A 57,671-nucleotide genomic window follows, 5' to 3' on the forward strand; every position below is an offset into this window, starting at 1 on the left:
TATGAGGGTTTAGAATTACCAAAAACAAAACTACAATACAGGGATTACACAATGTGGCAAAACAAAGAGATGAAAGATAATGGTTATGAAGTGCAAAAAAATTATTGGAAAAATATTTTAAGTGATGAGTTGCCTTTATTAGAAATGCCTCTTGATTATGAAAGAGGTACTGTTCAGAGTTTTGAAGGGGAACAAGTGAAGGTTAATGTTGGTACCAAATTAGCTGAAAGTTTATATGATATAGCTCTTGAAAATGAAATGACCTTGTATATGGTGCTCATTGGTGCTTATAGTGTTTTATTATCTAAGTATACAATGCAAGAAGATATATTAATTGGATCACCTATATCTGGAAGATCTCATCCAGATTTTGATAGCACAGTAGGAATGTTTGTTAATACTTTTGTACTTAGAGCTAAACCCGCCAGTGATATGAGTTTTATAGATTTTCTAAAAGAAATTAAGGAAAAAACTTTTGAAGCTTATGAAAATCAAGATTATCAATTTGAATGGATACTTAAAGATATAAGTTATAGAAAAAAAGCAGGAAGAAATCCTCTGTTTGATGTTATGTTCAATATGCAAAATATGTACATTCCAGAGATTAAATTAAAAAATCTTCGTTGTGTCCCATGTGAATTGGAGAATAAGACTACTAAATTTGATTTATCTTTAGCTGTTAATGAAAAAGAAAGAGATATAATACTATCTTTCATATACTGCACGAAGTTGTTTAAAAGCGAAACAATAGAAAAGTTAAGTGAGCATTTTATTAACCTGCTTAATTGTGTTACTAAAGATATAAATATAAAAATAAATGAAATTACTATATTATCTGATGAAGAACTTAAAAAATATAAGGTTATAGATAAAAAAAATAAGGATGAAATAAAATTAGATTTTAATTTTTAGGGGGTAACGTATATGTTAAAACTATATGAAAATATACTTTTTTCACAAAAAGAATATCAAGAAGAATTAGAATTTTGGATGAATAAACTTGATGGAGAGCTCCAACCAGTGAGCTTTCCTTATGTAGATATAAATAGAGAATTCAGTATAGATAGGAATAATATTAGTGAGGTCAGTAAAAAACTACCTGAAGGAATATCAAAAAGTATAATTAAACTTAGTAATAATACTGAGGTTACAATGTTTGTGTTACTAACAACAGTCTTAGAGATATTAATATACAAGTATATTGGCAGTAAAAGCATTGTTGTAGCAACTCCAGTTTTAGAAGACGATAATTCTAGTGGATATAATGATCTAGTTATATTTAAAGATGATATAGATAGTAGTAATACTTTTAAAGAAACATTAATAAAAACTAGGGCAACAGTATTAGATGCATATAAAAATAAAGATTATCCTATGAAGATGATATTGAATAAAATATTTCATCATGAAGACATCACTAAGCTTACAAATGTTGGTGTGTTTATGAGCAATATACATGAGGAATCAGTTGTTAACCAGTATAATTTTGATGTAGTTTTTTCATTTAATAAAGTTGGTGATGATATATCAATTAGATTGTTACATAAATCTGAATTTATAGAAACTAAAGAAGCAGAAGATATTTTAGAAAAATATATAAATTTATTGACAAGATTTATGAGTGATGTGAATTTACCTATTAAAAATACGGATATGTTTTTAGAACAAGAAAGGGAAGATATTCTCTATGGTTTTAATAATACTAAAGTTTTAATAGATGAGAAAAAATCTATAGTAGATATTTTTCATGATATTGTAGAAAAATATAAAAATAAAAATGCAATTGTAACAGAAAAAGAAATCTTAACTTATGATCAGTTAAATAAAAAAGCAAATCAGCTAGCAAGGGTACTATTAAAGAATAATATAAAGAACAGTGATACAGTTGCTATTGTATTATATCCATGTGCAGATATATTGATATCTATTTTAGCAATCTTAAAAATAGGAGCCACTTATTTGCCGTTAGAAGCTAATATCCCAGAAGAACGATTAAGGTATATATGTTTAGATAGTAATGTTAAAGGAATAGTAACCAAGAAGGATATAATAAAAAAGCATAAATTAAAAGTTTTAACACTTTTTTTAGATGATGATATTTTAACAACTGAAGAAGAGTTTAATATAGATATGGAAAAAGGTTTTGACGATGTAGCATATATCATATATACATCCGGGACTACCGGAAAACCAAAAGGAGTGGAAGTGAAAAATAGAGGACTTGTTAATTATACTAATTGGTTTAAGAATAAGGCTAACTTAATTGCAGAAGATAAGGGAATTTTAATATCCTCTTTTTCCTTTGATTTAGGATATACTTCATTGTATTCATCGATATTAAGTGGCTCAGAACTCCATATTTTGAGCAAAGATCAATATTCGAATCCTGATTTTTTATTGGATTATATAGAGGATAAAGGCATTACTTTCATGAAAACTACCCCATCATTATTTAGTACAATCTCTAGAACTGATAGGTTTGAAGACTTGAGATGCTTTAATTCTGTAAGACTTGTAGTACTTGGTGGTGAAATGATAAATCTTAAAGATGTTGAAAAAGTGCATAAGAATTATCCTAATATAAAAGTTTTTAATCATTATGGGCCTACAGAAACTACTATTGGAGCAATATCAATTGAAATAGATTTTGATGATTTTGACAAATACAAAAAAATACCTGTTATTGGGAAGCCTATAAACAACACAAATATATATGTGCTAGATGGAGATAGAAATCCTATGCCTGTTGGAATTCCAGGTGAAATATATATATCAGGAGAAGGAATAGCTAAAGGTTATGTAAATAATAAAAAACTTACAGAAGAGAAGTTTGTAAGGAATCCATTTGTAGAGGGTTCATTTATGTATAAGACAAATGATAGAGGAAGATTCATTGCAGATGGAACAATAGAGTTCCTGGGTAGGATGGATAATCAAGTAAAGATTAGAGGATATAGGGTAGAAATTGAGGAAATTCAAAGGGTAATAAGTGGATATGAAAAGGTTAAAGAAAGCTTAGTACAGGTAAAAGAAAATAAAGAGAAGGATAAGTTTATATGTGCATATCTTGTAGCAGAACAGTTGACTATTATAGAAATTAGAGAATATTTATCTAAACATTTACCTGATTACATGATTCCAGCTTATTTTGTCATGATTAATAAAATGCCACTAACTCCAAATGGAAAGATTGATTATAGAGTTCTTCCGGATATTGGGGACGATATTGATACTGGCGAAATATACTTAGAGCCAAGAAATTCTACAGAAGAGAAGATGTGCTTAGTTTGGTCAGAAATACTGGGAGTAAAAAAAGTTGGAATTCGTGATAACTTTTTTGCACTAGGAGGAGATTCAATTAAAGCTATACAAGTATCATCAAGACTCCATAAGTATAGTATAGATCTTGAACTTAAGGATTTAATGGAATATCAAACTATTGAAGAATTAAGTTGTAAGGTAAAGGTCAGAAGTGTAAAAAGTAATCAAGAACTAGTAGTTGGAGAGGTACAACTAACTCCAATTCAAAAACGTTTTTTTATTAATAAATTTAATAAGGAGCATCATTGGAATCAAGCAGTAATGCTATTTAAAGAAGATGGCTTTGATGAAACAATATTAAAAAAGGTTTTTAAGGCTATAATAGAAAAACATGATGGATTGAGAATGGTTTATTCAAGTCATAATGGTGAAATTGCTCAATTTAACCAAGGACTTGAGAATCAAGGGTTTAATATAGAGGTAGTTGAGCTTCATGGAATAGATGATTTTGAAAAGATTATAAAAGAAAAAGAAAAAGAAATTCAAGAATCAATTGATTTAAAAAATGGTCCACTAGTTAAATTGGGGTTATTTAAAACAGACTGTGGAGATCATCTTTTAATAGCTATTCATCATCTTGTCATTGATGGAGTTTCTTGGAGAATTATTTTTGAAGATCTTACTAAAGGTTATTTTGATGCCATTGAAGAGAAAAAGATAGATTTAGGGGATAAGACAGATTCGTATAAATCATGGGCTGAAAAAATAAACACTTATGCACAAAGTAAAGAGTTAATAGAAGAGAAGTTGTATTGGAATGAGATTGAAAATAAAGAAATTGCTTTGTTGCCAAAAGATAACTATGCTAATGAGGAAGTTTTAGTTAAAGATAATGGAACAGTAGTTATAGAATTAACTGATGAAGAAACAGAAGCTATTATTAAACAGGTCAATAAGCCATTTAATACCTCGATCAATGATATTTTAATTACTGGATTAGGTAGAGCATTGAAAGCATGGACAAATCAAGAGAAGTTTATTATTAATTTAGAAGGTCATGGACGTGAAAAGATAATTGATGATATCAATGTTAATAGAACTATTGGTTGGTTTACTACAGTTTTCCCAATATATTTAGATATGAGTATAAGTGACGATTTAGCAACTCAAATTAAAAATATCAAGGAAAAACTAAAGAGAATCCCTAAAAAAGGAATTGGTTATGGCGTGCTTAAATACTTAACAGAGGGCAGACATAAAAAAGATTTAATTTTTAGATTGAAACCTGAAATATGTTTTAATTATTTAGGCCAATTTGATCAAGAGATTGATAATTCGCTTTTCAAAATATCGAAGATTCCTTGTAAAAGCACAATTAGTGAAGAAAACCAAAGGCAGTATACTTTCCATATAAATAGCATGATAAAGAACGGTAAGTTAGAGATTGCTTTCGACTATAGTAAAAAACAATACAATGAAAGTAATGTAAGAAAGTTTGCAAATTTATATTATGATTCTATTAAAGATATTATTGACTATTGTACAGTAAATAGCGAAAGGGTATTAACACCAAGTGATTTGACGTATGCGACAATATCAATAAATGAATTGGATAGTATTCAGAATCAATATAATAAGAAAAACTTAAAAATAAAGGATATTTATCAGTTATCACCAATGCAAAAAGTTATGATAAGACATACAACTATGGGAAATGGCATTAGTCCATATTTCAATAATAGGATATTTACTGTTAATGGTGGTATGGATATCGGGATAATAAAAGAAGCATTCAATATAATAACAGAAAAATATGATATTTTAAGAACGATATTTCATTTGAAAGAGAAGAAAGAACCTTTGCAAATTGTTTTTGAAGATAGAAAGAATCAAGTTTATTATGAAGACATTTCAATGCTTGATAAGTATGAAAAAGAAGTATATTTCAGAGGTTTTGTAAAAAATGATGCACTTAAAGGCTTTGATCTAACAAAAGACTACTTGATGAGGCTTAGTATTTTGAAGACAGGAGATAGAACTTATAAGATTATTTGGAGCAATCACCACAGTATTTTAGATGGCTGGAGTAGAATGATTATTCTTAAAGATTTTCTTGATATTGTTGAATGCATAAAGAAAAAGAGAAAACTTCAAAGGGATATGCCTGTTCAATATAGTGAATATATTAAATGGATAAACTCTCAACATATAAGCAAGGCATATGATTACTGGATAAACCTTTTAGAGAATTACAAAATAAAAAGCTTGTTAAAAAAGGATATAAAAGAGAATGGTAAAGGTGAGTATATACAAGATAGTATATACAGAATTATAGATGAAGATTCTACTTCTAAATTAAAGGAAATGGCAAAGAAGAGTAAGGTTACATTAAATATAGTTTTTCAAGGTATATGGGCTGTACTACTTCAAAAGTTAAGCAACCAAGAAGATGTTGTTTTTGGATCTGTTATTTCAGGGAGAGTTCCCAATATTCCAAATGTAGAAAAGATAATTGGACCATTATTTAATGTTATTCCAGTAAGAGTTAAAAGTAATAAAATTACTTTTGATAAGTGTTTAGAGAATTTACAAAAGCTTTCCATAGAATCACAAACTTATGGTTTTGTAGCTATGGAAGAATATAAAGAATTTAAAGCTAACGAAGAACTAGTTGATAGTGTGATATTTTTTGAGAATTATCCAGTAGAAGATAGTATAAAAGAGTTATGTAATGAAGATAGGGTTATAAGTGATATAGAATTTTTGGATCAAGGACATTGTAACTTTAATATTTTCATATTACCTTTTGATAATACAAGAGTAAACATCTCATATAACTCTAGGATATATAGAAAAGGTACGGTAGAAAAAATACTAGATTATTTTATAGACATATTAGAACAAATATTACAAAATCCAAGAATATTAATTGAAGAATTGAAATTAGAATAATAGATTTTGCCTTTAATTTGCATGAATTATGGAGGTTTGTAAAAATGATATTCTGTTATAGTATGGTAATTTATCCTCGGTTCGTGTAATATATTGTTAAATATATTATAAAAAAACTAATGAGGTATTCTATGGAAAGAAAAGGGAAGTTAAATAAAAGAGAGTATAATTTTATAATATCAGTAGGTGTCGCACTAGGATTAAGACAATTAGCAATGCTACTAATTATGCCGATTATTTCTATTTATGCTAAAGGACTTAGTGGAAGTACACCAGCTTTAGTTGGGATTGCAGTAGGTATTTTTGGGTTAACTCAATCTATGTTTCAGATTCCTTATGGAATGGCAAGTGAAAGAGGTCGAAGAAAACACTTTGTTCTTATAGGATTAAGTTTACTTATAATTGGGTTAGTTATCGCATGTTTAGCAAAGAATATTTATACTTTAATACTTGGCAGAGCGTTGCAAGGGAGTGGAGGTATTCAAGCGGTTGCTTATGCTTGGATTGGTGACAGTATTGAAAAAGAGAAGCGAAACTTTGCTATGAGTATCGCTGGGATTATTGTTGGTACTTCTGCAGTACTTGGATTTTTAGTTGGTCCGCTATTGAATCAAGTTTTATCAGTACCTATGATATTTTTGTTATGCTCGGTATTGGTTGGTGTAACATGTTTATATATTCTAATCTTTATAAAAGATAGAAATAATATAGATTTGAATACTGTTGAGTATGATACAAAAGATAGAATTAACAATTTGAAAAATATAGGAAAAGATAAATCAATGATGGCTATTAATTTTATGGCATTTTTCATGAACTACATTATGATAAGTATATTTTTTATAATTCCTTTAAAAATAGAAGTATTTTTAGGGGTAAGTGGATTATGGAAGGTTTTTGTGCCAGCTACAGTTATAGGAATAATGACTATGGAGATAATGGTAAGATACTCCGAAAAAGGTCATCTAAAGAGCATGATGATGACAGCATTTATAGCATGCTTTACTTCTGTATTAATGCTACATTTTAACGAAGAGATAATTCTATTTATAAGTATGATTATATTTATGATGGGTTATATGTTTCTTTCAACTTTATTACCATCTACAATAACAAAGATGTCAGGAAAAGATAGTATGGGAATTGCTACTGGTGTGTTTAATACATTGCAATTTTTGGGTACTTTTGTAGGGGGAGCAATGACAGGACTACTATGGGGTATTAATGAAACTTATGCTATATTGTTTGCTATTATAGCTAGTTTTATAGCTATAATTATAGTGTATAGAATGGAGCCTAACTAAGTTGTTAGGAGAAAGAATATAGGGTTACGCACTAATTGATTAGTGCGTAACTTATTTTTGAAAATTAATATATGACCAAGGATGTTGGTTTATACAAAAATTAAACTTTAAATAGTGTATATCATCAATTCTAAAGTTATTGATAAACAGTGTTAATTAGACAAAAATGATGTAACTTTGTTGAGAAAAGTGTTTATTTTGGCTAAATAGATAATAAATTTATTAATAACATGATGCGTTTTGTTAAAAGTATGGTATAATAATTTTTAAAGGTTCAGAGTATCTATAAAGATTACAAACTGAATTTATTATAATTAAAATGTTAATTATGAATAATAATTAAATAATATAGGGGGCAAGTCGAAATGGCAAGAATTTATAATTTTTCAGCAGGTCCAGCAGTGCTACCTGAAGAAGTGTTAAAAGAAGCAGCTGCAGAGATGTTAGACTACAAAGGTACTGGTATGTCAGTAATGGAAATGAGTCATAGATCTAAGGCATTCGAAGGAATAATCCAAGATGCAGAAAAAGATTTAAGAGAACTTTTAAATATTCCAGATAACTACAAAGTGCTATTTTTACAAGGCGGAGCTTCTCAACAATTCGCTATGATTCCTATGAATCTTATGAAGAATAAAGTAGCAGATTACATAGTAACAGGTCAATGGGCAAAAAAAGCTTTTCAAGAAGCTAAAAAATATGGAGATGCTAAAGCAATCGCTTCATCAGAGGATAAAACATTCTCATATATACCAGATTGCTCTGATTTAGAAATTAGAGAAAATGCTGACTATGTGTATATTTGTGAAAACAATACTATCTATGGAACAAAGTTCAAGACATTACCTAATACTAAAGGCAAAACACTTGTAGCAGATTTATCTTCTTGTATTTTATCAGAACCAGTTGATGTTACTAAATACGGATTAATTTTTGCTGGAGTTCAAAAGAACATTGGACCTGCAGGTGTAGTAATTGCAATTATTCGTGAAGATTTAATTACAGAAGATACATTACCAGGTACTCCAACAATGTTACAATATAAGATACATGCAGATAATGATTCATTATATAACACACCACCAGCATATGGAATTTATATCTGTGGTAAAGTATTTAAACACTTATTAAACTTAGGTGGTCTTGAAAAAATGAAAGAAATCAATGAGAGAAAAGCTGCTATTTTATATGATTTCTTAGATTCAAGCGAAATGTTTAAAGGAACAGTTATTAAAGAAGATCGTTCATTAATGAATGTACCTTTTGTAACTGGAAATGATGAACTAGATGCAAAATTTGTTAAAGAAGCAAAAGCAGCTGGTTTTGAAAACTTAAAAGGACATCGTTCTGTTGGGGGTATGAGAGCAAGCATCTATAATGCTATGCCTATGGAAGGTGTTGAAAAACTTGTTGACTTTATGAAAAATTTTGAAGCAGAGAACAAGTAATTATTTTGATTTTACGTTAAAACATATATAAATACCTTTTGACTGTTTAATGAAATAAATTTTTAATAATATATTCAAAGCATCTTTTATTGCAGTTATTAAACATTGCATAGAAGATGCTTTGAATTTCTGTACAATTTTATATAGGTATTATTGAGCTTTTCATCTTTGAATAAGTAAAAAGTAGCCGTATAGGCTTTTATTATGATATACTAAATTTATACAAAGTTAATAAAGACTATAGGTTAAAGAAGGAAGAGAGTACATGAGTGACAAAAAAATATTTACACTGCCGAATCTTTTATCTGTATTAAGAATAATGCTAATCCCTTTCTTTTTAGTGTATTTTTTAAACGGACAAATTAAATATTCGCTATTTTTTCTAGTTTTATCTGGGATTTCTGATGTGTTAGATGGTTATATTGCAAGAAAATTCAACCAAACCTCGGAGCTTGGAAAAATTCTCGATCCTATTGGGGATAAGCTTACACAGATTAGTATAGTATTGGGTTTTGCCATACTATATGAGAAGGCTAGACCTATTTTAGCAATATTTGCGCTTAAGGAATTAGCAATGATTATTGGTGGAATAATCATTTTTAAGAATTATAAGGCAGTTCCAGGTTCGCAATGGTGGGGCAAATTTGCTACTACATTATTTTATATAAGTGTATTTATAATTCTAATGTTGGGAAAAATGTTATCAGAGAACCAAATTATCATAATCTTAACTATTGCAGTTATGACCATGGTTTTTGCCTTGGTAAAATACATACCTTTTTTCAAAAAAGAGATGAAAAAATAAATAATAATATTATTAAAAAGCACTTACTGTAGCATATAGTAGGTGTTTTAAGTTTTATAGGTCAAAATAATACTATTCTTGTCTTTATTTTAAATTGATTATTATGTTATAATACTTAAGAATTTTAAATTTTGGAGGAATAAAATGAGTAATAAGGATATAGATATGACTAATATAAATAAAAAGAACAATCTTTTTTGCATTACCACATTTGGTTGTCAGATGAACGAAGAGGATTCTGAAAAATTATCTGGTGTTCTTATGGAAATGGGTTATGAAAAGACAGAAAAGAGAGAAGAGGCTTCCATTATAATATTTAATACTTGTGCCGTTAGAGAAAATGCTGAGCTAAAGGTATTTGGTAACATAGGGGCTTTAAAGAAAATGAAAGAAAAAAACCCTAGTCTAATTATTGGAATTTGCGGATGTATGATGCAACAAAAGGGAATGGCAGAAGAGGTAATAAAAAAATATCCTTTTGTAGATATAATATTTGGAACTCATAACTCTCATATGTTCCCTGAATATTTAAATTCAGTTAAGCAACATGGCAAATCCGTTGTTGAAATCCTTGATAAAGAAGTTGGAATAGTAGAAGGACTTCCTATCGATAGATTAAGCAGCATAAAGGCGTTTGTTACAATCATGTATGGATGTAATAATTTCTGTACTTATTGTATAGTTCCGTATGTTAGAGGAAGAGAAAGAAGTAGGAAACCAGAAGATATTATAAATGAGATAAAGGAACTAGTGAAAGTAGGATATAAAGAAGTAACGTTACTTGGACAAAATGTTAACTCTTATGGAAAAGGCTTAGAGGAAGAAATAGATTTTGCTAAGTTGTTAAGACTTGTTAATGAAATAGAAGGTCTTGAGAGAATCAAATTTATGAGTTCACATCCAAAGGATTTGACTGATGATGTTATTAAGGCAATAGCAGAATGTGACAAGGTATGTGAGCAAATTCACTTGCCAGTGCAAGCAGGTTCTACATCACTTTTAAAAAGGATGAACAGACATTATACAAGAGAACAGTATTTGGACCTTGTAAAGAGAATAAAAGAAAATATACCTAATGTGGCATTGACTACTGATTTAATAATAGGGTTCCCTGGAGAAACTGAAGAAGATGTTGAAGAGGTTATTTCTTTGGTTAAAGAAGTTAGATATGATTCTGCATTTACATTCTTATATTCTCCTAGAAAAGGAACTCCTGCAGCAGAACTTCCAGATCAAATTCCAGAAGATATAAAGCATAGAAGATTCAATGCTCTTGTAGATGAATTAAATAAAATCGGTGCAGAAATAAGTAAAGAATATGATGGAAAAGTTGTAGAAGTATTGGTTGAAGGACCAAGTAAAAATGATGACAATAAGTTAATGGGAAGAACTAGAACAGGAAAGTTAGTTAATTTTACTGGTAATCCTGAGAATATAGGAAAGCTTATCAATGTTAAAATAACAAAAACACAAGCATTTTCATTACTTGGTGAAGAAATATAAACTTTAATTAAAAGAATTAAGCTCTTATTGAGAGAAAATGCTCTGGAGAAAGAGCAAATACTCTTAATAAGGGCATTTCTCTTAAGGTAGAAATTATTCTTTTGATAAGAAGCCTAATAATATAAGTCAATTTAAGTTGCTACATTACATTTATATACCAAAGGTGAAATAAAGGTGGCTTCTTTATTGGAACGTATATATTTTATAGGAGAAGTTTCTACTTCATAAAAGACTTCTTTAACAACTGAAAGGATGAGATTTCAATGGCATTAACCCCAATGATGCAACAGTATTTACAGATAAAAGAAGAAAATCCACAGTGTATTCTATTTTTTAGATTAGGCGATTTCTACGAAATGTTTTTCGAGGATGCCAAAATTGCATCAAGAGAACTTGAATTAGTTCTAACCGGAAGAGATTGCGGATTAGAAGAACGTGCTCCAATGTGTGGTATTCCATATCATGCTGCTAATGTCTACATAAGTAAGCTAGTGTCAAGAGGATATAAAGTTGGTATTTGTGAGCAACTTGAAGACCCAAGTGTGGCTAAAGGAATTGTAAAAAGGGGTATTGTTAAGGTATATACTCCAGGAACTTATATCGAGGGTAATTTCCTTGAAGATAGAAAAAATAATTATATTATGAGTATATATTTTTCAGTAGATAAATTTTATATAGCTTTTTCTGATATTTCTACAGGTGAATTTAGTAGTTCATATTTTAATTATGATGTACCTATGTTATTAAGCGAGATATCAAAGTATAATCCTTCAGAAATAATAATTCATGAGGAAATAAAAGAAGAAGTAATTGCGGCAATAAAAGAAAGATTTTCTGTAACATTTACTAATGAGAATTTAGATTTTTACATGTCAGGTTATAAAGAAAATGTAGAGAGTTATTTTAAGGATTATAATATAGATGAAAAACCAATTGGCTTGGCTTATAGTATTAATTCGATAATAAGATATATTAAGGAAACTCAAAAGGCAGATTTAAGCCATATTAATACTTTGAATATATATGAAATAGAGGATTTTCTTTCGATAGATATCAATACTAGAAAAAATTTGGAACTCACAGAAACTCAAAGAGATAAAACGAAAAAAGGTTCTTTACTGTGGGTATTAGACAAGACTAGTACTGCTATGGGAGCTAGAGAACTTAGAAAATGGATTGATCAGCCTTTAATAAATAAAAATGCTATAGAACTAAGGTTAGAGGCAGTTGCTGAATTAGTATCTAACTTATCGCTTCAAGAAGAACTTAAAGTCTTATTAAAAGATATTTACGATATTGAAAGGCTTGTAGGAAAAGTATCTTCTAAAAGTGTTAATGCAAAAGAGTTATTATCAATAAAATCGTCTATAAGTAAGATTCCAGCTATAAAAACTCTGCTAAAACAATGTACTTCCTCGTATCTTCAAGAAATATATAATAATTTAGATGAATTATCAGATATCGAAGAATTGTTAGAAAAATCAATTGATGAAAGTCCTGCTATTACATTAAAAGAAGGTAACCTTATTAAAGAAGGTTATAATTCGGAAATTGATCAATTAAAAGTTGCTAAAAAAGATGGTAAGCTATGGCTTTCAGAGCTTGAAGCAAGGGAAAAAGAGACTACAGGAATAAAATCTTTAAAGGTAAGCTTTAATAAGGTTTTTGGTTACTACATTGAAGTAACCAAGACAAATTTAAATATGGTTCCAGAGCATAGGTATATAAGAAAACAAACCCTTGCTAATTGTGAAAGATATATAACTGATGAGCTTAAAAAGATGGAGGATATCATATTAGGTGCTGAAGAAAAGCTTATCTCACTGGAGTACGATGTATTTGTTGAAGTTAGAGAACTAGTTTTAAAAGAAGTCTTAAGAATGCAGCAATCAGCGCGATTAATTGCTACCATAGATTGTTTAAATTCTCTAGCTATTGTTGCATTAGAGAATAACTATACAAGGCCAGCAATTGATGTCAGTGGTATTATTAATATAAAAGAGGGAAGACATCCAGTTGTTGAAAAACTTCTTCCTACAGGAAATTTTATAAGTAATTCAATTTCATTAGATAGAGAAGAAAATCAACTTCTGATAATAACAGGGCCTAATATGGGCGGTAAATCAACATATATGAGACAATGTGCTCTTATAACTATTATGGCGCAGATAGGCAGTTTTGTTCCTGCTGAAAGTGCTACTATAGGAATATGTGATAAGGTGTTTACAAGAATAGGGGCATCTGATGATTTAGCTGGTGGTAAAAGTACTTTCATGGTAGAAATGTGGGAAGTAGCAAATATTTTAAATAACGCTACCAATAATAGCTTAGTGCTTTTAGACGAAGTTGGAAGAGGCACAAGTACTTATGATGGTTTAAGCATTGCTTGGGCAGTGATAGAATTCTTAACAACAAACAAGAATGTAAAATGTAAAACTTTATTCGCCACACATTATCATGAACTTACAAAGCTTGAAGCAGAGTTTAGCGGTGTTAAAAATTATTCTGTAGGTGTAAAAAAGATAGGTGAAGAGATTATATTTCTCCACAAAATAGTAAAAGGTGCGGCTGATGAATCTTATGGTATAGAAGTAGCAAGACTAGCGGGACTTCCACAAGCAGTACTTGATAGATCAAAAGAAATTCTTATGAAATTAGAGGAAGAAAACTTAGAAGAAAAAGATATCACTAAGAGAACTTCAGAAGTTAAATTGGTAGAAGCTGCGGTTGTTATAGAGAAAGTTGAAAAGAACATTGAAGTAATAGAAACACCTAATGTTGAAATTGAAAAACTACCTGGAAAAGAGGTAGCAAAAAAACAAGAGAAACCAGTTCAGATGGATTTTTATGAAATAACAAGAAGGTCTTTTGTAGATGAAATAAGTAGATTGGATTTAATGAATATGACACCATTGGATGCTATGACAAAGCTAAATGAACTTATAAAGAAATCGAAGGATCTTTTATAGAGGTGATAATCGTTGAAAAGAATTAACCTTTTAGATAATAATACCTCCAATAAAATTGCAGCAGGAGAAGTTGTTGAGAGGCCATTATCTGTAGTAAAAGAGATGATGGAAAACAGCATAGATTCTGGAGCAACTAAAATTACAATAGAAATTTTAGATGGAGGAGAAACACTGATAAGAATTACTGATGATGGCAGTGGTATACATCCAGAGGATGTGGAGAAGGCTTTTTTACCACATGCAACAAGTAAGATAGAAACTATTGATGATTTATATAAGTTGAAGTCTTTAGGCTTTAGAGGAGAAGCTTTAGCAAGTATCGCATCAGTAGCTAAAGTAAATTTAAAGACTAAAATTGGAAGTGAAGATTTTGGTACAGAAATCGAAATCCATGGAGGAGAAATAAAATATTTAAATAGTTGTGGCTGTAATAAAGGTACTGTAATAGAGGTGAGGGATATTTTTTACAATGTACCAGCTAGAAAAAAGTTTCTTAAGTCAAAACAAAGAGAAGCTGCTCTTATTTCGGATATAGTTAGTAGAATTGCGTTAGCATACCCTAATATATCCTTTAAGTTTTTTAGCAATAACAAAAATGTTCTTACAACCTTTGGAACAGGACAATTAACTGATACTATTAGAAACATATATGGTAAGAATGTCGTAGAGAACCTAAGTTTTTTTGAAGGTCATGGTGATATTGTATCTATATATGGATATATCGGAAATTCAGAATTATCAAGAGGAAGCAGGAACAACCAAAGTATATTTGTAAATAATAGATTTATAAAGAATAAACTTATTGCTACAGCTGTGGAGAATGCTGTTAAGTCATTTTTTATGGTTAATAAGTATCCGTTTTTTATAATATTTCTAGATATCTATCCTGAGTTTTTAGATGTCAATGTGCATCCTACTAAGGCTGAAATTAAGTTTCAAGATGAAAGTCGTATATTTAAAATAGTTTTTGACACTATTCATAAGGTTGTTAGAGATCTTGTTAAGGATGATTTTCTAGAAACAGATAAGGAAGAAATTAATGAGAAGCCTATAATGCAAGTTAAGCTTCCGGTTGACTTAAAGGCGCCTGAGATTCCAACGGAAGTTCTTGTTAATAGTAATAATAAGAATCCTAAGGAAAACAATTATCTGGATTATCAGATATTACAGAATGATAAAAGCCAAGAAACCCAAAAACAAGATAACATAAGGATTGATAGTGCACAAGAAAAGGATACTTTGTGGAATACTACCATAAGCCAAGATGTTAATAGTGAAATTGCAGTAAAAGAGAATGAAATAAATACTTCTTACAATAAGTCTAGTGTAGAAGAATCAGTAGCTAAAGTTTCTATAGAAAAAGAAGAAGTAAATGATTTTACAAATTCGGAAATTAAACCTGTAGAAAAATTCCCGATGATGAGGATAATAGGTCAGTATTCAAATACTTATATACTGATGGAAGGTTATGACGGTTTATATTTAGTAGATCAACATGCTGCTCACGAAAAAATTATTTTTGAGAAATATATTAAAGAGATGAAATTATCTAAGGTAGTTTCTCAGATTTTGATGTTGCCAGAGGTAATAGAGATGACTCCATATGATTTTTCGATTTATAAGGAAAACCATGAAATGTTTACTAAAGCTGGTTTTTTAATTGAAGACTTTGGAGAGAATACTGTTTCTGTAAGAGAGGTTCCTGTTTTTCTTGGCAGACCAGTGGTAAAAGAATTGTTCACTAATATACTAGATAATTTAAAGAACTATGGAAGTGGATCAACTTTAGAGGTAAAATATTATAAGATAGCTACTCTTGCATGTAAGAGTGCTATTAAAGCAAATGATAATCTTGATATTCGTGAAATGATAGCATTAATTGAGGAATTAAGATTTATTGATGAACCATTCAATTGTCCTCATGGAAGACCGACTATTATTAAGATGACTAACAATGAAATTGAAAAACGATTCAAAAGGATTCAGTAGGTGGTTAAAAAGGTGAAAGATTTAATTATTCTCACAGGACCTACAGCTGTAGGAAAAACTAATATATCTATAAGGTTGGCAAAACAATTAGATGGTGAAATTGTATCAGCTGATTCTATGCAAATATATAAGGGGATGGATGTAGGTTCAGCAAAGATTTCAAAAGAAGAAATGCAAGGAATTCCTCATCATATGATAGATATTGTCGCTCCTGACGAAAGTTTCAGCGTTTCTGATTTCAAAGAAAGAGCTGAAGAAGCTATTGAAGACATTATTTCTAGGGGGAAGATGCCAATAGTAGTTGGTGGAACAGGGCTGTATATAAATTCACTTATATATAATTATGATTTTGCTTGCACGGATAAAGATCTCCAGTATAGAGAGCATCTTCAAAGTCTTGCAGAGCTTCATGGTAAGGAATATGTTCATTCTATGCTTAAAGAGGTGGATAGTGCATCTTATGAAAGATTGTATCCAAATGACTTAAAGAGGGTTATAAGAGCTTTAGAGGTTTTTAAAGTCACAGGTAAAACTCTTAATGAATACAATCAAGAAAATCAAGCTGTTCTTTATGACATTCCATATAACGTGCATTATTTTGTTATAAATATGAATCGTGAAGAATTGTATAGGAGGATAGATCAAAGGGTTGACATAATGCTTGATTATGGGCTAGTTGATGAAGTTATAAAACTTAAGGAAAAAGGTTATACTTCCAATATGCAATCAATGAAGGGAATAGGATATAAAGAGATATTAGATTATTTAGATGGAAAAATGTCTTATGATGAAGCTGTATATTTAATAAAAAAAGGTAGCAGAAATTACGCTAAACGACAACTTACGTGGTTTAGAAAAGAAGAGAGAGCTTTTTGGCTAAGTAAAGAAGATTTTGAAGATGAAAATGATATAATTGACAAAATACTTTTTATAACTGCTAATAAATAAAAGGGTTTTAAGTAAATTTATAGAATTACTAACTTATAAGGAGCGTGAATATACTATGAATAAGACAACAAATAATTTACAAGACATATTTCTAAATAGCGCAAGAAAAGGTAGAGTTTGCGTGATAATTCATCTTACTAATGGTTTCCAATTAAAAGGATACGTTAAAGGATTTGATAGTTTTACTGTTATCTTAGATAGTGATGGAAAACAAATGATGATCTATAAACATGCGATTTCAACAATAACTCCAGGAAAACCTTTATTATTCACAAATGAAGGATTTAATGAATAAAAATAGTAAAAAGAACAGCAGTGTTGCTTGTTCTTTTTTTATGTGCTAATATATCTAAGGTGCATGAAGGGAGGAAAAGGTTCATGTTAGAAGCCACAAAAGTTAAACTTCAAAAAGAATTCAATATTAAAAAAGAGGCAATCGATCTTTATGAAAAAGCAATACGCGATGTTGAAGAGCAATTTGCTTTTTATGATGAAATTCGAGAATATAATCAGCTTAAGGTACTTAGAGCTTTTCAAGAAGAGAGAATATCAGATAGCCATTTTACTAATAGTAGCGGTTATGGATATGATGATATAGGTAGGGACTCTTTAGATAAGGTTTATGCAAGAATATTTAATACCGAAGCAGCTCTTGTAAGACCACATTTTGTAAATGGTACTCATGCAATTGGAGCAGCGCTGTTTGGTAATTTAAGACCTAATGATACTATGTTATCTGTTTGCGGTAAGCCGTATGATACTCTTCATAATATAATTGGAATATCTTCAAAGAAAAACATTGGATCTTTGAAAGAATATGGTGTCAATTATAAGCAGCTAGATTTGACTGTAGAAAATAAAGTGGATTTAGAAGCAATTAAAGAAACATTAATAGCTGATAAATCAATAAAGTTAGTACATATCCAACGTTCGACAGGTTATGGTTGGAGAAGAGCATTACTTGTTTCAGATATAGAAGAGATAGTTACCACTGTAAAATCTATAAACAAGGATATAATATGCTTTGTAGATAATTGTTATGGTGAATTCACTGATATAGTTGAGCCTACTGATGTTGGAGTAGACTTGGTTGCAGGTTCTCTTATAAAAAATATAGGAGGCGGTATTGCCCCAACTGGAGGATATATAGCAGGAAAAGCTGAGTATGTTAATCAGGCAGCTTATAGACTTACTATCCCTGGGATTGGTGGGGAATGTGGTTCAACCTTTGGTGTTATGAGATCATTATACCAAGGATTATTCTTAGCACCACATGTTACTATAGAGGCTATAAAATCTTCAGTATTTGCTGCTAGACTTATGGAACTTGCAGGGTTTGAAGTTTTGCCTAGCTATACGGATAAACGTAGCGATATAATACAAGCTATAAAATTCAATTCAAAGGATAAGTTAATTAAATTCTGTAAGGGGATACAAAAAGGTTCGCCTATTGATTCCTTTGTAGAATGTGAACCATGGGATATGCCTGGATATGAGGACCAAGTTATTATGGCAGCAGGTGCCTTTGTACAAGGAGCATCAATAGAATTATCTGCTGATGCACCAATAAGGGAGCCATTTATTGCTTATCTTCAGGGTGGACTTACTTTTGATCATGGGAAAATTGGTGTACTTATATCATTGTCTAATATTTTATAGCTATATGTTTCTATTTTTTAATGCAGAAAGTGCGTAAAAAATAAATTTAATACTAAAACATACCCCCTTATAGTAATAATCAAGAACTATTGCTATAAGGGGGTATATAGATTTTAGAACTATTCAATTTTAAAAATAAATTTTATTTATAGTTTCTAAATATCCCTGCAAGCTTTCCAAGTATAGTACAACTATTAACTATAATAGGGGATAAAAGCTTGTTTTCAGGTTGAAGTCTTATATGATTTTCTTCTCTATAAAAAGTTTTAATTGTAGCTTCACCTTCGATCATAGCAACAACTATATCTCCATTGTTTGCAGTGTTTTGCTTTTCAATTATAGCAAGATCACCATCGCGTATTCCAGCCTCAACCATACTCTCACCAGATACTTTTAGCATAAAAAGTTCTTTATTAGATTTTATAAATTGTGATGGAATAGTAAAAGTATCTTCAATGTCTTCAAAAGCTAATATAGGATTACCAGCTGTAACTTTACCTATAATAGGGATAGAAAGCATTTCTACTTTATTCTCTTTTAATAATTCTATAGCTCTTGGCTTTGAAGGATCTCTCCTAATATAACCACGTTTTTCTAACCTCTCTAAATGACCATGAACAGTAGAGGTTGAACTTAAACCAACTGCTGTACATATTTCTCTAACAGAAGGTGGATAACCTCTTTCTGCTGAAACAGATTTTATGTAATTATAAATTTCCATCTGCTTGTTGTTTTTTTCAACCATTATTTTCACCTCTCAATTAATTGAATTATAACATAGGTAAGATAAAATGACAAACTAATGTTCTGTATTTAGTTTAATATAATTTGGAGTTGTTGAAAATTAATACAACATATTGTAAAATTAAGCTAACTACGAAAGAGGATATGATTATATAAATTATTAATATCTATAAAAATCTTTTTATTAGGATAATGATGTCGGTTTTCGGAAACCTATAAAATATGTAGGTAAAATATTTGAATTTATGAGGTGATTTAATGGATTTAGCTGAGAAAACTATTAGTGAAGAAACGATCTATGAAGGAAAAATAATAAAGTTAAGAAAGCAAAAGGTAGTATTACCTAATGGAAACACTGCAGATAGGGAAATAGTTAATCATCCTGGTGGAGTGGCTATTTTAGCTTTTAAAGATGAAAATACAGTGATTTTTGTTGAGCAGTATAGAAAACCAATAGATAAGGTTACACTAGAATTGCCAGCTGGTAAAATTGAAAAAGGTGAGGATATAAAATTAACTGCTCTAAGAGAATTAGAAGAAGAAACTGGTTATAAATCAAATGATATAACTTATCTTGGAAAAGTATTAGCTTCTCCTGGATTTTGTGATGAATATATACATATTTTCAAAGCTGAGAATCTATACAATGGTAAAGCAGGTTGTTTAGATGAAGATGAGTTTGTAAATGTGCATTATCACTCTTTAGAGGAAGTACAAAAAATGATAAAAGAAGGCATTATCGAAGATGCAAAAACAATTTGTGCATTTGGCTATATAAGGTAATAATATTATTTGCTCTAACATAGATATTAAAATATAAAATATGTTAGGAGCGATAATATGGGAATAAAAAAATTTGATGCATATATAAATAACCATATTAAAGAAAATAAATGGTTGTATCTACTTAGCTTATTATGCATTTGCACTGGAATAGTTCTTGGTATATATAGTGTAAACTATATGGATGATATATTAAAAAAACAATTATGTGCTTACATATCAAATTTTTCTTCTGCTAATGATAAAATTAGCAATATGAATGTCTTTGTTGAATCTTTAAAAAATAATATACCTTTTATACTTCTTATTTGGTTTACAGGACTCACTATTATTGGAGTTCCTTTTATACTGATAATACAACTTATAAAAGGCTTTACATTAGGTTTTACATTCAGTTTTTTTGTTAATGCATTTAGGAGTAAGGGGATTTTATTTTCGCTTTTTGGTATATTACCACAAAATTTAATTTTTGTTGGATTGATGATTTTTACATCGGTGGTAGCTATGAATTTTTCTCTTGCATTGCTCAAAGAAAAAAATGCTTGGAGAGTTAATGTAATTAAGAAGATAAATAAATATACAAGAAATTTAATTGTTATACTCTTATTGATGTGTGTAGGTGCATTTATAGAGAGTTTTGTATCCTCATATCTTTTAAAATTAATAAAATTATGAATAAGAATAACTTTATTGCTTTAGTTATTCTTTTCTTTAAATGCTTTATGATTATTTTATTTTTAGGATACATACTTCCAAAAGTTTTTAATACATATTTAGAACATTTTACTGAGAATACGCGGAATGGGGATTTGTTTGTCATCAGTAAGCAAAATAGAGATATAATTAGCTATGTTATATATTATATTAAGAGTTATTTTTATTAATACTATTGATATAGCTGTATCATTAAACTGAAGATTTGAATTATATAGAACTAGATAAGTTACTTAAGGATATACAAATATACTAAAAGGTGAGGGAGCAGTATAAAATGAAATACAATGTAGTAATGGAAAGTGCAAGTTATATAAAGGATATAGTTAATGAAGAATTAGAAATAGGCATTATTTTAGGTTCTGGACTTGGTAGTTTAGCTTCAGAGGTAATTAACGCTAAAGTGGTAAGTTATTCGGATATTCCTAACTTTCCAGTTTCAACAGTACAAGGTCATGCAGGGCAATTTGTAATAGGGGAGTTATGTGGAAAAAAAGTTATCATGATGCAAGGAAGATTTCATTATTATGAGGGTAATCCAATGGCGGTTACAGCATTACCTGTTTATGTTATGAAAGAACTTGGTATTAAAACTTTGATAGTTACTAATGCTGCTGGTGGAGTTAACACTGAATTTAAACCAGGCAACCTTATGATAATAAAGGACCATATAAATTTCTCTGGAGTTAATCCTCTAATAGGAGAAAATGATGATGAAATAGGTCCTCGTTTCCCAGATATGTCCGTAGCTTATTCAAAGGAACTTATTGAAATAGTCAAGAAAGCTGCTAAAGAAACTAACATTGATATGGTTGAAGGTACATATGTTATGATGAGTGGACCGAGCTATGAAACACCAGCAGAAATTAGAATGCTTAGGATAGTAGGTGGAGATGCGGTAGGTATGTCTACGGTTCCAGAGGCAATTGCTGCGTCACATTGTGGCATAAAGACTATAGGAATATCTTGTATAACGAATATGGCAGCAGGGATATTAGATGTACCACTTAATCATCAAGAGGTAATGGAAACTTCAGCTATGGTTAAGGAACAATTCATAAGCTTAATAAAGAAGACATTAGAATTGCTTTAATTCTTATTCTTAATACAGCATATAGGAGATAACTAATATGAGAATGTACGATTTAATAGCAAAAAAACAAGCAGGATTTGAGCTTAGTAAAGAAGAAATCAATTATTTTATTGAAGGATATACAAAGGGTACAATACCAGATTATCAAGTATCAGCACTTTTGATGGCTATATACTTTAAAAAGATGAATGAAAGAGAAACTGCAGATTTGACCATGGCAATGGTAAATTCTGGAGATGTCTTGGATTTATCTATGATTGAAGGTGTTAAAGTTGATAAGCATAGTACTGGAGGAGTAGGAGATACTACAACTCTTGTATTAACTCCTATGGTAGCTGCGTTAGGAATTCCAGTGGCTAAAATGTCTGGAAGAGGACTAGGTCATACTGGTGGAACTATAGATAAACTTGAAACATTTAAAGGTTTTTCGGTTGAAATGTCAAAAGAAAAGTTTATTGAAGATGTTAATAACATTAAGATAGCCGTTGTTGGTCAAACGGCAGATTTAGTACCAGCAGATAAGAAATTGTATGCCCTAAGAGATGTAACTTCTACAGTAGAAAATATTTCATTAATCGCTTCTAGTATTATGAGTAAAAAAATCGCCTCTGGAGCAGATGCAATAGTGCTTGATGTAAAAGTTGGTGATGGTGCCTTCATGAAGAGTTATGAAGATGCTAAAAATTTAGGTGAGGCTATGGTCTCTATTGGTGATAATGTTGGAAGAAGAACAATAGCTGTTATATCTGATATGGATCAACCTTTAGGTTTGGCTGTAGGAAATGCCCTTGAGGTAAAAGAAGCAATAGAAACTTTAAAGGGCAATGGACCTAAAGACTTATTTGAACTTTGCTTAACATTAGGATCTAATATGGTAATGTTAGCGAATGAATCGTTAACTGAAGCAAAAGCTAGAGAAATGCTATTAGAGACGATAACTTCTGGAGCTGCGATAGCTAAATTAAAAGAATTTATTGCTGCTCAGGGTGGAGATGTCTCTTGTATAGATGATATAAACTTACTTCCAAAAGCTCAGCATATAATTGAGGTTAAAAGTGATAAAGAGGGCTATGTATCTAAGATACACGCACAAGAAATTGGAGTAGTTGCTATGAAACTAGGCGCTGGTCGTGAGACAAAAGAAAGTGTTATCGATTTAGCTGTTGGGGTAGTGTTAAATAAAAAGAGAAATGATTATGTAGAGGTTGGAGATACATTAGCATATATCCATGCTAATTCATTAGAATTAGGTTCTAAGCTAAAAGAGGAATTAGCTTCTTGTTATGAAATATCAAAGGAATATGAAGAAAAGATACCTCTTATTTACGACATAATAAAATAAGTTAAAACCAGACACTTTATGTCTGGTTTTTTTGTGATAATTTTAGATATTAAGGGGAAAATAACTATACAACTTTAATTTTTAGGAGGAAGAATTATGAAAGTAAAAAAGAAGAGATTGATAAGTTTATTTCTGGTATTGATTTCAATTTTTCAGTTATTTGTCCCTAAAGCAGCTATAGTAGTTTTTGCAGAAGAGGCAGCTGTTGAAACTAGTGCAGCGAAAGATACTACTGCTATTAACGTTGAAGCAAACTCAGCTTTACTTATGGAGCCAAACACAGGAAAGGTTTTATATGAAAAAAATATTCATGATAAATATGCACCAGCATCAGTTACAAAAATAATGACAATGCTCTTAGCAATGGAAGCTATAGACAGTGGTAGAATCAAACTTACAGACACAATAACTGTAAGTGAAAATGCTAAGAAAATGGGTGGCAGTTCTATGATTTTAGAGACTGGGGAAGTGAGAACTGTAGAAGAAATAATAAAAGGGATTGCAATTGCTTCAGGAAATGATGCTGCAGTAGCTATGGCAGAATACATAGGGGGTTCAGAAGAAAACTTTGTTGTAATGATGAATAAGAAATGTGAAGAACTAGGAATGAAGAATACGACCTTTAAAAATTGCACAGGATTGAGTGCTGATGGACATTTAAGTACTGCTTATGATATATCATTGATGTCAAGAGAACTTTTAAAACACCCAACAATATTGAAATATTCTAGTATATATATGGAGACTATTTCTGAAGGTAGAAAGACTCCAATTGAACTTGTAAATCATAATAAGCTAGTAAGATTCTTTAAGGGTTGTGATGGTCTTAAAACTGGTTTTACAAGTGAGGCAAAGTATTGTATCAGTGCCACAGCTACAAGAGATGGTGTTAGAATGCTTTCGGTAATAATGGGTGCACCGACCTTTAAAGTGAGAAATAGGGACGCTTCTATGCTTATGAATTATGGCTTTTCAAAATTTGAAAGCAAAGTTATCGTTAAAAAGGATGATGAAGTAGATAAGGTATCATTTGATAAAAAAGGTGATAAGTTCTTAATGGCTAAGAGTTGTGATGAAGTAAGGGTAGTTGTTGAAAAAGGTGGTAATATTGAAACAACTAAAAAGATAATCTTAAATGATAATCTTAAGGAAATAAAACAAGGTCAAATGATTGGTAAATGTGAATTTTATAATGGAGATGTACTTGTAGGAACAGTTAACATATATAGTGACAGGGATATTAAAGGTAATAATTTAATAAATAATATCAAGGAATTTTTTACGGGTATTTTTGAACACGCTGTATAAAGGTTTACAAGCTAATAGAAAATCTAATATATAGTTTTTCTCAAACTCACAAATATGATAAAATATTTGTGAGTTTTTATTTTTTAAGTTACATAGTATAATGAGTTAAGAAAAACACTTTATATAAGATATAGGTGGTATAGTAATGGCGTTGAATATTAAACTTGAAAATTTTGAAGGTCCCTTTGATCTTCTATTGCATTTAATTAAAAAGAATAAAATGAATATCTATGATATAAAGATTTTAGATATAACTAATCAGTATCTAGAGATAATACGAACTATGAGCGAAATGGATTTAGAACTTACTTCTGAGTTTATAGTTACAGCAGCAACATTAATTGAAATAAAGTCATCAATGTTGTTGCCTAAGGATAAGGAAGAAGAAGAGGAAGAGGAGGAAAATTCAACTGACAATTTGATTAAAAAGTTGATTCAGTATAGAAAATTTAAAAGTGCCGCGGGGTATCTTAAAGAAAGAGCTACATCCTTTGGACAGGTATATACAAAGAAACCTGAAATAATAGAAGAGAAAAAAGGTGAAGTAAAACTTGAAGATCTTTTGAAAGAAGTAACGATGATAAGTTTATATAATCTTTTTCATCAGCTCATGATTGATTATAGCGAAAAAATGAATCTGCATATCATTGATAAAGAAATAAAGATAGATGTATATAAAGTTGAAGATAAAATGGATATGTTTAAGGAGTTCTTTAAAGTTAATAAAACTATGAATTTTAGTTATATAGTCAAAGGTTATAAGGATAAAATTGAAGTTGTTGTAGCATTTTTAGCTGCTCTTGAATTGGCTAAGTTAAAAGAAGTTAAGATACTCCAAGAAGAAAACTTTAAGGAAATTTACTTAGAGCGAATTACAACTGGAGAGGAAATTGAAATATGAGAGATAACATGAATCAAATTGAATTTATAGACAATGAAGAAGAAAGCAGATTATTTTCAATTATCGAAAGTTTGCTTTTTGTCAGTGGAGAGCCTTTAAATATTAAACAGATTTCAGAGATAATAGAATGTAGTTATAGTAAAACCCTTGCATTATTAGAATCCTATGGTGAGGAATTATCTAATTCAAAACGAGGTATCAAGCTTATGATGTTAGAAGATAATTATCAGCTTGTTACAAAAGAAGAAAATGCAGAATTCATACAAAGATTATTAAAAACAAATAGCAGACAATCTTTATCGCAAGCTGCGTTAGAAACATTGGCTATAATAGCTTACAAGCAACCAATTACTAGAGTTGACGTAGATGAAATAAGGGGAGTTAAGTCTGATAGAGCTATTTATACTCTTGTAGAAAAGAAGCTTATAAAGGAAAGTGGTAGAATGGATATACCAGGACGTCCGATATTATATGCAACTACTGATGAATTTTTGAGGTATTTCCAGTTAGAAAATTTAAAACAGCTTCCTAATTTAGAAGAGTTAGAAGAATTAATAGCTATTGATGCAGATGTTGATATAGATAATGGTGAAGAAGAATAATAAGGTTTAAACCTTATTATTCTTCTTTTGTATTTTTAGTGCTTTCAGTTGCAGATTTGTCTTTATTAAATGTCTTCTTTATGAAATCAAGTATATCTGGTACAGTATCAATGAGTTTTTCAACGCTGTCATTAAACTCTAGAGGCATTAATCTAAATTTATCACCTCTTACGATTAAAAAGCCTACTGGCTTAATGGAAACTCCAGCACCAGAACCACCACCAAAAGGCATAGAGTGAACTTTTTCTTTGTATTCTGGGCAGTGTTTAGTTGAATATTCACCACCACCAGATCCAAAACCTAAAGAAACTTTTGAAATTGGCAGAATTGTTGAACCATCTCCAGTGACAATAGGATCACCAATAACGGTGCTTACATCCATCATTTCTCTTAAGTTTTCAATAGTACATTTAAGTAAATCGTTTATTGGATGATCTTCCATAGTAATCTCTCCTTGAATTTATTTTTGAATTTGAAATTAGAATCTTATAGGCATAAAAAGCTATATATGTAATCTTGGCAAAATTTATAATAAATATACATGAGAAATTAAAAGAAATTTCTTCTTTATTAAAGTTTGGAATTATTTTAAATGAATAATCTTTTATGTGTACTAAAAATTCAAAGAACTTATATATAATACAATGCATTGAACAAATGGACCAGTAAGCCATTGCTGTATTATATGGATCTTGAAGTCCATAATTAAAATTCATATGCAATTTCCTTATAGTAAATACTTTTTTAAACTTTCCGTGCAATTTAAGTACTGTCGGGATTGATAAATTTTCATTAATACGATCCATAATTGCTTTTTTCTTTTTAGATGCATTCTTCTTTTCTTTTTTCTTCTTAGTTTCTATAGTTTCTTTTAAATTTTCATCCTTATTAGCTTTTTTAAGTTTTTTATTTAAACTAATCTTTTTCCCATAAACATGTATTTCTATTGCGTCTTTAGAAAAATTACCTTTAATAATTACGGGAATAGGAAGTAAAAATAAAATAATTAGAAATAATAAAAGATATAGAAAGATTTTTAGTATCATGTTTATTCCTCCATATACAACATTAGATATTATTGCCAAGGAACGATAAACTTAAAACAAAATAATGGTGAGGTGATAGAATTGTTCAAAAAAAAATTTAGAAATTCTTTTCTTATAGCAGTAATGATATTGATATCTATATCTAATAATATTACTGCGTATGGTAAAGTGTTAAGTATTGATGCGAGAGCGGCAATTGCTATGGATGTCAAAAGTAAAAGAGTGTTATATGAAAAAAATTCGGTTAGTTTGATTCCAATGGCTAGTACAACGAAGATAATGACGTCTCTCGTGGCTTTAACTTATGGCAATCTTGATCAAGAGATTACTATTTCAAAAAAAGCAGCAGCAATTAGAGGATCAACTGTAAACTATATGGCTGGGGAGAAGGTGACGTTAAGAGAGCTTTTATATGGATTAATGCTGAGATCTGGCAACGATGCAGCTATTGCTATAGCTGAAGGAATAGCAGGGGATGTAGATTCTTTTTTAGTGCTTATGAATGAATACGCAAATCTTATTGGTGCTACTAATTCTCATTTTGAATCTCCTCATGGTCTTGATAGTAATCAGCATTACACAACAACTTACGATCTAGCGATTATTACGTCTAAAGCTATGGAAAATAGAACTTTTAGAGAAATTGTAGGATGTAGATCTATAGAGAAAGGTGCATCTGGATTTACTCGTGGTTATAGCAATATAAATAAAATACTTTTTTTGCATGGAGATGCTACAGGTGTTAAGACTGGTTATACAGGCCAGGCAGGAAAGTGTTTAGTGTCTTCTTTCAATTATGACGGTAATGATATAGTTGTCATTGTATTAAATTGCAATCCAAGATGGGGGGAAACCTTAAAGATATATAATCATGTTAAAGACAATTATGAATATAAAAAACTTTGCTCAAAAGAAGATGATATTGCTATAATAAATACGAAAAAATCTAAATATAAATTATTTCTTGAAGAGGATATGATTCTTCCAATAAAAAGAAATGCTAATTTTGCTCTCAATGTTGTTAAACCTAAGTATGTAAAAAAAGATACTGGATACTATGGTAGAATAGAAGTGATTGAAGAGGGGAAAATGATATTTAATAAGGAATTACTAAAAGAAAAAATTGATTAGCTTATAAAAGGAAAAACTTTTTTAAATAAGAAGCGTTATATTACTAATATTAAATTTTTATTGACATTATCCAGAACCTTTGCTATACTATCACATGTGGAAAGCATGATGCGTAAATAAATACGTTTGAAACTTATATTATGCCGCTGTGATGGAATGGCAGACGTGGTGGATTCAAAATCCTCTGGTAGTGATACCGTGCCGGTTCGAGTCCGGCTAGCGGCACCATAGAGTTTGATAAAAATAGCTATAGATTTAATTATCTATAGCTATTTTTGTGTTTAGTTTGTTGAATACATATAAATACAAGACTCGAAAAGGTCAGTTGAAGAATATAAATTAAATATAATTTTTACGAACAGCTGTATTATTTATAGCTGCTTTTCTTATATTAAGAACATATAAAAATAATTAAAATATAGTGCAAGGATTTATGAGATTGATTCGTGTTATAAGTGAAAGGGGATTTACTATGGATGAAGTGGCATTAGACGAGGCTATATTAAAGACAGATGATATAATTGAAGATCTTCATAAATATGCCGATATGGTTAGAAGAATTTGTTTTATCTATCTTCGTGATGAAGCTGATGTAGAGGATGTATTTCAAGATGTCTTCTTGAAGCTTATGCAGAATGATAAGGTTTTTAATGACGAAGAACATAAAAAAGCATGGATATGTAGGGTAACGATAAATAAATGTAAGGATCTTTGTAAAAGCTTTTTTAGGAAAAAGGTTTGTTCCATAGATGATATAGAGTTGCCTTTTGAAGATAAAATAGAAACTGATGTGTTATTAGCTGTTTTGTCTTTACCTGCAAAATATAAATCTGTTGTCTATTTATTCTATTATGGGGGATATACTGTTCCTCAGATATCAGATTTATTGAAAGAAAAAGAAAATACTATTTATTCAAACCTGCACAGAGCAAGAAAATATTTAAGAGAAAAGCTTGGAGGAGTAGATTATGAATAACAATATTAAGTCTGCATTGGACAAGATTAAAGCTGAAGAAGAATTAATTAAAAAAACTGAAGAGTTTTTAAAAAGTAACATTAAGTTAAAAAACTATAATAATCAAATGACAATGAAAAGAGGGGGAATATTTGATATGAAGAAAATTACAATTGCAGCTTGTTTAGCATTATTAGTAGGAGGGTTATCATATGGTGGGTATAGTTATTATAATGATAAAACACCAGTGGCGTACTTAAGTTTAGATATCAATCCTAGTATTGAACTTGCGATCAATGATTCTAATGAGGTTGTTTCTGCTACAGCCTATAATGGAGATGGCGAAACTGTGCTTGAGGGAGTAGACGTAGTTAATATGGAGGTTAAAGATGCGGTAAATGAACTTGTAGTATCAGCGTCGGATAATGGATTTATTGCTGATGATGGTTCTACTATTATATCTGTAACTTCTGAAACGGACGATACCACATTAGGAGAAGAATTGACAAATGAGGCTGAGGTAGCAGTTGAAGAGGCTATAACTGAGACAGAAGATACTGCAGTTGTATATAAGGATAATGTAGCTTTGGCAAGGAGAGACGAAGCTAGAGAATTAGGTATTACTCCAGGAAAACTAAATTTAATCCAAAAACTTATGGCATTAGATCCAACTATTACTGTTGAGGATTACAAAGAAACTAAAGTTACAAATATTATGAAAAAGGTAGTAGAACTTAAGAAAAGCCAAAAGGGTAGTAGTGATGCAACTGTAGAAGAGAGTACAGAATTATCGGAGGTTTCAGATGAAATAGAAACAGCTGTTGCAAAAGTAGAAGAAAACTATAATAAAAAGACTAATAAAAAAATTGAAACAAACAGTGGGGAAGAGATGGAAAAATCTTCAGATGATACAGCAGCTACTGATTTAAATGATAAAGCTAAGAAGGATAAAGTTAAAGAAAATAATATAAAACAAGAAAAAAATAATACTGAAGTTGTTTCTCCTACAGAACAACCAGAAGATAATACGCCTATCGGTGAACAAGTAGATAAAAGTAAAGGAAAAAAAGCTGAAGAAGCTGCTCCGGTGGTAGAAGGTACTGAACCTGAGTTAACGGTTGATAAACCTCAAGCTTCTGGAGAGATAGAAAAAGGGAAAGCTAAAGAGAATAACGGGGTAACAAATGGTAAGGTAAGTGATACTCAAGCTGCTACAAATAAGAATAAAAAATAGAATATTAGAATAATAAAGCCTTCAGGAAGATATATTTTTATAACCTGAAGGCTTTGTTCTGAACTTTAAAGATTATTTAATTAATTCTAGCTATAGAAAGCTATTCTAAGTAAACTTTAGAAATTTTGGCCGTATAAAAAATTTTGTGTAAACTGAATAAAAACAACTTCTTCTTGGTAATAATTGAAATAACAATATATTACAAGAAGGAGTTGTTTTTTATGTCAAATGTGTCGAAAGAATTATTGAGAGAATTTATAAAGGAGCAGAACTTTACTAATGCTAATGAAGTATTAGATGCCATAAAAGGAATGTTTAGAGATGTTTTACAAGAGGCTTTGGAAGCAGAAATGGATGAAGAATTAGGTTATGGTAAGTATGATGTAACAGAAAAAGCAAGCGATAATAGTAGAAATGGCTATTCAAAAAAGAAAGTTAAAACAGAATTAGGTGCAATAGAACTGAATATTCCAAGGGATAGAAATGGAGATTTTGAACCTAAAATAGTACCAAAACATCAAAGAACCATAAATGGAATTGAAGATAAAGTATTATCGCTTTATGCTTCGGGAATGACAACAAGAGATATATCTGAACAGGTTAAAAATTTATATGATGTAGATATAAGTGCAGAAACAGTGTCAAATATAACTAATAGGATATTGCCAATGGTATCAGAATGGCAGAATAGACCTTTAGAAAACACATATGCATTTGTCTTTATGGATGCAATCCACTATAAAGTAAGAGAAGAGAAACAGATTGTACTTAAAGCAGCTTACGTAGTAATAGGCGTAAGCCTGGACGGCGAAAAAGAAGTGTTAGGAATATGGATTGGTGCAAATGAGAGTAGTAAGTTTTGGCTTTCTGTTCTAAATGACCTTAGGAATCGAGGCGTACAAGATGTACTAATCTTCTGTGTTGACGGCCTAAACGGCTTTAAGGATGCGATTGGCGCAACATTTCCATTCGCTAGAATTCAACGATGCATAATACACCAAATACGTTCTAGTATGAAGTATATACCATATAAGGATAAAAAGGCTTTTGTTGCAGATCTGAAGTATATATATGGTGCCGTTAATGAGGAAGTAGCTATGGAATATTTGATAGCTTTAAAGGATAAATGGTCTCAGAAGTATCCAAACGCAGTAAAAAGTTGGGAAGATAATTGGGATAATTTAAGTACATTCTTTGCCTTTCCTCAAAATATAAGAAAAATAATATATACTACAAATGTAATAGAGAGCTTAAATAGTCAATTTAGAAAAGTAACAAAGACTAAGCTAATATTTCCTAATGATGAAAGTTTATTAAAGATGCTATATTTAGCAGTTCAAAAAATATCAACAAAATGGAATAGAAATTATCGTGAATGGGATTTAGTAATCAATCAATTAAAAATAGTATTTAGCGAAGTGTTTGAAAAAATGGCATAAAAAGAACCTTAATCTAGAATTAAATCTAAGATTAAAGTCCCTTTAGTAAATTTCCTTAGGTATATTATGTGCAATAAATGTTAATAATATACCTATGAAGGAAATAAATTGTTCTTCACTAATATACATACTTAGACAAAAATCCAAGCCTGTCTAAGACTATAAATTAATGGTTATTTCCAAGAAGAAGATAAGAATACACGAAATAATTTACAGGCTCGAAATTTTATTTCACAGTTTCCAAACTTTCAGAATTTTGAAGTTTTAAGTTTAAAATAGCATTTTTTCCTTGCTCTTTTACTAGATCTTCTTTTAATGAGGAAATTTCCAAAACGTAATTTTTGATTTCTTCGCTAGTTTTATTAGTTAACGAAATAATATCTAATTGATGTTTTTCTTTTAAATTAGATATTTCTTGATTTTTTTTCATAGTGAGAGTGAGGATATAATTTTCGTTATTCTTTTCTTTTTCTTGTATCTGTGTCTTGAAAGAGTCAATTTTGTTATTTAAAAGTTTCATTTCTTCTTTATAGGCAATGATTTCCTTTGAAGCTTTTTCAAATTCTTCTTCTATAGCTTTACAGTGGATTATTTTCTTTTCTAATGCTTCGATTTGGATTTTGTACTGTGATAACAACTCATCGCTTTTAGAAGCTTCTTTATTGAGCTTTTCAATTACGCTTTCTAGTTCTTTTGTGCTCTTTTCTGTTAATGACAATGCTTTGGTTTTACTTTCCAAGGATTCTGTTGCTTTTTTTATCTCTTCCTCTTTTTGTTTTATCTCTTGTTCTTTTTGTTCTAGTATCTGTTCGTATTTTTTTTCTAAGCTACTTTCTATAGAATTATTCCTTGTTAAAGCGGTTTTAAATATCTCAGAAATTCTTGTAAGATTATCTTGAAACTCTGATATATCCCTTTCTATACCACTGTTCCTTTTTAATTTATCTATCTCATACAATGCAATTAAATTGTTCATAAAATCTTTGCTACTTAGGTCCTCTTCTTTTATAAACGCTGTGATTTTGTTTTTTAAATCTACAGGGATTTTCGCAGCCCAAGTTGTTATTTCTTCTTTTTCGTTTGTTTTAACTTCTTCCATCTTTTTGCCTCCTGGAATCGCTTTTATCTCATTGATTTTTTCTTAATTATACTTACAAATTATATGTACTCATATATTATATCAAAAAATATATATTTTGCATTCTTTTTTAAAAAAACCATGCAAAATCCACTAAAAAGTTAACTTATTTAACGTTAAAAAACATTGGTAAACTTAAGTAAACTCAAGTTTACCTATAAAGGGAAAGCATAAACTTTCAAATAAGACATAACTATAATTATGTCTTATTTGAAAAAGAGGAATAAGTTGTGGTAAAATAGTATAAACGGACGTTGGAAAATAGAAAAACTTTAAGAAATTATATAAAATCATAAATTAACTATAGAAAAAGGCACAAGAACATGAAATTATGATGTTTTGAGTAAGGAAAAGAGGTATATTATGACTGATCTAGATAAGTGGATAATAAAAATGAGAGAAGAAGATAAAAGTATTAATACTATTGAGAGTTATAAAGGTGATGTAATACAATTTATGAATTTTATAGAAAAAGAGCCAGAAGAAATAACTAAAGAAGATATACTTAAATATAAAGAATATCTAGCATTAAATGAAATGAGTGTTAAATCAGCAAATAGAAAATATATAAGTGTTAATAGTTTTTTTTCTTTTCTTCAAACTGAATTAGAAAAAGATGTTCAAATGAGAATTAAAAAAGATAAAATACAAAATCAAGAATATTTAGAAGAAATGCTCGCTAAAGAGGATTTTGAGAATCTAGTTCAAGTTGCTTCTAGTTATAATGATTATAGAGCTGTAGCAATTTTTAATACATTATTTTATACAGGAATGAGAATTAGTGAGGCTCTGCAATTAAAAACAACGGATATATCAAATGATGTTGTAGTTATAAAGGGTAAAGGTAGTAAGCATAGAAATGTATTTATACCTCAAAAACTAAAAAGCATCCTTAATACATATATGATTTATAGATTACCTTGTAAAAGCGATGCTTTGTTTACAGGAAAAAAAGGTCCTATAAATAGAAAAACCGTTGACGCAATAATAAAAAAATATGCTGCTATAGCTGGTATAAGCATGACAAAAGCTCATGCTCACAATTTTAGACATCTTTACTGTTTAACTTTAATTGAAAAAGGTCTTACAATTGATACTGTTGCAGATCTTGCTGGTCATAGCAATATTAATACAACTAGAATATATACGAGAAAAACAAAGAATCAACTACTAGATACTATCAACGATTTATAAATCGAAAGCATCTATTGATATGTTCAATATTAATAGATGCTTTTAAATTTTATTCTTATAAACAAAATTATATGTTTTTATTTTTTATTGGTGCTTATTCTAAAAAATCCAGGATATTCTTCTACAGCTAGTTTGCTTAAGTCTCCATGTTCTTCAAGAAGCTCTTTTAAACCATCGATATCATCGATGTATTCTAGAGATATCTCTTCTTCGTTTAATCTATCATCGTCTATATAATCATCAGATGTGTAATCATCGTCAATAAGTTGTATTTCTTCATCTGAAAGATACTCATCATCTGAACGTAATTCTGAATCTATGTCAGTTTGATTAATTATTGATAACATTTCAGACTCTTCTTTTGTATCAATGACACTAGCTATTTGTATCGCCTTCGTGTCGATGCCTTCCATCTCTAGACACTTACCACAGTTGTTACATAGAACTTTTGGGTTTAAATCACAGTAGTCACATTTACCGCAATCATCACAACTTTTTCTATAATCAAAAATACAATTCTCATATCGCATAAAAATGTTTTTCTCCCCTTTTTTCGCAGTATTATACATTATAGCACTTAAAGTTGCTATTATCAATATTATTGATTTTTGCCCAAAAGAATTATATTAAATCATTGATTGAGTTTATGCATAGTTTGCTCTATAGTTTTTCTAAGGGATAATTGTTCTGAACGACAACAATTAAGAGCACGTTGAAACTCAAAGGTAGAAGTATTTAAAAAAGATTTATGAAAGTTTCGTCCAAGATTATTACATGCAATGCCATGAATAAAATGCCACCTTGCGTTGGTTGGATCTAAGTCTAAAGCTCTTCTGCTGTATGTAGCAACAATATAGTTTTGCTTATTTAGCTTTAATAATGTTTGGGCTAGATAACCATAATGTAATGCTTTATTTGGACCATAAGTAATTGAATCTAGGTAGTAGATTATAGATTCTTCATCCTCTCCCCTAATATTCAGATATTGAGCTAAATTAAAATTAGCAGAAGCTCTTTTCTCTGAATCAGATGATTTGAGGTTTAGTTTTAAGCTATCCAAGAATTCAGAAATTTTTTGTTCTCCAGCAGTTGTACCTGATTGAAGCATTATGATTTTAAATTGATCTAGCTCCACATAGCTCTCATTCGCTCTCTCAATGCTTTGAGGAATAGGTTCATCAAAAGTATAAGGAAGTTTAATTTTGTTGATCTCCATTCGTTCTAGTAATTTATAAAGGCGTTTACCGTCAGAAATTATTTTTTCTTCGGACAATGGTCTGTGGTTTTGTTCAATATTTTTTAAAAATAATACTTTGCTTAATATTTTATTAGATTCTTGAAAGCGCCCTGTAAAAAAACAACTAATTCCTAACATTAGTAAAAATTTAGGAACAACAGAGTCTGCAGTTTTAAGATATTCATAAACATCTTCGTAATTTTCTATATTAAAAGCTTTTTCAGCCTCATTAAACATAAATACAGAACCTCCTTTACTTTGATTTTATATGTACTATCATATAAAGTCACAATTATAAATTCGGTTGTTTTTGAAATATCTTTAATTTATATTATGATACTTTATGTAATTAAACAAAGCTAGAATATACATTAACTGCATACATCTAGCTTTGTTTTTATATGATTTTTGATAATAATTTTAGACTTTTGTTAAACAGAAATATCAACTGACACTCCTAAATCTTCCTTATGAGATTCTAAAATTTCATTAACTATACTACCAACAAATTCTTCAACTTGCATTGGAGCTCTTCCGATGAAATTTTTGCTATCCATTATTGCAGAAATTTCATCTTTGGTAATTTTGAAGTCTGGGTCATTTACAATAGAATCTACTAGATTATTATCAAGGCCTTCTTGTTTGACTCTTTTTGAAGCTTCCATAGAATAGACTCTGATTTTTTCGTGAAGTTCTTGCCTATCTCCACCTTTTTTTACTGCTTCCATAAGTATGTTTTCTGTAGCCATGAATGGTAATTCAAAGTTAACTCTTGAAGCGATTACTTTTTCGTTAACAACTAAGTTTTCAGTTATATTAATAAAAAGATTTAATACACCATCTAAAACTAAGAAACCTTCTGCAACAGATAATCTCTTGTTAGCTGAATCATCTAGAGTTCTTTCAAACCATTGCGTTCCAGCTGTTATAGCAGGATTTAGGGAATTAATTATAACGTGTCTTGCAAGGGCACTTATTCTTTCACTTCTCATTGGATTTCTCTTATAAGCCATAGCTGATGAACCTATTTGATTCTTTTCAAACGGCTCTTCCATCTCTTTAAAACTTTGTAGTATTCTCATATCATTACTGAACTTATAAGCGCTCTGAGCAACCTCTGATAAAGTATTTAAAACGATAGAATCTACTTTTCTTGGATAAGTTTGACCAGTTACCCAATAGCTATCTTTAAAACCCATTTTTGCACAAACTATTTTATCTAATTCTTTAACTTTTTCATTGTCGTTATCAAAAAGCTCCATAAAGCTTGCTTGAGTACCAGTTGTTCCTTTAACACCCCTAAATCTGAGTGTTTCTATAACATGATCAAGATTCTCTATATCTAAAACTAAATCTTCAATCCATAGTGCAGCTCTTTTTCCTACAGTAGTTAATTGAGCTGGTTGAAGATGAGTGTAACCTAGTGTAGGTACATCTTTATATTTTAAAGCAAATTTAGAAAGATTATTTATAACATTAATAGTTTTCTTTCTTATAAGCTTTAACGCTTCTCTCATAATTATTAAATCTGTATTATCACCTACATAACAACTTGTTGCACCAAGATGAATTATTCCTTTTGCGTTAGGACATTGTAAGCCATATGCATATACGTGGCTCATTACATCGTGACGAGTTTCCTTTTCTCTAGCTATAGCATCGTCATAATTAATGTTTTCGCTATTAGCTTTTAATTCATTTATTTGTTCATCTGTAATATTTAAGCCAAGTTCTTGTTCACCTTCTGCTAGTGCTATCCAAAGCTTTCTCCAAGTTTTAAATTTCATGTTATCTGAAAAAAGATATGACATCTCCTTTGAAGAATATCTGCTATTTAATGGTGAATTGTATAAGTCTCTCATATGTACCTCCGTATTAAAAAAATAGTTTTAAGCATTATGTTCATATTATAACATATATTTATTAAATTTGTATCATGTTTGTTCGCAATTTCTACAAATCTTTTAAGTAATATTTTTTAATGGCAGTTAATATATTTAATGTAACAGGAGGTGAAATTTTTGCGTAAAATAAACATATTAGATAAGTTCTCAATAGTTTTAATACTAATTGGAGCATTAAACTGGGGACTTATAGGGTTAATAAAAGTTAATCTTGTTACATTAGTCTTTGGTGAACTATCTTTGATATCTAGAATAATTTATATAATAATAGGATTTTCAGCTATTAACTTCATATATTTTTTATTGAGGATTTTTCACCCAAAAAAATAGTAAAATAAAAGACTCTAATTAGAGTCTTTTATTTTACTATTCAGTAATTGATTCGATTGCTGTAGCTAATTCTTCAAGAGCTAATACTTCATCTTCACCGTTTGTAATAACGTTAACTGAAGCACCTTTTGTAACTCCAAGTGAAAGAACTCCTATTAAGCTTTTTGCGTTAGCTTTTTTACCGTTATATTCTAAAGTAACATCACATTTAAAACCTGATGCTTTTTTAACTAGTAATGTAGCAGGTCTAGCATGTAAACCAGTTTCACTTACAACAACGACTTCTTTATTTACCATAATTATTTTACCACCTTTACATAATATTTATTTTCGTTACCATTTTAACATTATAGCATAAAGTATACAACTATAAAAGTAGTATTTATGCCAGTTCTTTTATAAAATCTTTTATTCTTGTTAAGCCTTTTAAAATTGTTTCCTTAGAAGCAGCATAGGAAAGTCTTATGTACTTCTCATCTCCAAAGGCTTCACCTGGTACTACAGCAACATAATAATTATCTAATAGATGCTTAGAAAAGTCTTGAGCACTATTAATTATTATACCTTTATATGATTTACCAAACAGCGTGCTAATATTAATCATAATATAAAAAGCACCTTTGGGAGATATGTAACTTATATTATTTATATCGTTAATTAATTCACACATGTAATTACGTCTTGCTTCAAATTCCTTGACCATAACTTCAATTTCATTTTGAGGACCCGTTAAAGCTTCAATAGTTGCATATTGAGTTATAGTAGTAGGATTAGACGTAGTATGACTTTGAATTTTCGACATCACCTTAGCAAGTTCTATATTAGAAGCAGAGTAGCCCATTCTCCAGCCTGTCATAGCATAGGATTTTGATACACCATTTATTACAATAGTTCTATTATATGAATCTTCGCTTAATGATGCAATACTAATGTGATTTTCTTTATCATATATTAGCTTTTCATATATTTCATCTGAAATTATAAATAAATCTTTTTCTTTTGCTAAATCAGCAAGAGCTTGCAAATCTTCTTTATAATAAATTGAACCTGTAGGATTGTTAGGACTGTTTATTAGGATAGCTTTTGTTTTATCAGTTATTTTTTCGTTTACTTCTTTTGCAACTAGTTTATAGTCATTAGCTTCGTTGCCTTCTAAAATAACTGGAACTCCACCATATAATTTGATTAATTCTGGATATGTTACCCAATAAGGCTTTACTAAGATAACTTCATCACCAGGGTTTAATATGGCAGCAAATGCATTTGATAAACATTGTTTTGCACCTGTCGATATTACTATTTGTGATGAGTCGTATTTCAAATTATTTTCTTTTAAAAATTTACATGCTACAGATTTTTTTAATTCTGGTAGGCCTGAAGCAGCAGTATATCTTGTCTTATTTTCATTAATTGCTCTAATTGCAGCGTTTTTAATATTTTCAGGAGTAGGAAAATCTGGTTCACCGACACCAAAACCGACTATATCAACGCCCTTTGCTTTTAATTCGTTAGCTTTAGACGTAATTTGTAACGTAACAGAATCGCCTAACGAAAGTGCTTTTTCTGATAATTTCATTTGTAATACCTCCAATATGTTAAATCACTTAATTTTAGCAAAAATACAAAAGGACTGTAAAGTCCTTTTGTATTTTTAATCTAATTCTTTTATCTTGGTTGTACTATTAATTTTATAGCAGTTCTTTCTTCACCTTCTATATCTATATCTGTAAACGCAGGAATGCACACTAGATCAATTCCACTAGGAGCAACAAAGCCCCTAGCGATTGCTATAGCCTTTACAGCTTGATTAATAGCACCTGCACCGATGGCTTGAATTTCTGCTGCCCCTCTTTCTCTTAAAACACCTGCTAGAGCTCCTGCTACTGAATTAGGATTTGACTTTGCTGAAACCTTTAATACTTCCATTTTGACCCTCCTACAACAATGTAATCTATTACATCTTAATAATTCTACTAATTTTATAAAAATCCTTCTAATTTTAAAAAATCCTTTTAAAATTAAAAAATCCTTTCAAGATATTTAAATTTTATCTCGAAAGGATTTATCTTAATTATTTTGCATATTCAACAGATCTTACTTCACGAATGACATTTATTTTAATTTGTCCAGGATATTCTAATTCATTTTCAATCCTTTTGACAATATCCCTTGCCATTTCAGCTGATGTAATATCATCAACAACTTCTGGTTTAACCATAATCCTAATCTCGCGTCCTGCTTGGATAGCATAAGATTTTTCAACACCATCGTAGGAGTTGGCGATTTCTTCTAAATGTTCTAATCTCTTAATATAAGCTTCTAAAGTTTCTCTTCTAGCACCAGGTCTTGCAGCAGAAATGGCGTCAGCTGCTTGAACAAGGACTGCTTCTAGAGTTTGCATCTCCATGTCTCCATGGTGAGCACCTATAGCATTAACTATTATTGGAGATTCATGATGTTTTTTTGCAATTTCTGAACCAATTATCGCATGTGGTCCTTCGACCTCATGATCAACAGCTTTACCTATATCATGAAGTAAGCCAGCTCTCTTAGCTAAAGTTGGATCCATACCTAATTCTGAAGCCATAAGTCCAGCTAAATGAGATACTTCTATAGAATGCTTTAAAACATTCTGACCATAACTTGTTCTATATTTTAGTCTACCTAAAATTCTAATAAGTTCAGGATGTAAACCATGTATGCCAGTCTCGAAGGTAGCTTGTTCTCCCTCTTCTTTTATATTACTTTCGACTTCTCTCTTGGCTTTTTCAACCATTTCTTCGATTCTTGCTGGGTGAATTCTACCATCAAGAATCAATTTTTCAAGAGCAATTCTAGCAACTTCACGTCTTATAGGATCAAAACCAGATAATATAACTGCTTCAGGAGTATCATCTATTATTAAATCTACCCCAGTTAATGTTTCCAGAGCACGAATATTTCTTCCTTCTCTACCTATAATTCTACCCTTCATTTCGTCATTAGGAAGAGCTACAACATGTACGGTTGATTCAGCAACGTGATCAGCAGCACATCTTTGAATAGCAGTAGTAATAATCTCTCTCGCTCTTTTGTCAGCTTCTTCTTTTGCTTTAGTTTCAACGTCTTTAATCATAACAGCTGCTTCATGCTTAATTTCTTTACGTAACTTATCTAGTAATTCTTCTTTTGCTTCCTCAGAAGTTAAACCAGATAAGCGTTCTAGTTCTTTTGCCTGCAATTCATATAAAGCGTCGATGCTTTGCTCTCTTTCATTTAGAGCATTGATTTTCTTAGTTATGTTTTCTTCTTTCTTTTCAATAGATTCAATCTTTTTATCCAAAGACTCTTCCTTTTGAATATTTCTTCTTTCAAGTCTTTGAACTTCATTTCTTCTATCTCTTAGCTCTTTATCAAATTCTGCTCTAAGCCTATGAACATCTTCTTTTGCTTCTAGGATTGCTTCTTTTTTCTTTGCTTCAGCATCTCTAGTGGCATCCTCCAATATTTTTTTAGCTCTTTCATCAGCGTTTGATAGTTTTTCTAGTGCAGTTTTCTTTGTTAAATAGTAATAAGCAGCTAAAGCTACTGTGGCTACTACAACTAGTATAACTGCGTATACTATAATAGTTCCTTCCATTTTCAAAACACCTCCTTTGCTTATTAAGACTACACAATTAAAGCTAGAAAAGGTGTTATAATGTTCAAATAGCAAATTTATTAATTATGATAAACCAGTATTTGTATTTAGTTTTAATTTTATATTACTTTTTAAACGTTGTCAAGATGAAGGGATTTATTTTATTAGTTAGGTTGTAAGAAACTTCTATAGAAGAATAAAATTTAAGAAAAAAATAAACATCATCCAAAAATTTTTGAATGATGTTTATTTTTTAATCTTCGTCTAGTTCATCAGTTACTATTTCTGTAGCTTTAGAAATATCGCTAAGACCAATTAAAGGCATATTATATTTTTCCCTGATTTTATTTTCAACTTCTAAAGCGAGTTCAGGATTTTCAACAAAGAACTGTTTAGCATTTTCTCTTCCTTGACCTAAACGAATATCACCATAGCTAAACCATGCACCACTTTTTTGTACAATCTCTTCCTTTACACCAACGTCTAATATGTTACCTGACTTTGAAATTCCCTCGTTATACATTATGTCAAATTCAGCTAATTTAAAAGGAGGAGCTACTTTATTTTTAATAACCTTAATTTTAGTTCTATTTCCTAAAACATCCTCGCCTTGTTTTATAGAGTCTGTTTTTCTTATATCTAATCTAACTGATGCGTAGAATTTTAAAGCTCTTCCACCAGGAGTAGTTTCAGGATTACCAAACATAATCCCAACTTTTTCTCTTAACTGATTAATGAAAATTACTACACATTTTGATTTGTTTATAGAACCTGCCAGTTTTCTTAAAGCTTGAGACATTAATCTTGCTTGAAGACCTACATGAGCATCGCCCATTTCTCCTTCAATTTCTGCCTTTGGCACTAAAGCTGCAACAGAGTCAACAATTACAACATCAACTGCGCCAGAACGAACTAAAGCTTCAGTAATTTCTAATGCCTGTTCACCTGTGTCTGGTTGAGAAACTATTAAATCTTCTGTGTTTACGCCAACTCTCCTAGCGTAAGCAGGATCTAATGCATGCTCTACATCAATAAATGCAGCTGCCCCACCTTGTTTTTGAGCTTCAGCAACGACATGAAGTGCAACAGTTGTTTTACCTGAAGATTCTGGTCCATATATTTCAACTATTCTTCCTCTTGGAACACCACCTATTCCTAGGGCTACATCAAGAGCTAAACATCCTGTAGGAATAGAATCTACGTCTAAGATAGAATTTTCTCCAAGGGTCATTATAGCTCCTTTGCCAAATTGCTTTTCTATTTGAGTCATAGCGGCTTGGATTGCTTTTAATTTATCATCATTCATATATTTCCCTAAAGGGGTCACCTTCCTCTCAGTAATCGAACATTTGTTCATCTATTTATAATTATAATAGATTTGATCTAGATGTCAATAAAAAATTTAAAAAGTTCCTAATATTTAGGAACTTTTATTTAAATTATAACCATTATTTAGTTGAATAATCATTTTTCCTTTAAAACTTTTAAGTTCTTATTAAAATAATCTATTCCAGATATAACAGTAAGAATTACAGCTATTCCTAAGGCTACCATAGTAAGAGTTTCTAGAATTTCAAAATTAGTATTTACAGTCATTAGTCCGAGGATTATAGCAACTATTTGAGAGATAGTTTTAACTTTTCCCCAGTTACTTGCTGAGATAACTATTCCTTCTGTTGCAGCAACACTTCTTAAACCAGTTACAGCAAATTCTCTTGTAAGAATTATAACCACTACCCATGCAGGAACTATTTTTAGTTCAACTAAGGAGATTAAGGCTGCAGTAACTAGAAGTTTATCAGCTAAAGGATCCATAAATTTTCCAAGAGTTGTTACTTGATTTCTGCTTCTAGCAACATACCCGTCTAAACTATCAGTGATAGATGCTAAAATGAATATAAACGTAGCTATGTAACTCCCATAAGGGATATTTCTAAAGGCTATAAATATTAAAAATAAAGGTATCAAAAGTATTCTAGCAATAGTAAGTTTATTTGCAAGATTCATCGTATACAACTCCTATTAAATCGTATTCAAGACTATCAACAATTTTTACTTTAACAAATTCGCCTATTTTTAAATCTCTGTCAGGTTTAATAAACACTTCTCCATCAATTTCAGGAGACGTTTCGAAGCTTCTACCATAATAATATTCAACATCTTTATCTTCTACAATAACTTCATATACTCTGCCAATTTTATTGGTATTAACTTCTGCTGAAACCTCTTGTTGAATGAGCATTAATGTCTTTTCTCTTTCTTCTTTAATTTCATCCGGTATTTGATTTCCTAATTTTGCTGCATCAGTGTCTTCTTCTTGAGAGTATTTGAAAACACCTAATTTATCAAATTTAATTTCTTTAACAAAGTCTTTTAATTCTTGAAAATCTTCTTCAGTCTCACCAGGGAATCCTACAATTATTGATGTCCTTAAAATTAGACTAGGAATTCTCTCCTTCATAGCAGAGATTCTTTCTTTTATTATTTCTTTTTTCGTTCTTCTTCTCATTGCTCTTAGAATATTATTACTTATATGTTGAATTGGAATATCAAGATAATTACAAATAATTTCATTGTTCGCAATTTCATCTATCAGTTCATCATAAATTTCCTCAGGATAACAATATAAAATTCTGATCCATTTAATTCCTTTTATCTTTGATAAGTCGCGAAGTAGCTCATGTAGAACTTTTTTATTATAGATATCTATTCCATACCTAGTAGTATCTTGAGCCACAAGAATAAGTTCTTTAACACCAGAAGATACTAAATCTTCTGCTTCTTTTAAAATACTTTCTTTAGTTCTACTTCTATACTTACCTCTTATTCTAGGGATTATACAATAAGAACAATTATTGCTACATCCCTCTGAAATTCTAAGATAAGCTGTTTGTTTACCTGTCGTTAAAATTCTTTTACCTTCATTGATATTAGAATCACTATAATTAATCTTAGTTTCTATAGTATTTCCGCTGATTTTTTCTTCAATAAAAGATTTAAGCCTATCATAGTCATTAACACCTAAAATAAAATCTAATTCTGGTATTAATTCTAATAATTCAGAACCATATCTTTGAGTCAAGCAACCAGTTGCTACAAGTACTTTACAACTATAGTTTGTTTTATATTTAGCCATTTCTAATATAGCGTTAATTGATTCTTGTTTAGAAGTTTCTATAAATCCACAGGTGTTTACAATTATGATATCTGCTTCGTTTTCTTCGTTTGTAATTTCATATCCTTCACTTAGTTTTGATAAGATAATTTCTGAATCAATTCTGTTTTTATCGCATCCTAAACTAATTAATCCAACCTTTAATTTCTTCACTAGTGTTCCTCCTGCGTTGCATAATTCTTATTATATTTTATAGCTAAAAAGATAATTATACAAGGAAAATAATTTTTGTATTTCCATGGAAATAATTACCTAATCTATATCTGATTCTACTCTACCAACTAGTATGTTTCTTGGCTTACTTCCATCCTTAGCTGATATAATTCCTTTTAACTCCAACTGATCTATGATTCTAGCTGCTCTATTGTAGCCTATCCTTAGTCGTCTTTGTAGCAGTGAAGTGGAAGCTTGACCACTTTCTATAACAATTCTCGTTGCTTCATCTAATAATTCATCGAAGTCATCAGTACTTGATTCGGAACTTGTAGGAGTATTAATATGCTCAATTATTTCTTCTTTATATTCGACTGGGTCTTGTTGATCTTTAATAAAGTTTACTATATTCTCTACTTCCTCCTCTGATACAAAAGCTCCTTGAACTCTAAGGGGCTTTGATTCTCCAACTGGATAATATAACATGTCGCCTTTACCTAAAAGTTTTTCAGCACCAGAACTGTCTAGAATCGTTCTAGAGTCAATTTGACTAGATACAGCAAAAGATATTCTTGATGGAATATTTGCCTTAATAACACCTGTTATTACGTCAACAGATGGTCTTTGGGTTGCTATTACTAGGTGCATACCTGCAGCTCTGGCCATTTGAGCTAGTCTTGCTATATAATCTTCTATATCGTTTGGACAAACCATCATAAGATCTGCTAATTCATCGATAATTATAACAATGCATTGCATTTTTTCTTGTACTTTGCCTTTGTTAAATAGCTCATTGTATCCTTCTATATTTCTAACATTGTTATCTGCAAAGGTTTGATATCTTTTAACCATTTCATTTACGGCCCAATTTAACGCTCCTGCAGCTTTCTTAGGATTTGTTACAACTGGAATCAAAAGATGCGGTATTCCATTATAGATGCTTAATTCAACAACTTTAGGGTCAATCATAAGTAACTTTACATCATCTGGCGAATATTTATAAAGTAAGCTTATTATCAAAGTATTAATACATACACTTTTTCCTGAACCTGTAGCTCCTGCGATTAATAGATGGGGCATCTTTGTTAAATCTGCAACTACACAAGCTCCACTTATATCTTTACCAAGTGCAAAAGCTAATCTTTTATTTGTTTCTAAGAAGGTGTTAGACTCTATTACTTCCTTGAGATATACAGCAGTTACATCTTTATTAGGAACCTCAATTCCTACAGCTGCTTTACCAGGAATCGGTGCTTCTATTCTTACCCCTGAGGCTGCAAGATTTAATGCTATGTCATCTGCTAAGTTTACAATTTTACTTACTTTAACACCAGCACTAGGCTGGATTTCATAACGAGTAACTGCAGGTCCTCTACTCACTTGAAGCACCTTGGCGTCTACACCAAAACTATTTAATGTTTCTTCTAGTTTTGTAGCACTTGCTAATAATTCTTTTTTATCATTTTTATTTAGCTTTGAAGAATTGTTTTCATTTAATAATTCTAATGCAGGGAAGTTATAGTTAATTTCTTCTTTTATAGAATTAGTTTTAATTTCAAGCTCAAAGTCAATGGAAGTTTCTTCTTCCTTTTTTAATTCTTTTGAGTAGTTTTCTGTTTGTACATTTTTCTTCGTCCCAGTAACTTCTGTATTATTTTTGTTAGTACCTAAGTCCTCAGCACCTTGAACCTGGCTATTTTGAGTTTCTTCATCTTTATCTACATCAAAGGTAAAGAGTTTAATTTTCCTTCTGTTTTCTTTATGATTATCGTTGATATGAGTATCTTCCACAATTTTAGGTTCTTCAGTTGGAATACTATTTTTAATATTTTTTTGTTTATTAGGAGATTTTTTATTAGCAAAAATTGCGAAGAAATCCTTTAAGGATTTTTCTGATATCATTAAAGAAGCTACAATAAATAAAGCGAAAATGAATATATAGCTTCCCAATTCTCCTACTAAATTATTTAGAGGAATAAGGATTAAATAAGAGATAATTCCACCATGAATCTTAGAATTAGAATAAAATAATAATTTTAATCCTTCCTTGAAATCTCCTGTATAGTAATCAAGAAAATTTATTCTTTGAATAATCATTAATATACTTAAGATAAATAATAAGATACCATAAAATTTCAAATGAAACTTTAAAGAACCTGAAGTCTTAATGTAACAATATCCAATAAAACAGCAGATAAATGGAAATACAACTGAGCCAAGTCCAAATAAAATCAATAAAAATCTATATAAACCAATACCTAAAATTCCAGCAAAACTTGGTTGTACTAAGCTAATTAAAGAAAATAGCCCTAAAGCAATTAATAATATGCCTCCAATATCAGCATTTAGCTGATAAGTGTCTTTATTATTTTTAGTATTCCTTCTTGTAGCCACTTCTTATCACCTCCAATATGAGTATTTCTACATTAGTTATTTAATACCTTTAATTAGACCTGCTTTAAAGAAGCAATGATCAATATATAATGGAATTGCAGTTATGTCACATAATTCCACAAGTAACTGATCATTATTTTATTAAGAAATAATGATAGACTGAAAGTTTATTTTGTAAATATTAATATTGTTGAAATAAGTTCATTGATATCTTGATCTTTTAAAACTGTTTTAGTACAGTGTTTAGCGTAATTCTCAAATACAATGGAACTTAATCGGTTGACTAAACTTTTTATGATAGTCACTTTTAAAATTATTTTTTTGCAGACATTTGGGTTATATATTAATTTTTTCATATTTTCAAGTTCATTATTTAGTTTTTCAAGAACTTCATTAATAGGAAGTGCCCCATTGTTTTCATCGAAAGATTTATTAGTAAATAGCATTAATGTACTAAAAAGTTCATCTATTTCATTACTTTCGATTAATTCTCTAGTACAACTTTTAGCATAGTATTCAAAGGTTAGAGTACCAACTTTATTTATAGCTGCTTTAATAGCTGAAATTTGTACTAAAATGTCCTTACATTCTGCACCAGCTAAAATCATCTTTTCTATTCCTTTAACTTGACCTTGGATTCTACTTAACCGAACTGTTATATTTTTATTTCTTTTTTCTCTGTCTAAAGATTCAGTATTATCAAGAAAATTAGGATCATTTTTTTCTTTATTTTTCATATAGTCTAGCCCTCTTGTATAAAATTTTTCTTTTCTAAAAGCAAATAAATAGCCTGTTATATTATAATATGAAAATCTATATCATACACTACATATATAACAGGCTTAATTTCCCTACATGCTATATTATTTAACTAATGAAACAATTTTATCATAGTCTTCTAAATTTATTTCTAGTTGCTCTCCGTCGCTCATTCTCTTTAACTTTACTTTTTTAGTAGCTAATTCATCATCACCTAAAATTAACGTGTAGGATGCATCAATTTTATTAGCATATTTCATTTGAGCTTTTACACTTTTATTCATATGGTCAATCTCACATTTTAGTCCTAGCTTTCTAAGGTTATAGGCAAGCTTTAGACTTTCAATTTTTGAAGAATCTCCCATTGCGCCAATATATAAATCTATATAAGGCGTTCTAGGAATTTCAATATTAGATTCCTCAAGAGTTAATATTAATCTTTCCATACCCATGCCGAAGCCTACAGCAGGCATAGAAGGACCACCTACTTGGTTAATTAAATTATCGTATCTTCCACCGCCACATACGGTAAAGTTATTATTTAAGATTTCAAAAACAGTTTTGGTATAATAATCAAGACCTCGAACTATTCTAGGATTTATTTTATACTTTATATCCATAGCTGTTAAATAAGCTTTTAATGCTTCAAAATGACTTTTACATTCATCATCTAAATAGTCAAGAATCTCAGGGGCAGAAGCATTAATTATTTTGCATTTTTCTTCTTTGCAATCTAAAATTCTCATAGGATTTTTCTCGAAACGAGATTTGCAAGTAGGACATAAGTCATCATAGTTCTTTTTCAAAAATTCTTTCAAAGCAGCATTGTAAATTGCTCTACAATTAGGGCAACCTATGCTATTTATATTCAATTCAAGATTATTAACACCAAGTTCTGTAAGAACTCTTAGAGCTAATGAAATAAGTTCAGAATCGATTGATGCATCTTGAGAACCAAAAACTTCTACTCCAAATTGATGGTGTTCACGTAATCTTCCCTTTTGAACGTTCTCATATCTAAATACTGGAGTAAAATAATACATTTTTGTAGGTTGTGCATCGTTGAAAAGACTTCCCTCGATAAATGCTCTTACAGCTGAAGCAGTTCCTTCTGGTTTTAAGGTTACACTTCTACCACCTTTATCTTCAAAGGTATACATTTCTTTTTGGACAACATCTGTAGTTTCACCTACACCTCTTATAAAAAGTTCAGTATGTTCGAAGGCTGGGGTTCTTATTTCTCTTGCACCATATTCAGCAGCAGTTTTTCTCATTTTTTCTTCAAGGTATTGCCATTTATACGCAATGCCAGGTAACATATCTTTAGTGCCTTTAGGGGCTTGAACTAACATATATAATCTCTCCTTACTTATATAAAGTATCTAAAAAAGCTTTTTTCTTATCTAAGAGTTCATCTATTCTCTTAGTATATTCTAAAACATCTTTAAGGTTAGCAAATCGTTCATGTCTATTTTCTTCATGAAAAACTACTTTTGAAATTCCGTCAGCACCTAGGGCAATAATAGTTTGTTTTTCTTCAATCATTTGAATGTTATATATACAAAGATTATTGTCTGTTGCATACCCAACGTTTTCTAAATTTCCAACCATATTTTTTTGTTTATACATATAGTAGGGTCTCATATTAAGTTTATTGGCAAGATTCTCTACTTCATTATACATAGTAATTATATTTGAATTTTTTGCAACACTATATTTTTTGTCATTTATTAAATCTTCTTGAAGTCTTGACCCTCTCTTTATAGCTAAACCATGAACTGTTACGCTATCAGGTTTAAGTTCAAAGAGCTCAGCACAAGTGGTTTTAACTTCATCTACTCCTTCATTTGGAAGACCAATAATTAGATCCATATTTATATTGGTAAATCCAAGTTTCCTAGCAAGGTGAAACTTCTTTTTAACTTCTTCTATTGTATGATGCCTACCTATGGTTTTTAATGTTTTTTCATTCATACTTTGAGGGTTAATGCTTATTCTCGATACATCATATCTTTTCATAGTCATTAATTTTTCTTCTGTAATACTATCTGGTCTTCCACATTCTACTGTAAACTCTTTTACATTCTTGTCTTTTATAAAGTTAGTATATACATCATTTAAAATCATCTCGAATTCTTCGTTATTTACAGCAGTTGGCGTACCACCACCAAAATATACTGTTTCAATTTTAAGTTTTTTATCGTTAATGTACTTTGATATCATTGAAATTTCTTTTGATAGAGCTTCAAGATAAGGCTTTACGAGTTTTTCGCAAGTTTTTATAGGGTTTGAAGCAAAAGAGCAGTAAAGACATCTAGTTGGGCAAAAAGGCATTCCTAAGTAGAGTCCTATTACATTTTTTTCAGTATTAACAATAGAAATTTCTGTTTTAGCAACTTCAATAGCAAGTTTTGCTTTTCCTATAGAACAGCAGAATCTAACCATAAGTTCATTAACAATGGAGTCTTCATTTAAACCTTCTTTAAGAAGCTCAATAACTCTTTTAGTAGGTCTTATACCAGTCAAAGTTCCCCAAGGTGGGCTTATTTTTGTAATACCCTCAAAAAACAAAAAGACACCTTTTTTTATATTATCCATGTAGCTAAATCTATCATCAAAACAATAATCATATATTTTACAGTTTTGTTTATCAAATATTGTTACTTTTCCATCAATATCGATGTTATAGTCGTAATCAAAACTATTTAATTCTACTTCGTTATATTCATAGAATAATTTTATAATATGAGTAATCTCTAAAGTGTATTTACTTTCTGCGATTTTTACTTTAATCATTTTTTCTCCTAAATTAAAATCTGTAATGAGTTTTTTCAGAACCTATCGTAGTATAAGGACCGTGACCAGAGTATGCCACAGTATCTACATCTAAACATAGGAGTTTATTAATTATAGAATTAATAAGAGTTTCGTAGTTTCCACCAGGTAGGTCAGTGCGACCAAAGGAACTGTTAAACAAAGTATCGCCACAAAATAAAATTTTGCCAGAACTGAAACACACTCCTCCTGGAGAATGTCCTGGAGTTGAGATTACTTTGAAAGATAAATTTCCAAAATTCAGTTCATCACCATCAGAAATATTAACTATGTGGCAATTTTCTGGAATATAACCAAAAATAAAAGCATTTTCTCTCATCAGTTCTTCATCTTCTTTTTTTAAATAAACTGGAAGATTATATTGCTCTACCAAATAAGGCATCCCCAAACTATGATCCATATGACCATGAGTTAGGAAAATAGCTTTTAGTTGAACATCTGCAGATGTAAGAAAATGTTTAAGTCCATTTACATCATCGCCTGGATCAATTATTACTGCATCATTAGTTGATTCATCAATAACTAAGTAGCAATTAGTTTGATATGCACCTAATTGTACTGATTTTATTTTCATAAATTACCTCCATATTTAAAAATTCTTTTTACTATCTAATATTAAAGTTATAGGACCATCATTAATAATTTGAACTTCCATATCAGCACCAAATTGTCCGTGCTCAACGGTGTTTATATATTTTTTGCAAGCTAAAATAAAAGCTTCATATAGGGTTTCAGCTTTTTCACCACTTAGCGCACTGCTAAAGCTTGGTCGACGTCCTCTTCGACAATCACCATATATGGTGAAATTAGAAACAATTAATATTTCTCCGTGGACATCAATCAATGATTTATTTAATTTTTGATTCTCGTCCTCAAAAACTCTAAGGTTACAAATTTTTTCAGCAAGATATTCTACATCGTTTAATGTATCTTCTTCTCCAATTCCAAGAAGAACATTAAAACCTTTTGAGATTTTACCTATTACCACATTATCCACTGTAACTTTAGATTCAGACACTCTTTGAACTACAGCTCTCATATATAAGACTCCTTATAGATATGTTTCATTATTAAAACTACATCAAAAGTTTATAGGATTATTTAGTATAGATAATACCTATGTAGAATTCTTTAGTGAAACATATATAGCTATTCTAATTGTTGTATGAATTTATCGTTTTTTTATTAGCCACTTGTTCTATGAACATCTATAACACCTTTCAATTTCCTCAACTTTTTCATAAGGTCGTGCAATTGTTTAACATTACATACTTTAACTTTTAAGTTGATTGTGGCAACGTCATTTTTTTGTGTTCTAGCATTTATACCTTGAAGGGAAGTTTTGGTATCAGAAATGGTCATAACAACTTCATTTAGTAACCCAGTTCTGTCATATGCCTCAACTTGCATATCTGCAATGAAATCTTGAGTACTTTCAATTCCCCACTCTACATCAACTATTCTAGTTGCATCTTCCTGTATCAATGTTTCAAGGTTTAAACAATCACGTCTGTGGATTGAAACACCTCTACCTTTAGTAATATAACCAAGGATATCATCACCAGGAATTGGACTACAACATTGAGCAAATCGAACTAGGATGTCTCTTTCACCTTTTACCATCACACCAGGTGGTGTTTTACAAACTTTTTTATTTTTATTCTTTTTAGATATAGTTTCATTTATTTCATCAACGGTTATGTTTTCAGGAACTTTTGGGTTTAACGTTTCAACTAGTTTAGTCACAATAATAGATGGTGATAAAGTACCTGTACCAACCAAAACGTATAAGTCTTCTATAGTTCCTACAGCACCTTTTTTTAGGAAATTACCAAGAACTAGTACCTTAGATAATTCACCAAAATTGTGTCCTTGTCTTTTAGATTCTCTCTCAAGTAGTTCTTTTCCCTTAGAAATTTGTTCTTCTCGCTTAGCTTTTTTGAACCATTCTCTTATTTTACTTCTAGCATGATTGCTTTTTACAGTGCTAAGCCAATCTATACTAGGACCTTTAGGGAGGCTCGAAGTCATAACGTCTACAATTTCGCCAGTTTTCAATTTATAATCTAAAGGTATGATTTTTCCATTAACCTTAGCCCCGATACATCTATTACCTACGTCTGTATGGATTCTATAAGCAAAATCAATTGGTGTTGACTCATAAGGAAGATTGATTACTTTTCCCGCAGGAGTAAATACAAAAACCTCATCAGAAAATAAATCTACTTTAAAGTTTTCCATAAACTCTTTAGCATTGGCTTCTTCAGTTTGATATTCTATAACATCTCTAATCCAACCAAGTTTATTATCGAAGTCCTTATCATTGCTACTACCACCTTCTTTGTACTTCCAGTGTGCAGCTATTCCGAATTCTGCGGTTTTATGCATGTCGAAAGTTCGGATTTGAATTTCAAAAGGTTTGCCATTTTTAGCAAACACAGTCGTATGCAAAGATTGATACATATTAGGCTTTGGCATTGCTATATAATCTTTAAATCTGCCTGGAATAGGTTTATACATTGTATGAACAATTCCAAGTGTAGCGTAACAATCTTTTATGGTTTTAACGAGAATCCTTACTGCCATTAAATCAAAAATTTGATCTAAGGATTTGTTTTTGTTAACCATCTTTTTATATATACTATAAAAATGCTTTGGTCTTCCATCAATATCAGCATGTATATTTGAAGCACCTAGATTGTTTATTAATTCATCAATTATTTCTCGGATATCATTTTCTCTTTCAGTTCTTTTTGATGCAATTTTTTGTACTAAATCGTAATACTCTGTGGAATGAAGATATCTAAGACATAAATCTTCAAGCTCCCATTTAATTTTAAATATACCTAAACGATGAGCAAGAGGTGCGTATATATCCATAGTTTCTTTTGCAATCTCCTTTTGCTTATCAGGAGATTGAAATTTTATAGTTCTCATGTTGTGCAATCTATCTGCCAGCTTGATTAGAATAACTCTAATATCTTTTGTCATAGCCAATAACATTTTTCTAATATTATCTGCTTGTGCTTCTTCTTTTGTTCTATAATGAATTTTATCTAGCTTTGTTACTCCATCTACTAAATCAGCAACTTCTTTTGTAAACTCACGTACCATGTCTTCATATGTAAAATCTGTATCTTCAACAACATCGTGAAGTAATCCAGCTACTATTGTGGCTGTATCCATCCCCATTTCTGTTAAAATTTTAGCAACTTCAACAGGATGGATAAAATAAGCTTCTCCTGATAGTCTTTTTTGACCTTCATGAGCTTTTTCTGTGAAAAAGTAAGCTTTTTCAATAAGTTCCTTATTTACATTCATATTATTCTCATCGATGATTTGCAGTAATTTATCTAGCATAGGTAAGCACTCCTAAACTTATTCGTTAAAATCAAAGGCTGGTTTTGCAACCAGCCATATAGTTTATAAACATTATATAATATTAAGTAATTTTTTGCAATTATATATCATATTCTATCAATGAATGTATGTTATAACCTTGTAGTTTTTCTCTACCTTTTAAATCTTTAAGTTCAATAGCAAAATTAATTGATACTACTTCTCCACCAAGTTCTTCTACTAACTTTGCTACAGCTTCAATTGTTCCTCCAGTTGCAAGTAAATCGTCAACTATAGCAACTCTTTGACCTTTTTTTATTGCATCTTTATGTATTTCTAAGGAATCCACCCCATACTCAAGAGCATATTCCATAGAAATAGTATCACATGGAAGTTTTCCAGGCTTTCTTACAGGAACAAAACCTGCACTTAAAGCATAAGCCACTGGAACACCAAACAAGAATCCTCTTGCTTCTGGACCTACTACTAAATCTACCTTTTCGTTTTTTAAAGTTTCAGTCATTGTATCAATAGCATATTTATATGCTTCTCCGTCTTGAAGTAGAGTAGTAATATCTTTAAAGCTAATTCCAGGCTTCGGAAAATCGTTTATAATTCTAATTTTACTTTTTAAATCCATCTGTATTCTCCCTTTACATTAATTTCAAAATAACATCTATATAGGTAAATTATATATATATCAAAAAATATTATCAAGTATGAAAACTATTTAATAATATTTTTATTCAAGTTAACTTCTTTTATAAGATATTTCGCTATTTGTTTTGCTCTATACTTGTCATCAGTAGTAAATAGTTCAACAACAATTCGAGCATTATCCATTCTTCCTATAGCATTAATTCTAGGTATTACTGTAAATGCTAACTTATAAGCAGCAGCTTCATTTATGCTGTAAACATTATTTTCTTCAATAAGAGCATTGATACCATGGTTCTTAGTATCACATAAATGTGAAATTCCTAGCTCTACTAAAGTTTTATTTTCATCTAATAAAGGTACATCACTAGAAATCGTTCCTAGCATACATAAATCTAGATATTTAGTTATTGATTTAATTTGATAAAATATACCAACAGCTTCAATAAATTTATATGCCATTCCAGCACCAGACAAATCCTTAAATGGATATGAACAGTCCTTTTGCTTTGTATTTATTGTAATAGTCTTAGGAACTATATTTTCAATAGATCTATTGTCAATTATTACAACATCAATCCCTAGTTCTTTACATAGCTCTACTTGATTGTAAGAATTTATCCCACAGCCTATAGTTAATATTAAATCTGCACCTAAAAATTTTATATGATTCTTTACAACTTCATACTGAATTTCTCGGTTTGCATTAGCTGTTTCTGGAATAAAATACTCTACATCAGCCTTTAAGTACCTAAGCATAAGTAAAAGCATAGAAACACTAGTAATACCATCAACATCATAATAACCATAGATAACAATCTTCTCTTGGTTATTTATAGCAGCTACTACTCTTTCTAAAGCTTTATCTACATTTTTCATTAAAAACGGATTATATTTATTATAGTTTCTTATAAATTCCTTCTGACGTTCTTTATACAAGTGTTCCATTATAGCTTCCTCCGAACATGATAAGCAAGATACATTATAGAGGATTTTCGGGAATTTTACAAACATTTTTGATAAATTTGTATGCTTTAAAGTGAAAAAACTTTTTCTTTATGCAAAATATATAAATTTATAAGAAAAAAGACCAGAATTTCTGGTCTTTTACATTGCTATTTACTGAATTTTTTCTTTAATAAAACCCAAGTTGGACTTGCTATAAATATTGAAGAATAACATCCTGCTGCTATACCAACTATAAGAGGTAATCCAAAGTTTCTTACTTCAGGAACCCCAATTGTTATTGCAGATATAGTAATTAAAGTAGTAGTAACTGTTAAGATTGAACGATGTATAGTTTGTTTAATTGACGTATCAGCAATATCTGCGTAAGTGTCTGATTTTTTAGCATTTTTAAGATTTTCTCTTATTCTATCAAATACAACTATAGTATCGTTCATAGAGTAACCTAATACTGTTAGCATTGCTGCAATGAATGGTGAATCCACTTGTATTTGGAATATAGAATAAAAGGTTATAACTATTAATATGTCATGAAGTAAAGCAACGATAGAAGATATACCAAAAAGAATTTCGAATCTAAAAGCTATGTAAATAAGCATAGCTGCTACGGCTATTACTACCGCTATTGAAGCTTTTTGTTTTAATTCATTTCCTATTGTTGCACCAATAACATCTGAGTTTGCTATTTTTGCTTCTGGAAAGTCTTTTTTAACTTCTTCTATAATCTTTGCTAAGTTTTCTTCAGAAAGATTGCCACTGTTTGATTTTAAATCAATTTGAGTACTATCATTAACCTTACTATCCACAGCTGTATTATAAATTACATCAGCATCATAAGTTCTAACAATATCAATAATTTTTGCTTCTTCAGCTTCATCAATAGTTTTCCCAACTGAAAGTTCGACTATAGTACCACCTTTGAAGTCTATTCCCATATTAAGTCCTTGAGTAGTAAGAGATACAATACCTGCTATTATAATCAAGACAGAAATAGAAAACCATAATTTTGTTTTTTTAATTACGCTAAACATTTATTGCTCCCCCTTTACACCTACATGTGATGGTTTAGTGATCCATCCCATATCGTTTAACCATCTAAGTAATCTTAATGTAACAGTAAGAGCAGTGAATAAGCTAATTACAATACCTAAAATTAAAGTATAAGCAAAACCTTTTACAGCTCCTGATCCTAAGAAATATAGAATCACTGCCGCGATTATAGTGGTAATTTGAGAATCTAGGATAGAACTTAAAGAACTCTTATACCCTATTTCTATGGCATTTTTTACAGACATACCTTCTCTAATCTTATCTTTTATTCTTTCAAACATAAGGACATTAGCATCCAGAGCCATACCAATAGTAAGTAGTAATGCAGCTATACCTGGAAGCGATAAAGTAACTCTTCCTAATAAGAATGCAAGTAATAATAGTACAATATAAAGCAATAATGCTATACTTGAAGCTACTCCAGATTTTCTGTATAAGAAAATCATAAGTAACATAACTAGGGCAACACCTATTAGACCAGATTGGATACTATTAGGTAATGCACTAGCACCAAGTGTTGAATCAACAGTTTTAGATGATATAACAGAAAGTGCTACTGGAAGTGCTCCAGATTTTATTATGTTTGCTCTAGTTGTTGCTTCTTCATATGATTCACTACCGGTTATTGTCGCTCTACCGTCAGTAATCGCAACATTAACTGTTGGTTCTATTAACTTTTCTTCGTCCATATATACTGCAATGGTCTTGCCTATTAATTTAGCCGTAGCATCTGCAAATTTTTGTCTTCCCTCATCATTTAATTCAAGACCTATTTCTGGTTGATTTGAATT

At 30.2% G+C, this 57,671-nt stretch carries 49 protein-coding genes and 1 tRNA gene (2 of these 50 cut by a window edge); 25 read left to right on the forward strand and 25 right to left on the reverse strand.

Translation table 11 applies throughout. The features are described from left to right. The 11 genes from CLOCEL_RS10175 to CLOCEL_RS10225 all read left to right on the forward strand — a co-directional run. Positions 1 to 912: the 3' portion of a condensation domain-containing protein gene (locus CLOCEL_RS10175; protein ID WP_010077012.1), read on the forward strand. 2,427 nt of this gene lie to the left of the window's left edge; the window shows 912 of its 3,339 coding nt (coding positions 2,428–3,339); its start codon lies beyond the left edge, outside the window; it ends in the stop codon at positions 910 to 912. Positions 913 to 924: 12 nt separating this feature from the next. Next, positions 925 to 6,213 carry a non-ribosomal peptide synthetase gene (locus CLOCEL_RS10180; protein ID WP_013291713.1) on the forward strand — a complete coding sequence of 1,763 codons (5,289 nt, stop codon included), beginning with the start codon at positions 925 to 927 and terminating at the stop codon, positions 6,211 to 6,213. Between the two features lie 131 nt (positions 6,214 to 6,344). Then, the gene (locus CLOCEL_RS10185) at positions 6,345 to 7,517 is read left to right on the forward strand and encodes an MFS transporter (protein ID WP_010077008.1); all 1,173 of its coding nucleotides are present in this window, start codon (positions 6,345 to 6,347) and stop codon (positions 7,515 to 7,517) included. Positions 7,518 to 7,882: 365 nt separating this feature from the next. Continuing rightward, positions 7,883 to 8,965: a 3-phosphoserine/phosphohydroxythreonine transaminase gene (gene serC / locus CLOCEL_RS10190; RefSeq protein WP_010077007.1), complete on the forward strand. Its 1,083-nt coding sequence runs from the start codon at positions 7,883 to 7,885 to the stop codon at positions 8,963 to 8,965. A 265-nt stretch (positions 8,966 to 9,230) separates the two neighbouring features. Further along, a complete protein-coding gene (locus tag CLOCEL_RS10195; protein ID WP_010077006.1) occupies positions 9,231 to 9,770 on the forward strand; it encodes a CDP-alcohol phosphatidyltransferase family protein in 540 nt (179 codons plus the stop codon). A gap of 144 nt (positions 9,771 to 9,914) precedes the next feature. Then, a complete protein-coding gene (gene miaB, locus CLOCEL_RS10200; RefSeq protein ID WP_010077005.1) occupies positions 9,915 to 11,273 on the forward strand; it encodes a tRNA (N6-isopentenyl adenosine(37)-C2)-methylthiotransferase MiaB in 1,359 nt (452 codons plus the stop codon). 263 nt (positions 11,274 to 11,536) lie between these two features. Then, positions 11,537 to 14,242, forward strand: coding sequence for a DNA mismatch repair protein MutS (mutS, locus tag CLOCEL_RS10205; protein ID WP_010077004.1), 2,706 nt, complete (start codon positions 11,537 to 11,539; stop codon positions 14,240 to 14,242). Positions 14,243 to 14,254: 12 nt separating this feature from the next. Then, positions 14,255 to 16,231, forward strand: a complete 1,977-nt coding sequence (gene mutL / locus CLOCEL_RS10210) for a DNA mismatch repair endonuclease MutL (protein WP_010077003.1) — start codon at positions 14,255 to 14,257, stop codon at positions 16,229 to 16,231. A 12-nt stretch (positions 16,232 to 16,243) separates the two neighbouring features. After that, the gene (miaA, locus tag CLOCEL_RS10215) at positions 16,244 to 17,179 is read left to right on the forward strand and encodes a tRNA (adenosine(37)-N6)-dimethylallyltransferase MiaA (RefSeq protein ID WP_010077002.1); all 936 of its coding nucleotides are present in this window, start codon (positions 16,244 to 16,246) and stop codon (positions 17,177 to 17,179) included. A 55-nt stretch (positions 17,180 to 17,234) separates the two neighbouring features. Then, positions 17,235 to 17,474 carry an RNA chaperone Hfq gene (gene hfq / locus CLOCEL_RS10220; RefSeq protein ID WP_010077001.1) on the forward strand — a complete coding sequence of 80 codons (240 nt, stop codon included), beginning with the start codon at positions 17,235 to 17,237 and terminating at the stop codon, positions 17,472 to 17,474. A gap of 83 nt (positions 17,475 to 17,557) precedes the next feature. Then, on the forward strand, positions 17,558 to 18,838 hold the full coding sequence (locus tag CLOCEL_RS10225) for a methionine gamma-lyase family protein (RefSeq protein WP_010077000.1): 1,281 nt from the start codon (positions 17,558 to 17,560) through the stop codon (positions 18,836 to 18,838). Positions 18,839 to 18,980: 142 nt separating this feature from the next. On the opposite strand, the gene lexA is transcribed toward CLOCEL_RS10225, so the two are convergent. After that, positions 18,981 to 19,583 (reverse strand): transcriptional repressor LexA, encoded by a 603-nt coding sequence (gene lexA / locus CLOCEL_RS10230; RefSeq protein WP_010076999.1) that lies wholly within the window; start codon positions 19,581 to 19,583, stop codon positions 18,981 to 18,983. Between the two features lie 257 nt (positions 19,584 to 19,840). Between lexA and CLOCEL_RS10235 the strand changes: the two genes are divergently transcribed. The 7 genes from CLOCEL_RS10235 to scpB all read left to right on the forward strand — a co-directional run bounded on the left by CLOCEL_RS10235 (position 19,841) and on the right by scpB (position 26,325). Beyond that, complete coding sequence (locus CLOCEL_RS10235; protein WP_010076998.1) at positions 19,841 to 20,365, forward strand: NUDIX hydrolase; 525 nt, start codon at positions 19,841 to 19,843, stop codon at positions 20,363 to 20,365. A 57-nt stretch (positions 20,366 to 20,422) separates the two neighbouring features. Continuing rightward, positions 20,423 to 21,040 carry a stage II sporulation protein M gene (gene spoIIM, locus CLOCEL_RS10240; protein WP_010076997.1) on the forward strand — a complete coding sequence of 206 codons (618 nt, stop codon included), beginning with the start codon at positions 20,423 to 20,425 and terminating at the stop codon, positions 21,038 to 21,040. 316 nt (positions 21,041 to 21,356) lie between these two features. Then, positions 21,357 to 22,172, forward strand: coding sequence for a purine-nucleoside phosphorylase (locus CLOCEL_RS10245; RefSeq protein WP_010076996.1), 816 nt, complete (start codon positions 21,357 to 21,359; stop codon positions 22,170 to 22,172). A gap of 37 nt (positions 22,173 to 22,209) precedes the next feature. Continuing rightward, a complete protein-coding gene (locus CLOCEL_RS10250) occupies positions 22,210 to 23,514 on the forward strand; it encodes a pyrimidine-nucleoside phosphorylase (RefSeq protein WP_010076995.1) in 1,305 nt (434 codons plus the stop codon). Positions 23,515 to 23,610: 96 nt separating this feature from the next. Further along, positions 23,611 to 24,822 carry a D-alanyl-D-alanine carboxypeptidase family protein gene (locus tag CLOCEL_RS10255; protein WP_010076994.1) on the forward strand — a complete coding sequence of 404 codons (1,212 nt, stop codon included), beginning with the start codon at positions 23,611 to 23,613 and terminating at the stop codon, positions 24,820 to 24,822. Positions 24,823 to 24,967: 145 nt separating this feature from the next. Then, positions 24,968 to 25,723, forward strand: a complete 756-nt coding sequence (locus CLOCEL_RS10260) for a segregation/condensation protein A (RefSeq protein WP_010076993.1) — start codon at positions 24,968 to 24,970, stop codon at positions 25,721 to 25,723. Beyond that, positions 25,720 to 26,325 (forward strand): SMC-Scp complex subunit ScpB, encoded by a 606-nt coding sequence (scpB, locus tag CLOCEL_RS10265; protein WP_010076992.1) that lies wholly within the window; start codon positions 25,720 to 25,722, stop codon positions 26,323 to 26,325. Before CLOCEL_RS10260 ends, scpB begins: the two co-directional genes overlap by 4 nt. A gap of 16 nt (positions 26,326 to 26,341) precedes the next feature. Here scpB and ytfJ read toward each other — a convergent pair whose 3' ends face one another. Then, positions 26,342 to 26,767 (reverse strand): GerW family sporulation protein, encoded by a 426-nt coding sequence (gene ytfJ / locus CLOCEL_RS10270; RefSeq protein WP_010076991.1) that lies wholly within the window; start codon positions 26,765 to 26,767, stop codon positions 26,342 to 26,344. Continuing rightward, complete coding sequence (locus CLOCEL_RS10275; RefSeq protein ID WP_010076990.1) at positions 26,736 to 27,371, reverse strand: DUF2953 domain-containing protein; 636 nt, start codon at positions 27,369 to 27,371, stop codon at positions 26,736 to 26,738. The genes ytfJ and CLOCEL_RS10275 overlap by 32 nt, the downstream gene beginning before the upstream one ends. A gap of 72 nt (positions 27,372 to 27,443) precedes the next feature. Between CLOCEL_RS10275 and CLOCEL_RS10280 the strand changes: the two genes are divergently transcribed. The 5 genes from CLOCEL_RS10280 to CLOCEL_RS10300 all read left to right on the forward strand — a co-directional run bounded on the left by CLOCEL_RS10280 (position 27,444) and on the right by CLOCEL_RS10300 (position 32,130). Further along, on the forward strand, positions 27,444 to 28,502 hold the full coding sequence (locus CLOCEL_RS10280) for a D-alanyl-D-alanine carboxypeptidase family protein (protein ID WP_423200000.1): 1,059 nt from the start codon (positions 27,444 to 27,446) through the stop codon (positions 28,500 to 28,502). A 142-nt stretch (positions 28,503 to 28,644) separates the two neighbouring features. Continuing rightward, positions 28,645 to 28,730: transfer RNA gene (locus CLOCEL_RS10285), tRNA-Leu, on the forward strand. A 244-nt stretch (positions 28,731 to 28,974) separates the two neighbouring features. Further along, entirely contained in the window at positions 28,975 to 29,478 is a 504-nt protein-coding gene (locus CLOCEL_RS10290; protein WP_010076988.1) for an RNA polymerase sigma factor, read from the forward strand. Continuing rightward, positions 29,471 to 30,691 (forward strand): anti-sigma-I factor RsgI family protein, encoded by a 1,221-nt coding sequence (locus CLOCEL_RS10295; RefSeq protein WP_010076987.1) that lies wholly within the window; start codon positions 29,471 to 29,473, stop codon positions 30,689 to 30,691. Before CLOCEL_RS10290 ends, CLOCEL_RS10295 begins: the two co-directional genes overlap by 8 nt. A gap of 221 nt (positions 30,692 to 30,912) precedes the next feature. Further along, on the forward strand, positions 30,913 to 32,130 hold the full coding sequence (locus tag CLOCEL_RS10300) for an IS256 family transposase (RefSeq protein ID WP_010077600.1): 1,218 nt from the start codon (positions 30,913 to 30,915) through the stop codon (positions 32,128 to 32,130). Between the two features lie 226 nt (positions 32,131 to 32,356). Here the strand turns inward: CLOCEL_RS10300 and CLOCEL_RS10305 are convergent, their stop codons facing one another. Continuing rightward, the gene (locus CLOCEL_RS10305; RefSeq protein WP_010076986.1) at positions 32,357 to 33,229 is read right to left on the reverse strand and encodes a hypothetical protein; all 873 of its coding nucleotides are present in this window, start codon (positions 33,227 to 33,229) and stop codon (positions 32,357 to 32,359) included. Positions 33,230 to 33,631: 402 nt separating this feature from the next. Here CLOCEL_RS10305 and CLOCEL_RS10310 point away from each other — a divergent pair, with 402 nt between their 5' ends. Next, positions 33,632 to 34,462 (forward strand): tyrosine-type recombinase/integrase, encoded by an 831-nt coding sequence (locus CLOCEL_RS10310; protein ID WP_010076985.1) that lies wholly within the window; start codon positions 33,632 to 33,634, stop codon positions 34,460 to 34,462. Between the two features lie 77 nt (positions 34,463 to 34,539). On the opposite strand, the gene CLOCEL_RS10315 is transcribed toward CLOCEL_RS10310, so the two are convergent. The 3 genes from CLOCEL_RS10315 to purB form a co-directional block, all read right to left on the reverse strand. Further along, positions 34,540 to 34,992 (reverse strand): hypothetical protein, encoded by a 453-nt coding sequence (locus CLOCEL_RS10315; protein ID WP_010076984.1) that lies wholly within the window; start codon positions 34,990 to 34,992, stop codon positions 34,540 to 34,542. Between the two features lie 101 nt (positions 34,993 to 35,093). Next, complete coding sequence (locus CLOCEL_RS10320) at positions 35,094 to 35,936, reverse strand: hypothetical protein (RefSeq protein ID WP_010076983.1); 843 nt, start codon at positions 35,934 to 35,936, stop codon at positions 35,094 to 35,096. A 194-nt stretch (positions 35,937 to 36,130) separates the two neighbouring features. Beyond that, on the reverse strand, positions 36,131 to 37,561 hold the full coding sequence (gene purB / locus CLOCEL_RS10325; protein ID WP_010076982.1) for an adenylosuccinate lyase: 1,431 nt from the start codon (positions 37,559 to 37,561) through the stop codon (positions 36,131 to 36,133). 150 nt (positions 37,562 to 37,711) lie between these two features. Here purB and CLOCEL_RS10330 point away from each other — a divergent pair, with 150 nt between their 5' ends. Next, positions 37,712 to 37,933, forward strand: coding sequence for a DUF378 domain-containing protein (locus CLOCEL_RS10330; protein WP_423200004.1), 222 nt, complete (start codon positions 37,712 to 37,714; stop codon positions 37,931 to 37,933). Positions 37,934 to 37,969: 36 nt separating this feature from the next. Here CLOCEL_RS10330 and CLOCEL_RS10335 read toward each other — a convergent pair whose 3' ends face one another. The 18 genes from CLOCEL_RS10335 to secD form a co-directional block, all read right to left on the reverse strand. Further along, a complete protein-coding gene (locus CLOCEL_RS10335; RefSeq protein WP_010076980.1) occupies positions 37,970 to 38,230 on the reverse strand; it encodes an HPr family phosphocarrier protein in 261 nt (86 codons plus the stop codon). An 85-nt stretch (positions 38,231 to 38,315) separates the two neighbouring features. After that, on the reverse strand, positions 38,316 to 39,509 hold the full coding sequence (locus CLOCEL_RS10340; protein ID WP_010076979.1) for a pyridoxal phosphate-dependent aminotransferase: 1,194 nt from the start codon (positions 39,507 to 39,509) through the stop codon (positions 38,316 to 38,318). Between the two features lie 89 nt (positions 39,510 to 39,598). Further along, a complete protein-coding gene (locus CLOCEL_RS10345; protein ID WP_010076978.1) occupies positions 39,599 to 39,859 on the reverse strand; it encodes a stage V sporulation protein S in 261 nt (86 codons plus the stop codon). Between the two features lie 145 nt (positions 39,860 to 40,004). Beyond that, complete coding sequence (gene rny / locus CLOCEL_RS10350; protein ID WP_010076977.1) at positions 40,005 to 41,552, reverse strand: ribonuclease Y; 1,548 nt, start codon at positions 41,550 to 41,552, stop codon at positions 40,005 to 40,007. Positions 41,553 to 41,805: 253 nt separating this feature from the next. Next, complete coding sequence (gene recA, locus CLOCEL_RS10355) at positions 41,806 to 42,858, reverse strand: recombinase RecA (protein ID WP_010076976.1); 1,053 nt, start codon at positions 42,856 to 42,858, stop codon at positions 41,806 to 41,808. Positions 42,859 to 43,016: 158 nt separating this feature from the next. Further along, positions 43,017 to 43,559, reverse strand: coding sequence for a CDP-diacylglycerol--glycerol-3-phosphate 3-phosphatidyltransferase (gene pgsA / locus CLOCEL_RS10360; RefSeq protein WP_010076975.1), 543 nt, complete (start codon positions 43,557 to 43,559; stop codon positions 43,017 to 43,019). Then, positions 43,543 to 44,880, reverse strand: a complete 1,338-nt coding sequence (gene rimO / locus CLOCEL_RS10365; RefSeq protein ID WP_010076974.1) for a 30S ribosomal protein S12 methylthiotransferase RimO — start codon at positions 44,878 to 44,880, stop codon at positions 43,543 to 43,545. Before rimO ends, pgsA begins: the two co-directional genes overlap by 17 nt. Positions 44,881 to 44,979: 99 nt before the next feature. Next, the gene (locus tag CLOCEL_RS10370) at positions 44,980 to 47,274 is read right to left on the reverse strand and encodes an FtsK/SpoIIIE family DNA translocase (protein WP_010076973.1); all 2,295 of its coding nucleotides are present in this window, start codon (positions 47,272 to 47,274) and stop codon (positions 44,980 to 44,982) included. 167 nt (positions 47,275 to 47,441) lie between these two features. Then, on the reverse strand, positions 47,442 to 48,011 hold the full coding sequence (locus tag CLOCEL_RS10375) for a metal-sensitive transcriptional regulator (protein ID WP_010076972.1): 570 nt from the start codon (positions 48,009 to 48,011) through the stop codon (positions 47,442 to 47,444). 126 nt (positions 48,012 to 48,137) lie between these two features. Continuing rightward, positions 48,138 to 49,385, reverse strand: coding sequence for a histidine--tRNA ligase (gene hisS, locus CLOCEL_RS10380; RefSeq protein ID WP_013291717.1), 1,248 nt, complete (start codon positions 49,383 to 49,385; stop codon positions 48,138 to 48,140). Between the two features lie 13 nt (positions 49,386 to 49,398). Further along, positions 49,399 to 50,829 (reverse strand): coproporphyrinogen III oxidase, encoded by a 1,431-nt coding sequence (locus CLOCEL_RS10385; RefSeq protein WP_010076970.1) that lies wholly within the window; start codon positions 50,827 to 50,829, stop codon positions 49,399 to 49,401. Positions 50,830 to 50,842: 13 nt separating this feature from the next. Beyond that, positions 50,843 to 51,442 carry an MBL fold metallo-hydrolase gene (locus CLOCEL_RS10390; RefSeq protein ID WP_010076969.1) on the reverse strand — a complete coding sequence of 200 codons (600 nt, stop codon included), beginning with the start codon at positions 51,440 to 51,442 and terminating at the stop codon, positions 50,843 to 50,845. Positions 51,443 to 51,457: 15 nt separating this feature from the next. Beyond that, positions 51,458 to 51,907 carry a D-aminoacyl-tRNA deacylase gene (gene dtd, locus CLOCEL_RS10395; protein WP_010076968.1) on the reverse strand — a complete coding sequence of 150 codons (450 nt, stop codon included), beginning with the start codon at positions 51,905 to 51,907 and terminating at the stop codon, positions 51,458 to 51,460. Positions 51,908 to 52,053: 146 nt separating this feature from the next. After that, on the reverse strand, positions 52,054 to 54,228 hold the full coding sequence (locus CLOCEL_RS10400) for a RelA/SpoT family protein (RefSeq protein WP_010076967.1): 2,175 nt from the start codon (positions 54,226 to 54,228) through the stop codon (positions 52,054 to 52,056). A 100-nt stretch (positions 54,229 to 54,328) separates the two neighbouring features. Beyond that, positions 54,329 to 54,847 (reverse strand): adenine phosphoribosyltransferase, encoded by a 519-nt coding sequence (locus CLOCEL_RS10405; RefSeq protein ID WP_010076966.1) that lies wholly within the window; start codon positions 54,845 to 54,847, stop codon positions 54,329 to 54,331. An 86-nt stretch (positions 54,848 to 54,933) separates the two neighbouring features. Further along, positions 54,934 to 55,812 carry a DHH family phosphoesterase gene (locus tag CLOCEL_RS10410; RefSeq protein ID WP_010076965.1) on the reverse strand — a complete coding sequence of 293 codons (879 nt, stop codon included), beginning with the start codon at positions 55,810 to 55,812 and terminating at the stop codon, positions 54,934 to 54,936. 167 nt (positions 55,813 to 55,979) lie between these two features. Next, positions 55,980 to 56,861 (reverse strand): protein translocase subunit SecF, encoded by an 882-nt coding sequence (gene secF / locus CLOCEL_RS10415; protein WP_010076964.1) that lies wholly within the window; start codon positions 56,859 to 56,861, stop codon positions 55,980 to 55,982. Beyond that, a protein-coding gene (secD, locus tag CLOCEL_RS10420) for a protein translocase subunit SecD (protein WP_010076963.1) crosses the window boundary here: on the reverse strand, positions 56,862 to 57,671 show its 3' portion. The gene runs 471 nt beyond the window's last position; the window shows 810 of its 1,281 coding nt (coding positions 472–1,281); the start codon falls outside the window, past its right edge — the gene reads right to left on this strand; its stop codon occupies positions 56,862 to 56,864.

Origin of the sequence: Clostridium cellulovorans 743B, from assembly GCF_000145275.1 — a bacterium.
In the GTDB taxonomy this organism is placed as follows: domain Bacteria; phylum Bacillota; class Clostridia; order Clostridiales; family Clostridiaceae; genus Clostridium_K; species Clostridium_K cellulovorans.

Coding starts and splice junctions, on each gene's coding strand:
- CLOCEL_RS10310 (WP_010076985.1), top strand. CDS start 33,632: ATGACTGATCTAGATAAGTGGATAATAAAAATGAGAGAAGAAGATAAA.
- ytfJ (WP_010076991.1), bottom strand. CDS start 26,767: ATGGAAGATCATCCAATAAACGATTTACTTAAATGTACTATTGAAAAC.
- CLOCEL_RS10405 (WP_010076966.1), bottom strand. CDS start 54,847: ATGGATTTAAAAAGTAAAATTAGAATTATAAACGATTTTCCGAAGCCT.
- hisS (WP_013291717.1), bottom strand. CDS start 49,385: ATGTTAGTTCAAGCCCCTAAAGGCACTAAAGATATGTTACCTGGCATT.
- CLOCEL_RS10390 (WP_010076969.1), bottom strand. CDS start 51,442: ATGAAAATAAAATCAGTACAATTAGGTGCATATCAAACTAATTGCTAC.
- CLOCEL_RS10195 (WP_010077006.1), top strand. CDS start 9,231: ATGAGTGACAAAAAAATATTTACACTGCCGAATCTTTTATCTGTATTA.
- lexA (WP_010076999.1), bottom strand. CDS start 19,583: ATGGTTGAAAAAAACAACAAGCAGATGGAAATTTATAATTACATAAAA.
- CLOCEL_RS10235 (WP_010076998.1), top strand. CDS start 19,841: ATGGATTTAGCTGAGAAAACTATTAGTGAAGAAACGATCTATGAAGGA.
- CLOCEL_RS10410 (WP_010076965.1), bottom strand. CDS start 55,812: ATGGAACACTTGTATAAAGAACGTCAGAAGGAATTTATAAGAAACTAT.
- CLOCEL_RS10385 (WP_010076970.1), bottom strand. CDS start 50,829: ATGATTAAAGTAAAAATCGCAGAAAGTAAATACACTTTAGAGATTACT.
- CLOCEL_RS10255 (WP_010076994.1), top strand. CDS start 23,611: ATGAAAGTAAAAAAGAAGAGATTGATAAGTTTATTTCTGGTATTGATT.
- miaB (WP_010077005.1), top strand. CDS start 9,915: ATGAGTAATAAGGATATAGATATGACTAATATAAATAAAAAGAACAAT.
- hfq (WP_010077001.1), top strand. CDS start 17,235: ATGAATAAGACAACAAATAATTTACAAGACATATTTCTAAATAGCGCA.
- CLOCEL_RS10335 (WP_010076980.1), bottom strand. CDS start 38,230: ATGGTAAATAAAGAAGTCGTTGTTGTAAGTGAAACTGGTTTACATGCT.
- CLOCEL_RS10295 (WP_010076987.1), top strand. CDS start 29,471: ATGAATAACAATATTAAGTCTGCATTGGACAAGATTAAAGCTGAAGAA.
- CLOCEL_RS10400 (WP_010076967.1), bottom strand. CDS start 54,228: ATGCTAGATAAATTACTGCAAATCATCGATGAGAATAATATGAATGTA.
- CLOCEL_RS10250 (WP_010076995.1), top strand. CDS start 22,210: ATGAGAATGTACGATTTAATAGCAAAAAAACAAGCAGGATTTGAGCTT.
- spoIIM (WP_010076997.1), top strand. CDS start 20,423: ATGGGAATAAAAAAATTTGATGCATATATAAATAACCATATTAAAGAA.
- CLOCEL_RS10245 (WP_010076996.1), top strand. CDS start 21,357: ATGAAATACAATGTAGTAATGGAAAGTGCAAGTTATATAAAGGATATA.
- CLOCEL_RS10345 (WP_010076978.1), bottom strand. CDS start 39,859: ATGGAAGTATTAAAGGTTTCAGCAAAGTCAAATCCTAATTCAGTAGCA.
- purB (WP_010076982.1), bottom strand. CDS start 37,561: ATGAGAGACTTATACAATTCACCATTAAATAGCAGATATTCTTCAAAG.
- CLOCEL_RS10375 (WP_010076972.1), bottom strand. CDS start 48,011: ATGAAAAATAAAGAAAAAAATGATCCTAATTTTCTTGATAATACTGAA.
- CLOCEL_RS10300 (WP_010077600.1), top strand. CDS start 30,913: ATGTCAAATGTGTCGAAAGAATTATTGAGAGAATTTATAAAGGAGCAG.
- rny (WP_010076977.1), bottom strand. CDS start 41,552: ATGGAAGGAACTATTATAGTATACGCAGTTATACTAGTTGTAGTAGCC.
- CLOCEL_RS10225 (WP_010077000.1), top strand. CDS start 17,558: ATGTTAGAAGCCACAAAAGTTAAACTTCAAAAAGAATTCAATATTAAA.
- pgsA (WP_010076975.1), bottom strand. CDS start 43,559: ATGAATCTTGCAAATAAACTTACTATTGCTAGAATACTTTTGATACCT.
- CLOCEL_RS10305 (WP_010076986.1), bottom strand. CDS start 33,229: ATGGAAGAAGTTAAAACAAACGAAAAAGAAGAAATAACAACTTGGGCT.
- CLOCEL_RS10185 (WP_010077008.1), top strand. CDS start 6,345: ATGGAAAGAAAAGGGAAGTTAAATAAAAGAGAGTATAATTTTATAATA.
- scpB (WP_010076992.1), top strand. CDS start 25,720: ATGAGAGATAACATGAATCAAATTGAATTTATAGACAATGAAGAAGAA.
- secF (WP_010076964.1), bottom strand. CDS start 56,861: ATGTTTAGCGTAATTAAAAAAACAAAATTATGGTTTTCTATTTCTGTC.
- dtd (WP_010076968.1), bottom strand. CDS start 51,907: ATGAGAGCTGTAGTTCAAAGAGTGTCTGAATCTAAAGTTACAGTGGAT.
- CLOCEL_RS10290 (WP_010076988.1), top strand. CDS start 28,975: ATGGATGAAGTGGCATTAGACGAGGCTATATTAAAGACAGATGATATA.
- CLOCEL_RS10275 (WP_010076990.1), bottom strand. CDS start 27,371: ATGATACTAAAAATCTTTCTATATCTTTTATTATTTCTAATTATTTTA.
- CLOCEL_RS10315 (WP_010076984.1), bottom strand. CDS start 34,992: ATGCGATATGAGAATTGTATTTTTGATTATAGAAAAAGTTGTGATGAT.
- serC (WP_010077007.1), top strand. CDS start 7,883: ATGGCAAGAATTTATAATTTTTCAGCAGGTCCAGCAGTGCTACCTGAA.
- recA (WP_010076976.1), bottom strand. CDS start 42,858: ATGAATGATGATAAATTAAAAGCAATCCAAGCCGCTATGACTCAAATA.
- CLOCEL_RS10320 (WP_010076983.1), bottom strand. CDS start 35,936: ATGTTTAATGAGGCTGAAAAAGCTTTTAATATAGAAAATTACGAAGAT.
- CLOCEL_RS10180 (WP_013291713.1), top strand. CDS start 925: ATGTTAAAACTATATGAAAATATACTTTTTTCACAAAAAGAATATCAA.
- mutS (WP_010077004.1), top strand. CDS start 11,537: ATGGCATTAACCCCAATGATGCAACAGTATTTACAGATAAAAGAAGAA.
- CLOCEL_RS10340 (WP_010076979.1), bottom strand. CDS start 39,509: ATGAAATTATCAGAAAAAGCACTTTCGTTAGGCGATTCTGTTACGTTA.
- CLOCEL_RS10260 (WP_010076993.1), top strand. CDS start 24,968: ATGGCGTTGAATATTAAACTTGAAAATTTTGAAGGTCCCTTTGATCTT.